Genomic DNA, 57671 nt, shown 5'->3' on the forward strand with positions numbered 1-57671 from the left:
GATGGCCGACCGCTTCGTCAAGCACCCGAGCGAGGTGGCGGCGGTGGGCGACACGGTCACGGTGTGGGTGACGGGCATCGACAAGGATCGCGGCAAGATCTCGCTGTCCATGGTGAAAGGCAAGGCGTAGGCGCGCGCCCTCACGCTTGCCGGTAGCGGCTCAAGAAGTCGCCCAGGTCGCGCATGGCGTCGCCCAGCACCTCGATGCGCGGCAGGTACACCACGCGGAAGTGGTCGGGCTTCTTCCAGTTGAAGCCGCCGCCGTGCACCACGAGCAGGCGCTTCTCGTGCAGCAGGTCGAGCGCGAACTTCTCGTCGTCCGTGATGTTGAACTTCTTCACGTCGAGCTTCGGGAAGATGTAGAAGCCCGCCTTGGGCTTCACCGCGGTCACGCCGGGGATGTCGTTGAGCGCGTTGTACACGTACTCGCGCTGCTCGTACACGCGTCCGCCCGGCACGATGTAGCTCTGCACGCTCTGGTGGCCGCCGAGAGCCGTCTGCACGATGGACTGCGCGGGAACGTTCGAGCACATGCGCATGTTGCACAGCATGTTGACGCCCAGGATGTAGTCGCGCGCCCGCGCCTTGTCTCCCGAAAGCACCATCCAGCCGATGCGGTACCCCGCCACCATGTGCGACTTCGACAGGCCGCTGAACGTGACGCAGAACACGTCGGGCGCCATCGAGGCGATGGAGATATGCTCCAAACCGTCCATGACGATGCGGTCGTAGATCTCGTCCGAGAAGATGATGAGGTCGTGCTCGCGCGCGATGTCGACGAGCTCCTGCAGCACCTCGCGCGGGTAGAGCGAGCCGGTGGGGTTGTTCGGGTTGATGATGACGAGGGCCTTCGTGCGGCTCGTGATCTTCTTGCGGATGTCGTCCATATCGGGATACCATTCCGCCTGCTCGTCGCACACGTAATGCACCGGCGTGCCGCCGGCAAGCGTGACGCACGCCGTCCACAGCGGGTAGTCGGGCGAAGGAACCAGCACCTCGTCGCCGTTGTCCAGCAGCGCCAGCATGCTGAGATTGATGAGCTCGCTCACGCCGTTGCCGGTGTACACGTCATCGATGTCCACGCCCTGGATGTGCTTGAGCTGCGCGTACTGCATGATGGCCTTGCGCGCCGAGAACAGGCCCTTCGCCGACGAGTAGCCCTCGCATTCGGCCAGCTGGCGGCTCATGTCGAACACCATCTCCTCAGGCGCGCGGAAGTCGAACGGCGCCGGATTGCCGATGTTGAGCTTCAGGATGCGCGCGCCGGCCTCCTCCATGCGCTCGGCTTCCTCCACCACCGGGCCGCGCACGTCGTACAGTACGTTGTCCAGCTTGGTCGACTTCTTGATCTCGCGCATGGTATCGCTCCTCGGTTCGGTACGGTCGATGATCGGCGTCGCGGAGGCGTCCGCGTGCGCCCCGGCTGCGGGGGCCGCTCCCCCTGCGCCCTGCGATGAGCTTGCCGGCCCGCTCGTGCCGTCCGCGGCGCTGCGGGACGCTGCTTCAGGTTCGATTTCCCCCGCGCCCTCCATCAGCCATGCGGCGGGCACGCCCAGCATGTCGGCCAGCACCTCCCCCACGGGCCTGCGGGGCACGGTCTTGCCGTTCGCATATTGGCTGACCTGGCTTTTTCCAAGCTTCATGCCGCGATCTCCCGCGATGCGGATGAGATCGGCCTGCTTGTAGCCCTTGGCGGCCATCGCGCGGGCCAGACGCTCGGCGAACGTTTCCTGCTTATCGGTCATCATCGCTCCGTAAGTTCAATTTCGCTCCGGATAAATTGAACTCATTAAAGCAGGTTCTTGAACTCTTTACCATACTTGAACCGAAAGTTCATTTTTCCGGCATGTTTCCGAGGGCCGATGGTCAACGGCGACGTAATGAACCGGCTGCGAACCGTCGCCAACCGAGGCGCTCCTCCGCATCCGCGGCACGCGAGCCGACCGCGCTCGTGCTACCATACGCTTCGACGAAACGCAGAGCCGAAAACGGCGACGACACCCGACGAACCCCAAGAGGCGCACCATGGATCAACAGAGCGCGACGGCGGCCGACGCAGGCCGCGACCTGCACGGCCCCGACCGCATCGAGGTGCGCGGAGCGCGCGTGCACAACCTGAAGGACATCGACGCCAGCATCCCGCTGAACCGGCTCGTCGGCATCGCGGGCGTGTCGGGGTCGGGCAAGTCGTCGCTCGCCCTGGGCGTGCTGTACGCCGAGGGGTCGCGGCGCTATCTGGAAGCGCTCTCCACCTACACGCGCCGCCGCCTGACGCAGGCGGGCCGCGCCTCCGTGGACGAGGTGCTGCACGTGCCCGCCGCGCTCGCCCTGCACCAGCGGCCCAGCGTGCCTGGCGTGCGCAGCACCTTCGGCACGTCCACCGAGCTGCTGAACAGCCTGCGCCTGCTGTTCTCGCGCGCCGGCAGCCACGTGTGCCCGAACGGCCACCGCGTGCCGCCCACGCTGAACGTCGCCGCCGAGCGCCCTATCGCGTGCCCCGTCTGCGGCGTGGAGTTCTTCGGCCCCGGTGCGGAGGACCTGGCATTCAACAGCGGCGGCGCCTGCCCCGAGTGCGACGGCACGGGCATCGTGCGCACCGTGGACCTGGACTCGCTCGTGCCCGACGAGGGGCTCACCATCGACGAAGGCGCCGTCGCGCCCTGGAGCACGCTCATGTGGGACCTCATGAAGCAGGTCGCGCGCGAGATGGGCGTGCGCACCGACGTGCCCTTCAACCAGCTGACGCCCGCCGAGCGCGACATCGTGTTTTCCGGCCCCGCCGAGAAGAAGCACATCCTGTACAAGGCGAAAAAGACCGACACCTTCGCCGAGCTGGACTTCACCTATTACAACGCCGTCTACACCGTGGAGAACGCACTGGCGAAGGTGAAAGACGAGAAGGGCCTGGGGCGCGTGGCCCGCTTCCTCAAGCAGGGCGTCTGCCCCGTCTGCCACGGCACGCGTCTCTCCGCAGAGGCGCGCCTCCCGCAGGTTGCGGGCATCGACCTGGCCGAGGCGTCAGCGAAGACCCTCGACGAGCTGGTCGCCTGGACGGACGCCGTGCCCGAAGGCCTCGCGCCCGAGATGCGCCCGATGGCGCACAACATCGTCGAGTCGTTCCAGCACACGGCGCGCCGCCTCGTCGATTTGGGGCTGGGTTATCTCGCGCTCGATCGCGCGGGCTCCACGCTGTCCACCGGAGAGCGCCAGCGCGTGCAGCTGGCCCGCGCCGTGCGCAACCGAACCACCGGCGTGCTGTACGTGCTGGACGAGCCGTCCATCGGCCTGCATCCCTCCAACATCGACGGGCTCGTGGAGGTGATGCGCGATCTGCTCGCCGACGGCAACTCGGTGGCCATGGTGGACCACGACACGCGCATCCTGGCCGCCGCCGACTGGCTCGTGGAGATGGGGCCGGGCGCGGGCGCTGACGGCGGGCGGATCGTCGCGCAGGGGACGCTTGCCGAGGTGGAGGCGAACCCCGCCTCGTTGATCGGCGGCTTCCTCTCCGGCGAGGAGATCGTGCGCGTGCGCGAGCGCGTCCCCGCCGCCGACGTGTTCGCGCACGGAAGCATCGAGCTGGCAACCGGGGCGCTGCACACCGTGAAGCCGCTCGAGGTGGCTATCCCGCGCGGTCGCCTGACCGCCGTCACCGGCGTGTCCGGCTCGGGCAAGACGACGCTCGTGCTGGAAAGCCTCATCCCCGCGCTCGTCGCGAACGCGAGCGGCGCGAAGCTTCCCGCCCACGTCAAGCGCATCGAAGCCGCGGGCATCGAGCGGGCGAACCTCATCGACGCCACGCCCATCGGCTCGAACGTGCGCTCCACCGTGGCCACCTACGCCGGGGTGCACGACGAGCTGCGCCGCGCCTTCGCGCGCACGCCCGACGCCAAGGCTGCCGGGCTGAAAGCGGGCGACTTCTCCTACAACACGGGGAAGCTGCGCTGCCCCGAATGCGACGGCACGGGCTCCATCAGCCTGGACGTGCAGTTCCTGCCCGACGTGGACATCACCTGCCCCGTGTGCGGAGGCTCGCGCTACGCTCCGGAGGCCTCGCGCATCCACCGCCCCGCCGAGGGCTGCGAGGATCCCGGCTGCACGCTGCCCCAGCTCATGGCCATGACCGTGGACGAGGCGCGCACGCCCGCGTCCGGCTTGAAGAAGGCGCGCGCCCGTCTGGACACGCTGCACGAGCTGGGGTTGGGCTACCTCACGCTGGGCGAGGCCACGCCGGCGCTGTCGGGCGGCGAGGCGCAGCGCCTGAAACTGGCCAGCGAGATGGGCCGGGCGCAGGACGACGCCGTGTTCGTGTTCGACGAGCCCACCATCGGCCTGCACCCGCTCGACGTGCGCACCCTGCTGGGCGTGTTCGAGCACTTGGTGGAGCAGGGCGCGACGGTCGTCGTGATCGAGCACGACTTGGACGTCATCGCCAACGCCGACTACGTGGTGGACCTCGGCCCCGGCGGCGGCGCCTCCGGCGGCCGCATCGTGGCCGTCGGCACCCCCGAGCAAGTGGCCGAAAACCCCGAGAGCATCACCGGAAGGTACCTTTGACGCCTCGTCGCACGTGCATCGTCGCCCGAAAAACACGCAAAACGGCCTTCGAGCGTGTTTTTCGGGCGACGATGCGTCACGCGTCCGTCCGGATGTCCGCGATGTCGTCGAAGGGGATGCGGGTGCGGACGACGGTGACGGTGCGGGCCGCGAGATCGATGTCGCTGACCAGGCCGCGCACGGTGACGTACGCCTCGCCGTCGTAGTGGACGATGCACGCCATCTCACGCCGTTTCAGCTGGGAGAGCTTCCGCGAGAGCTCGAGCGCCTGCTCGTCGGTCAGCTCGCGCTTCGGCTCGACCACGCGCTCGCGCTCGCGGATGAGGTCGTAGTAGCCTTTGAGCGCGGCGAAGGGCATGAACTGCTGCGCCCGATCGGCGCGGGGTCGGCGCTCAGGCATGGTGCCCTCCGATCTGCTCGTTGCGCTCGCGCGCCGTGGCCTTCTCCTTCAGGCTGGTGCCACGCAGAAGCGCGTTCTTCCCGAAGCGCCCCTTCACGGCCAGCACGGCCTGCTGCAGGCGATGCTCCTCAGCCTCCGCTTCCGCGTCCGAGAACAGGTCCATCGTGGCGAACTCCTCGGGGAGCACCCCGCCGACGCCCACGTTGATGCGGCGGATGGGCGCGTCTCTGCGCGTGGTCTCGTCGAACAGGTCGAGGAACCGCGGCATGAGCTTCGAGTAGAGGTTCGTGCGATCCGCCTGCCTGCGCGTGGAGCCGGTGTGGGAGAAACCGCGGCGGCCGCTTGCGGGGCGCCTGCCGTGGCCGCCGTCGAAGAACGCGCCGTCCGATTCGCCCGCACGCTCGCCCGGACCCTTCGCGTACCCCACGTACAGCGATATCGATCCGGCGACGAGGCGCTTCTCCACGAGGTCGAGCACCAGCTGGTCCACCATCTCCTTGAGCACGTCGCGCGCTTCCTCGAACGAGTAGTCGCACGGCAGCACCTGGCCGTTGCCCAGGGAATGGCCGCTCGGCTCGTAGGCGTGGATGTCGGCGATGGTGCACGGCTCGACGCCGTGGGCGTGGTCGATCAGGTACTCGGCGTTCACGCCGAACTCGCGGTACAGCGTGGCCTCGCTCATCTCGCATACGCCGCGCAGGTCGTACACCGCGTACTTCGCCAGGCGCCTCGCGACGCCCGGGCCGATGTTCCAGATATCGGTGATGGGCCGGTGGGTCTGGATAGTGCGCTCGAACTCGGCCTGGTCGAGAAAGCCGATGCAGTCCTCGGCGTGCTTCGCTGTGATATCGAGCGCCACCTTCGCCAAGAACAGGTTCGGCCCGACCCCTGCCGTAGCGCGCACGCCCGTCTCGGCCAGCACCGCCTCCATGAGCATGACGGCGAACTCCCGGGCGCTCGTCCGGTACAGCGACAGGTACGGCGTCGCATCGATGAAGCATTCGTCGATGGAATAGGGATGGACGTCCTCGGGCGACACGAAGCGCAGGTAGATGGAGTAGATGTCGGCCGACGCCTCCATGTAGCGCTGCATGCGCGGCTTCGCCATGACGTAGTCCACGCTCTCGGGGATCTCGAACACGCGGCAACGGCTGGACAGGCCGAGCGCCTTCATGGATGGCGTGATGGCCAGGCAGATGGTCTTCTCCGTGCGGTCGGGATCGGCCACGACGAGGTTCGCCGTCAACGGGTCCAGCCCGCGGTCGACGCATTCGACGCTGGCGTAGAAGCTCTTCAAATCTATGCACACGTACGTGCGCTCCATCGCGCCGACCCCTTCCTCACCTAACCAGCACACTTGTTCGTTTAGTATAGCACGTTCGTCGCGGGATCGGAGGAGCCGCTGCCGCTTTCACACCGAGATCGGCTTCGTTGCCGGCCCTTCCAGCACCGTGCCGTCGGCGGCGAAGCGCGAGCCGTGGCAGGGACAGTCCCATGAGTCCTCCACGTCGTTGTGCGCGAGGCAGCAGCCCAAGTGCGAGCATCGGCGGCCCGGCTTCACCAGGTTCGCCGTCGAGGTGCCCAGGTTCGAGAACAAGCTGGCATGCAGCATGGAGCGCTGCGGCGAGAAGAGGCCCTGCACCGAGCTCCTCCCTTTCACGATGAGGTCGGTTATGGTGCGCGCGGCGACGTACGAGCCGGTCATGCCCCATTTGCTGAACCCGGTCGCCACGTAGTGGTTCGGACGGCTGCGACGATGCACGCCGATGTAGGGCCGGTGGTCCAGGCTCATGCAATCCTGCGTGGCCCACGCGTAGCGCTCCTGCGCCTCAGGGTACGCCGCATCCGTGAACGAGCGGACCTCGGCGTAGCCCTCGCTCGGCTTCGGCCCCTCTCCGGTGCGGTGCCCGCCGCCTCCCACCAGCAGGAAGTCCCGGTACGTGCGGAAGGAGAAGCCGCCGCCGTCGCTGATGAGCATGCCGTCCGTCAACGGCGCCCCTTCCAGCGCGATCACGTACGAGCGCATCTGGTGCTCCTTCATGAAGTAGAGTCCCGGGACGTTGACCAGCGGATAATGCGTCGCGTAGACGATGTAGTCGGCGGTGATCGACCCGCGATCCGTGCGCGCCGTGTTGCCCTCGACGCCGGTCACGAAGGCGTGCTCGTACACGTCGATGGAGGGGAGCAGCCCGTAGAGCAGCTTGAGCGGGTTGAACTGCGCCTGCCGCTCCATGCCGAGAGCACCCTTGTTCGGCAGCGGCACGGGAGCGCTCGCCAGCTCGTGATGCGGGATGCCCAACCGCTCGTAGGCGTTCCGCTCGCGTTCGAGGGCGGCGGCGGACTGCTCGGCGTACACGTACGCCGTTCGCTCCTCGAAATCGCAGGGAACGGAGGCGGCGAGCTGCCGCAGCCCCTCGACCGCCGCCTGGTTCGCCTCGAAGTACTGGCGCGCCCGGTCGGGCCCTTCCTGCTTGACGAGCTTGTCGTACACAAGGCCGTGCTGCGCGGTCACCTTCGCCGTCGTGTTCGCCGTAACGCTCCCACCCGCCCGGTCTTTCTCGGCAAGCACGCATCGGCATCCTGCCTGCGTCAGCAGGTAGGCGCTCAAAACGCCCGCCATGCCGCCGCCTATGACCAGCACGTCGGCGCGCACGTCGCCTTCGAGCATCCGAGCGCCCTCGCGCGGACGCACGGCAGTCGCTTCCCATAAAGAGGTCATGGCCAGCCCTTTCGCTTCGGTTCCGTTTTCACGGTCGCACACGATAGCGCGTCGAAGCTGCCGGGAAGCCGCTGGTGCGCGAAGCGTAGGACGCTCATTGACGAAGGGTTGACCGCGCGAAGCGCACGGCGCGCGGCGGCCCGCGCAAGGACGCCCCCTTCGCGGAGCGTCACTCCTCTTCCAAATACGCCCCCGTCTGGCGGCTCCAGAGGTTCGCGTACTCCCCGCCCTGCTCGATGAGCTGGGCGTGCGGGCCGTCCTCAGCCACCTTGCCGCCGTCGAGCACCACAATGCGGTCGAGGCTGGCCACGGTGGACAAACGGTGCGCCACCACGATGGACGTGCGGCCGCGCATGAGCGTGGCCAGCGCGTCTTGCACCAGCTGCTCGCTTTCGGAGTCGAGCGCGCTCGTGGCCTCGTCCAGCACGAGCACCGGGCAGTCGGCCAGAAGCGCCCGCGCGATGGCGATGCGCTGGCGCTGCCCGCCCGACAGCTTCACGCCGCGCTCGCCCGTGACGGTATCGAAGCCCTGCGGCAGCCGCTCGATGAACTCCAGCGCGTTCGCCTGGCGCGCCGCTTCGCGGATCTGCTCCATCGTGGCGTCGGACCGCCCGTAGGCGATGTTCTCGGCGATGCTGCGATGGAACAGCAGCGCCTCCTGCGGCACGTAGGCGATCTGGCGGCGCAGCGACTGCTGCGTCGCCTCGGCGATGTTCTGGCCGTCGATGAGGATGCGCCCCTCCTGGATATCGGACAAGCGCAGCAGGAGCTTCGTGAGCGTGGTCTTCCCCGCTCCGCTCGTGCCCACGAGGCCCACGCGCTGGCCTGCGGGGATATGCAGCTCGAAGTCGTCGAACACGTGCGTGCACGCGTCGCCGTCGGTGTACCAGAAGTCAATGCCCTCGAAGTCGATGGCGCCCTCGCGCACCTCGAGCTCCGGCGCGCCGGGCTTGTCGTCCACGAGGCGCGGCTCGTCGAGGATGACGGTCATGCCGCTCGCATCGCCGAACGCGCGGTTGAAGCGCTGCAGCCCGTTGTTGATGAAGTTGAACTGGTTCGTCACCGTGTAGGTGTAGGTGAACATCACCACGAGCGTGCCGGGCGTGATGCCGTACCACGCGTTGCCGCCCGCGATGAACACGGCCACCACGCTCATGATGGCGATGGTGATGCACGCCGTCACGATGCCGCGCGTCAGCGAAGCCCACATGCGCTTCGAGTCGCGCGCCACCACCTCGCGGTTCGCCTGGTCGAACAGCCCCCGCTCGTAGTCCTCGCGCCCGTAGGTCTTCACCGCCAGGATGTTCGCCACCGAGTCGGACAGCTCGCCCGACAGCTGGTTCTGCGCGCTGGCCGCCTGCTCGTTGAGGTGCAGGATGCGCTTGTACATGTAGTACGACACGCCCGCGTACACCGCCAGCAGCACCATGAGGATGGCCACGTACACCGGCACCCGCGGCGCGAGGATGGCGCAGGTGAACACCACCGAGCAGATGACCGGCAGAAACGGGAACGTGATGGTTTCCAGCAGCAGCTGGTAGGCGCTCATGAACTTCGTCGTCTGGCTGACCAGCGTGCCGCCGAAGCGGTTTGAGTGGAACGACATCGACTGGTTCGACAGCGCGTCGAACGACATGGTGGCCAAGTCGTAGGACGCGGCGATCTCCAGCCGGTACATCGTGTAGTCCTGCACCTTGCTGGCCGCCTGGCCGGCCACGTTGATGAGGATGAGCGCGGCGATGTAAGGGCCGAACACCGCGAACACCTCGTCGGGCGCCACCGAGCCCGCGCTCACGCGGTCCACCACGAGGCTCATGACGTAGGGGTTGCCGTACGAAAGCAGCGCCACGAACAGAAACGTCGCGGTCATGAGCGCGGCGAACAGCCCGAGGTGCTTTCGGGTGACCAGCCAGAAGTAATGGAGCGTGCGACGCGTCGTCGACGGAGCACCGGTTCGTGCCATGCGGGATTCCCTTCTCTTTTCTCGGCATGATTATGCCACAAGAAGGCAAGCCCCGGGGGCGCACCGCCGGGGCTTGACAAGGAAGCCGCAGGCCCTATCCCACGAGCTTGGACGACTCCACCTGCTCGACGTACCACGTCATGAACTTCGAGAGCGGGCCCCGCAGAACGAGGCCGACGAGCGCTGCGGGGATCAGGAACAGCAGGAGCAGCCCGATCTCCGTCCAGAAGTCGGCGCCGTAGGTGCCGAACATGGCCGCCCGCATGGCGTTCACCACGTGCGTGGCGGGAAGCCAGGGGCTCAGGGCCTGCACGAACGGCGGCAGCAGCTGCAGCGGGAACGACCCGCCGCACCCCGTCACCTGGATGATCAGCAGCAGCACCGCAACGGCCTTGCCGAGGTTCGCGAACGCCGCCACCAGCGCGTATATCAGGAACGTGAACACGAGCCCAGCTATCCAGAAGCACAGCATGAACAGCGTCGGCTCGGCCACCTGCACCTGCAAGAACAGCAGGTTCCCCAGACCCATCACCGTGGTCTGCGCGAGCGACAAGAACGCCAGCACGCCGAAGCGCCCCATGAACAGCTGGCGGGGCTGCGGGTCGGACAGCTGCTCGCGGGTGCGGTCGGAAACCGTCGGTTTCACCACCACGAGGATCAGAAGCGACCCGATGAACAGGGCGAGCGTCGTGTACAGCGGAGCCATGGCCGAGCCGAAGTTCTCAGCCGGGAACACGGCTTCGCGCTCGATGCCCACCGGCGCCGCGAGCGCCTTCGACAAGAGCTGCGCGTCGGCTCCCAGCACCGCGCGCAGCGCGTCCGCGTCGCCTGCGACCAGCGCCTCGTCCACACCGTTGGCAAGCGTTTCCAGCTCGCGCGCCGTTCCGCGCAGCTTCTGCGCCGCCTCGTCCACCCGTGCGCGCGCGTCGCCCAGCACGTCGGCGGCCGAGCCCGCCGACGCGGACAGGTCGGCGCCCGACGAGCGCAGGCCGTCCAGGCCGTCGCCCATGTTGGCCGCGAGGACGCCCGCGCTGTCCGCGAGCTGCTGCAAGCCCGGCTTCAACCCGTCGTCGAAGGAGGCCGCGAGGTCGTCGGATGCCTGCCGCGCCTCGGCCGCCAGCCGCTCGACCTCCGCACGTTGCGATTGCACGTCGGCGTTCCCTGCCTCCAGCCTGTCTGCCGCAGCGTCCAGGTTGTCGCGCATGCCCTCCATGAGCGAGACGACCGCGCCCATGCGCGCGATGACGGCGTCAAGCGCCTGCTGGGCGTCGGAAGGCAGCGAGCCGCGCAGCCCCTCGAGCTGCTCGACGGCGCTGCGGTACCGCGCGATCTGCGCGTCCACGGCTTCGGCCTGGCCGCGCAGCGCGTCCGCGCCCTGCCCGGCGCCGGTCGAGGCGGCGTCGAACAGCGCTCCTGCGGAGACGGACACCTCGTCGAAGCGCGCGGCAGCGCCCCCGAGCGCGTCCGCGAGGTCGTCGACCGACCCCTTCACGGCCGCCGTCAGATCGGAGGCCGACGTCGAGCCCTGCTCCGCCGCTGCGCCGACGTCGTCGACCCCGCGTTGCGCCGCGGCCACCAGCTCGCCCGAATCGCTCGCGAGCGTCTGCGCCGCCCCGGCCAGCGACGAGTACAGCTCCAGCACCGACGCCATCCTATCGGCTTGCGCTCCCATGTCGCGCACTTTCCCCGACACGCCCGCAATGCGCCCGCCCACGTCCGCCTCGTCGGCGTAGGCGGACATCGACTCGGCGATGCCCAGCGCCACTTCTGACAACGTCTGGGCGAACACCTCGTTCACCTGGTACGATACCGAATCGGCACCTTGGTCGGTGATCTTCGGCGCGATAGCGCTCTTCTTCTCATTGGCGTAGTAGACGATACGGGCGTGCTGCACGTCCTCGGAGTAGAACGTCAGCATATCCTTGCTGAACCCCGCGGGGATGACCACGGCCGCGTAGTAGCGTCCCGACCGCGCGCCGTCCACCGCGTCCTCCTCGGTGGTGAACGTCCAGTCGATCTGGTCGTTTGCTCGCAGAGCCGACACCACCCGCTCGCCGATGTTCACGCGCAAAGGCACGAGGTCGCTCTCGTAGCCGTCGTCGACGTTCGCTACCGCCACCGTCAGGTTGCCCGTGTTGTCGAACACGTTCCAACACGCGATGACGTTGTACCACGCGAAGATCGACGGCATCACCACGAGCCCGATCACGATGATCACGCTCATCGCGTTCGCGAACAGCCGCTTGAAGTCGCTGCGCACGATGCGGATCACGTTACCCACGGACGACGCCCCCTTCCGCATCCTGCGCTTCATGCGCGTCGGAGGCGCAGGCCGCGGCGGGCGCCGGAACGCCGGACGCCTCGTCGTCGGACGAGCGCACCATGCGGTCGCGCGCGCCGCCCAGCTCCAACAGCCCCTCGTCGCTCATGCCTTCGAGCCTCATCTGGCGCTCGAGCCCCGCGCGCAGGCTCTCCACCACCACGAGGAACACGAACACCACGACGAGCCAAACCAGCCACGCCGTGAGCAGCTGCACCTTCTCGGCCGGCGTGAGCGCGAACACCACCGCAAGCACCACGGGCACCGAAAGCCCCAAGGCCAGCGCACCGCGGATGAGACGCGGGTACCATCGCTCGAAGCGCTCCATGCGCGCCCGCAGCTCCTCACGATACTCCTCTTTGTCAGACAACGCTCTGAACAGCTGCGACACGCGATAGGGGCGCGCGGGGATCTCCACGTCCTCCCCGTTGAAGATGCCGCTCTCGCGCACCTGGCAGGCCACCATGCGGTTGACGTTCGCCATGAGCGGCCGCACGAGGATGCCGAACGCCATGAACAGCGCGAAGAACAGCGCGAGCATGCCCAGGGCGTCGGCGTACTGCGATCCGTAGAAGCCGAAGATGGCCTCGCGCATGGCGGAGATGCCGTAAGTGAAGGGGAAGAACGGGTAGACGGCCTGGAAGAAGCTCGAGGTCATCTCGATGGGATACAGTCCCGTCGCGCCGGGGATCTGCGCGAACACCAGCACGATGCAGATGCCCTTGCCGATATGCTGCAGGGTAACCGACAGCGCGTAGATGATGCTGAGATAGGAAAGGGAGGCCACGATGGCGGCGAAGAAGAGCGCGGGAGCGTTCGCCGCCTGCACCCCGATGGCCAGCACGCCGGCGCAGCAGATCGCCGCCTGCAGCACCGCCATCGCGGCCAGCAGCAGGAAGCGCCCCAGGTAGCGCTGCGTGACGGTGAGCTTGCGCACGCCTTCGCCGTCCACTTCCTGCTTCATGATGACCAGCAGCATGAACGCGCCGATCCAGAACGTGAGGTTCATGAACAGCGGGGCCATGGCCGAACCGTACGCGTTCAGCTCGTACAGCTGCTCGGTGACCAGTTCGGTGGGCGAGCCCATGAAGTCGGCGATTTTGGCCGCGTCGAGGCCGTCCTTGCCGAACGCCTTCGCGAGCGCTCCCGATTCGCCGAGCGACAGCACGTCGGTCTGCACGGTGGACAGGCTTTCCTCCAAATCGGCAAGGATGCCGCCGGTCTGGCCGAGCGCCTCGCGCGCGGCGACGAGCGTGGAGGTCAACTGGCCGATCGCCAACTCGGTCTGGTCGATCAGCAGACGTTGGTTCGACACGGCGGCCGCGAGCGAAGACGAAACCGCGCTCATCTGCGCGAGGCTTCGGTTGACGGTGGGAACCGTATCGCCGAACAGGCCGTCCGCGTACGCCCCCGCGGCATCGGCCGCGCCCTGCACCGATCCGTCGAAGGACGTTCCCGCTTGGGACACCGCGCGCGCGAGATCGCCCGCTTGCGTGTTCGCCGCGTCGAGAGCGTCGAGCGTCGCCTGCGCGTCGGCCGCACGCTGGTCGAGCGCATCGGCGACCGCGACGAGCGGCTCTTTGGCCGCGTCGCCGTCGGGCAGCGCCTGAGCCGCCTGGCGCACCTGGGCGGCCAGCGCCTTGCTCTCCTCGGCGGCGGCGCGGCCCTGCGCGATGGTCGCGCCGATGCCCGCCTGCGCCTCGCCCGCCGCCGCGGTCATGCTGCCGACGGCGCCGTTCGCTTTCGAGGACGCTTCCGACACCGTGCGGATCGTCTTGTTCACGGCGGGCATCGCCGCCGAGGAAATCTCCGCGGCCTCGCCCTGCAGCTGGGAGGTCAGGTTCGCGATGGCCGCGAGGGCGTCGCCTGCCGCGGCGATGTCCTCGCGCGCTCGTCCGAGCGAATCTTTGGAGCCGGCTGCCTTGGCCTGAGCTTCGTCGGTGGCCGCGACGATCCCGTCAAGCGTGGCGCGCGCCTCGGATATCGCCTGCACCGCGCCCGCCACTTTGACCGCCGCCCTCGCCTTCGATGCGTCCAGCGCGTCGTTCGACTCCGCCAACGCTCGGTCGACCGCGCCCACGGCCACATCGCTCACCGTAGAGACGAAGGTGGAGTTGATCGTCTCGTCAAGGGTGCTCGCGCCCGTGTCGGTGATCTTCGGCGCCACGGGTCCCGTCTTCTCGTTCACGTAGTAGGCCAGCTCGGGCTGCACGAAGTCGCCGGTGGTCAGCGACAGCAGCCGCTCGGTGAAGTCTTCGGGTATGACGAACGCAGCGTAGCTCGCGCCCGCATCGAGCTCGTCCATGGCGGTGGCGCGGTCGACGAACGCCCAGTCGAGCTGCTCGTTTTCGCGCAGCTCCTCCACGATCATATCGCCCACGTGCAGCTCGCCGGTCAGCTCGCTGGAAGCGCCCGCGTCCTCGTTCACCACGCACACGCGCAAGTTGCCCGTGTTGTCGTAGGGGTTCCAGAAGCCGACCACGTTGTACCAGGTATACACTGAAGGCAGCACGAGCAGCGCGATTACCACCACCAGCGCGCAGGGCGCCTTGAGCAGGCGCAGCACATCGCGCTTGAATACGCGCAGAACGTTACCCATCGTCTGCCGAACCCCTCTCATCGCCCGTCCAAAACAACCCGGACAATAATACCTCCTCCGTTGACGCTCCGTCAGCCCCGATTGACGATCCAACCCCTTCCGTCAATCGCACGCCGCGCCACGTGCGGCCGAGGACGCGTTCGACAAAGAACGCCAAGGCGTGCGATGTCGAGCAGGCAACCGGCGAGCCTCCCGTCTGCGGCGCAACCGGCATGGCAACCCCACAGGTGCGTCTAGAGCCGCGATACGCTGGAATCATGGGGCTCGCAAGTGCGCGGTACGACCAACGACCCATGACCGAGCGGGCTCTGGCTCCATGACCCGCAGCCACAGGCATCACGCCCCATGGCCCGCAGGCTTGCGCGCTTCGATGACTTGGCTGCGCAAGCCCGACGTCCGATTCTGGCAGGAATCGACGTGATTCCGTCGCGTGGGGCCTCGGCCGTTTAATCTTGTTTGCTTGAAAACCGTTGACCTGGGAAAACATCGACACGCTCTCATCGCGTCATCTCCACATTGGGACAGGCGCTTCTCCAGCGACGGAATCCTGTCGATTCCTGCCAATTTCGACATGATCCATCGCGCGCCTGGCCGTCGGCTCCTCGGCACCCGCAAACGATACCAGTTTTTCATGCGAATCCAACGCCGTTTCCACGCGCGTCACCTCTCGACCCAATGCCGATTCCACGCGCGTCGCTCCTCGATCCAGCACGGATCGCATGCGGATCTTGTGCCGTTCCAACGCGGTTGCCACGCCCGAAAATAGTTGTATCATCTGGTATAACTCCGTGTTACACTCGCGCCATGCGCATCGTGCTCGCTTACATATCGGCTCTCGATTTCTGGCGCTCCGCCCTCAGCGACGAGGGCTCGGCGCGTATGGCATGCCGAGCCCGGATCCTTCCCGATCGCGCGCCGCACGCGTTGGCGGTACAATCCCATCCGCTTGCACAGAGCGGCGCTTCGTCTTTCCCCGTGCACCTGCTCGCGCACGGAAGCCAGAGGAAAGCGTCGGACATTCTCGTCGTCCACCAAGCAAAAGACCTGCCCGACGGATCGCTGCGTCAGATCGTGATTCCCGGCAGCGACGAACCGCTTCTTACGACAAGCCCCGAACTGACTTTCGTCCATATGGCGTCCTTGTTGAGCTTTCCCCGCACGGTTCACCTCGGATACGAGCTATGCGGAACCTTCGCCCCGGACGAGAGCAAGCCGTACGGGGTCAGAGACCGAAAGCCTCTCACTACGCCGGCTAAATTGGCCTCGTATCTGAACAAGGCCGAACGCATGAAAGGCGCGAAACGGGCGCGATCAGCGCTTCCCTACATCTTGGGCATGTCGGCCTCCCCGCGAGAATCGACGCTGGCCGAGCTGATCACGCTCCCCTGCCATCGTGGAGGAAGCGGCATCGAAAACCCCGAGATGAACGCCGTCATCCCTATCAGCTCAAGCAACCGCTGGGCCACCGATCGCTCCTCGTTCCGATGCGATCTCCTTTGGCGCGATCAGGGTGTGGCCGTCGAATATGACAGCACTCTGTGCCACACCGGCGCCGAACGCATCGCCAACGACGCCTCGCGGAGAAACGCGCTGGAATCCCTCGGCCTCACGGTGGTAACCGCAACCTGGCGGCATGTGACGAACTATAAAGAATACAATCGATTCGCACGCATTCTTGCGAAGCACCTAGGGACGAGAATACGCCCGAACTGCCCCGATTACCCGAACAGGCAGCTCGCCCTCCGCTCAGAGCTTCTTCGCTGAAGCGAGGCGAGCGGCAGGATCGCAACGTTTCGACAGGAATCGACGGGATTCCGTCGTTGAAGGAGCGCCTAACCCGGCACAGAGACCCAATGATGGGAGCGCGCTCGCGTTTTCCCAGGTCAACCGTTTCATGCTTGAACAGGACAGCCAGCCGGCACTCTCTCGCCACGGAATCCCGTCGATTCCTACCAGAATCGGGCATCGAGCTTGCGCTGTCGAGCCGTCGGGGGTATGCACCCTGCCCACATGCGCGCCGGCTGCGCCGTGCACGGCGAACCCCCTTGCACCGGCGTCGCGTCCGAAAACGGAAGCGGCCCCGACGTGTCGTCGGGGCCGCAGGAAGAGACCTTGTGCGATACGCAAGCGTCCTTTTCCGCCCTACGCCTCCAAGCGTTTCGCGATGGCCAGGATGAAGTCGCGGGTGCTCAGCTTCTTCGGGTTCGGCAGCGTGGTGATGAGCGCGAGGTCGCCCGTCATCTCGCCGGCCTCGATGGTGTCGAGCGTGGCGCGCTCCAGCTTGTCGGCGAACGCCACGAGGTCGTCCAAGCCGTCCAGCTCGCCGCGCTTGCGCAGCGCACCCGACCACGCGAAGATGGTGGCCACCGAGTTCGTGGAGGTCTCCTCGCCCTTGAGGTGCTTGTAGTAGTGGCGCTGCACGGTGCCGTGCGCGGCCTCGTACTCGTAGTAGCCCTGAGGGCTCACCAGCACCGACGTCATCATGGCAAGCGAGCCGAAGGCGCTCGACACCATGTCGCTCATCACGTCGCCGTCGTAGTTCTTGCAGGCCCAGATGAAGCCGCCGTCGGCCTTCATCACGCGCGCCACGGCATCGTCGATGAGCGTGTAGAAGTACTCGATCCCGGCTTCCTCGAAGCGCGCGGCGTACTCGGCGTCGTAGATATCCTGGAAGATGTCCTTGAAGCGGTGATCGTACTTTTTCGAGATGGTGTCCTTCGTGGCGAACCAGATGTCCTGCTTGATGTCGAGGGCGTACTCGAAGCAGCTGCGGGCGAAGCTCTCGATGGACGCGTCGAGGTTGTGCATGCCCTGGGCGATGCCGGGGCCGTCGAACTTCTGCACCAGCTCGCGCGTCTCGGAGCCGTCTGCGGCGGTGTACACGAGCTCCACCGTGCCGGGACCGGGAACGCGCAGCTCCGCGTTCTTGTACACGTCGCCGTAGGCGTGACGCGCGATGGTGATGGGCTTGACCCAGTTGCGCACGCACGGCTCGATGCCCGCGACGGTGATGGGCGTGCGGAACACGGTGCCGTCCAGCATGGCGCGGATGGTGCCGTTAGGGCTCTTCCACATGCTCTTGAGGTCGTACTCGTCCATGCGCGCGGCGTTCGGCGTGATGGTGGCGCACTTCACGGCCACGCCCAGGCGCTTGGTCGCCTCGGCGGAATCGACGGTCACCTGGTCGTCGGTGGCGTTGCGATGCTCCAGGCCCAGGTCGTAGTACTCGGTCTTCAGATCGATATGCGGAAGCAGCAGCTCGTCCTTGATCATCTGCCAGATGATGCGCGTCATCTCGTCGCCGTCCATCTCCACGAGCGGCGTGGTCATCGCTATTTTCGCCATAGTCAACCTTTCCGTGTCCAAAGGGCCGTCTCTCCCCCGTTTTCCCGTACCCGCACATGATACCCGTCGAAGCGGGCGCACGACGCGCGGGAAAGCGATTTCCAGCGCAACGCCAAAAAGGAGGCCTCTTCGCCGCAGCAGCACTACATCAGGCCCTCGCCCGATCGTCGGAGGCCAGCGCCATGTAGCCGTCTTCGAGGGTGGGCTCGACGGGCTGCGACCCCGCGGGCGGCGCGGCGCTCACGATGCGGTAGCGTGTGCCCTGCGCCGTGGTGGCTGCGTTCACCACGACCGCGCCCGTCGGCGGCGCCATGAGCGGCGGCGTGAGCCACGTGCGTCCGTGCGCGCCGTCGATGAGGCCCGCCGTTGCGCCGTCGTAGCGCAGTCGGCCCGATCGCAGAACGCACACGTAAGGGCAGGTCTGCGCCACGTCGTCGAGGATATGGGTGGACAGGATCACCGTGCGGTCGGCTCCCAGCGTGGCGATGAGCGTGCGGAATCGCATGCGCTCCTCGGGGTCGAGCCCGGCCGTGGGCTCGTCCACCACGAGCAGGCGCGGGTCGCCCATGAGCGCCTGCGCGATGCCCACGCGCCGCCGCATGCCGCCCGAGAAACCGCCGATGCGCCGGCGGCGAACATCTGCCAGCCCCACGCGCTCGATAAGCTCGTCGGCCTGGCGGCGGCGCTCGCGCTTGTCGTCCATACCCTTGAGGATGCCCACGTAGTCGAGGAACTCCGGCGGCGTGAGGTTCGGATAGGGCTCGATGTCCTGCGGCAGGTATCCGAGGGTCTTCTTGAGCGCGCGGCGGTTGCGCGGCTCGGCGATATCGCGGCCGTCAACCAGCACGTGCCCGCGGGTGGGGCTCACGATGCCACACAGGATGCGCATGAGCGTGGTCTTGCCGGCGCCGTTGGGGCCGATGAGCCCGATCATGCCCGAGGGCAGGTCGAGCGTGAGGTCGTCGAGGGCGCAGGGCCTCTTGTCGAAGTCCTTGCCCAGGCGGTCGAGGGAGATGAACATGGGAGTCCTTTCTATGCGGAGCGGAGGCTCGTCAGTGACGGCGGTACGAGCGCCTGCGGGCGACGGCCGCGGCCGCGGCCAGAAGCGCCGCCGCAACGGCGAACTTGAACACGAGCAGGGCCAGCGCTTCGAAAGGCGCAGCGGCGGGAGCCGGCCCCTGATAGTCGAGGAACGGCTGGGATCCGAAGAACGCCTGCGCGAGCGGGTCGCTCGCGATATGGAACTGCACGCCGCCGCCGGAAGCCGGAACGCCCTTGAACGAACATGCGAACAGCGTACCCAGCCATGCGGCGACGGAGACGATGCGCGCGACGATCCTCGGCAGTAACGAGCCCGCCAGCGCCGACAGCGCCGCAGCAACAAAGGCAGCGGGAAGCACCACCCCGGCGAACAGGACTATCGCCTGCAACGGAGCCCAAACGTTGCCGTGCAGCATCTGCCCGGCCGCACAGAACAGCAACAAGGCGGCCGAAGGCGATGTCATCACGGCCAGAGCGCCCGCAACGCGTGCGACCGTCAGCTCCATCGGCCTTACGGGGGCGGAGGCCTCGACTTCCGAGATGCCCAGCCGCTCGGGCTCGGCGGCAAGGTCGGTGAAAGCGGCAGCGTAGGCGACGGGCGGCAGCATGGCCAGCATCTGCGCCAAGAACACGAGGTCGGCGACGTCTCCCGTCTCGAAAGGAAGCCCGGTATTCACCGTGACCCCCATCGACAGCAGCGCCAGCAGCAGCGACGCAACCCATATCGCACGCTGCCGGGCAGCCATGCGCGCATGGATCACCGACAACGACAAGAACCTCATCGCGCACCTCCCAGCTTCCTCCACACGCGCTCGGGCGAGCCCAGGGCATGCCATGCGCACGCGCCGACGGCGAGCAGCACGAGCAACGGCAACCCGCGCTGCAGCGCCGGCATCGACGCCGTGTTCGGATCCCATATCAACGCGAAGAACAGCCAGACGAGCATCACGACGAGCGTCGTCGCACGCGTCGACCCGGAAAGCGCCGCCGCATACGCGACCAACACCATGAGAGCTGCCCCGCCCGCCGGCGAAAGCGCGCCGACCCAGCCGGCGTCGCCGTAGATCGCACCTGCGAGATGCAACGACGCGAACAGCGCGAAGCCTCCGACAGCCGCCGCGACCAGCAGCACGGCCGCGCGCATGGTCTGCACCGTGCGGAACTCCATCGGCGTCGACGCATGCAGCTCCACGAGCGTGTCGCCCGTGAACACGGCCGCGGCGCACATGCCCGCGGCGGCGGCGTAGAGCGGCATGATCCCCAGCATGGCGAGCGCGGCCGACGCCGGTCCCGCCGCCAGCGCCCAGCACGAACCCGCGATCGCGATCAGCACCGCCGTCGCGAGCGGCACCGCGATCCCCACGACCCTGACGCGCCGCGCCTGCGCGTCCAACAGCGCCCACCATGCGCCTGATGCCGAGCCGCCGCGAGCGGCCCTATCCGAAGCACCCATGCGAAACCTCCTAGAATACGTCTCTCGCCCACCGAGCATCATGCCGACTCCAAGCGGGCGATCGTCGCCCGTCGCGCCGTGGCCACCGCCGCCGCCAGCAAGGCGCAGCCCGCGGCCAACACGACCTCGGGCCCGATCGCGCTCTGCAACCCGGCCAGCGCCGCCGCCATCCCTCCGTCGGCCGCAGCGCGCCCGACCGGCGCCGCCAAGGCCGCTGCCGCAGCGCCCGCGACGCCCGCAGCCCATGGAGAGCCGGTCCACACGGAGACGAAAGCCGAGACGCCCGCGACGACGGCCAGCGGCGCCAGCCACGACAGCACCACGGCGCCGAAGCCGAGCGGCGCGCCCCACCAGGCGAACGCCGCCGAAGCCGCAAGGCCCGCGAGCGCATCGACGCCCAGCACCGTCGTCAAGCGAGCGAGCAGCACCGTTTGCGGCCCCAGGGGCATGGCCAGCGCCAACGCGTCGGCCGCGTCGGTCGAGAGCGCTGCCGTCACGGTGATCGCCACGCCCAGCAGCAGAAGCGTCGAGAACCACCAGGGAGCCGCGCCCGCCGCGCCGGCAGACACCGCGAAGCACGCCGCGCCCGCAGCCGCCGCGGCTATGATCAGAGCCGCAGGCAACACCGCGCGCGGCACCACGCGCGCCTGCGCAACCGCCAGATCGGCCGCGAGGCGCGCGCTCTTGCGCACCGACCAGGCGGGAGCCTCGAAAGCCGACGGTTCGGCCGCGATGCGCGCCGCGATACGCGCGAACGAAGGCGCGCCAGCGGCGCATTCCCGCTCCTGTCGGCTCAGCGCCTGTTTCATAGTGGCGCTCGCCACGTCCGGCCGTTCTTCCCTCAAGCTCATAGCCGACCTCCCAACGTCTCCTGCATCAGCGCACGCGCACGGGACACGCGCGACTTCACCGTGCCCACCGGCACGTCGGTCACCTGCGCGATCTCCGCGTACGGAAGCTCGTGCAGCCAGGCAAGCCGCACCGTCTCGGCCAACGCGGCCGGAAGCGCGTCCAAGGCGGCCATGATCTCGCCGACTCCCGCCTGCGCCATGAGCGCGTCCGACGGGTCGCCAGCTTCGTCGGCCAGCTGCGTCAAGTCCTCGTCGAGCGGAAGCTCCTCCGGCCGGATCCGCCGCATGCGCATGCACGCCTGGCGCTTTGCGATGCCCAGCAGCCACGTGAGCACCCGGCTGTCGCCCCGGAACGCCGCGGCCGAGCGCCAGCATCCCAGCCATACGTCCACCGCCGCCTCTTCGGCCGCCCCGCGGTCGCCCAGGCGCGCCGAGACGAATGCGAACACGGCGGACGCGTACAGGCTATGCAATTCCTCCAACGCGCCTTCGTCCCCGCGCGCGATCCGCACGAGCGCCGAGCGCGCCAGCGCATCGTCCGCATCCTGCTCGCCCATGCCACCGCCTTTCCGTCTTGTCGCTGCCGATCGCCTTCAACCCCTTAGTAGCGCCGAGAAGCCTCGAGGTTCACCAGTATGGAATGTTTTTCGAAAAAAGGATCCGTCCTGCGGAAACCGATCGCTCTAAGACGCGGAACGGGCCCGGAACAACCGTTCCGGGCCCGTTCCGGAGCCCTGCAGGGAAATCGCGCTCATCCAGAGGCATCTATCGACGCGCCTTCATTCGCCCAGCTCCTCGAAGAAGCCCACGCGGAAGTTTTTGAACACGGCCTCGCCCTCTTCCTGGGTAGCGTCGAGGTCGACGTCGGCCTGGATGGCGAAATCGTGGTCGCCCTCGGGGTCGCTGAATATCTGGCGCACATGCCACACGTGCTCGGCCTGCTCGTCGGCTTCGTCGATGGAAAGGAAGGCTGCGGAGCGCGCGTCGGCGTCGATGGCGATCTGCCCGTGCGCCTCGAAGTACGCGTCGAGGGCGCGCTGCCAGCGCGGCTCGCCGCAGCCCCATTCCGCATCGAGCCTGCCCAGCTCGGCCACACGTCCCTGCGAGGCCAGCCGCACGCGCTGGAACAGCGCGTTGCGCACGAGCACGGTCAGGCCGCGACGGTCGTGCACCACGACGTCGCCCGCCGTCGGCGGCGCGACGTCCACGGCCGCGCCCGCGCTCTCCCACTCGTCCACGAGGCTCGAGTCCACCGAGCGCACCACGAAGCCGAGCCACGCGATGACGTCCGCCAACCGCTCGTCGCGCTTGTCCGCCGGCACCGTGCGATCGAGCACGCGGTAGGCGTCGGACAGGTAGCGCAGAAGCGTCCCCTCCGAGCGCGCGATGCCGTAGCGCTGCACGTAGCCCTTGAAGTCCGACGCGCTCTCCAGCATGTCGCGCAGAACCGACTTCGGCTCCAGCTGGAAGTCGCGCGCCCACGGCACCTCCCGGCAGTAGCGCTCGAACGCCGCGTCCAACAGCTCCTCGAGCGGGCGCGGGTACGTGATCTCGGCGAGGCGCTCCAGGCGCTCCTCGTACTCGATGCCGTCGGCCTTCATGTCCTGCATGGCCTTGTCGCGCGCGGCGCGCTCCTGCGCACGCAGCACCTGGCGCGGGTTCTCCAGCGTTGCCTCGGCCATGGAGATGACGTCGAGGGCGAACGAGTCGCTCTCCGGGTCCAAAAGCTCCAGCGCCGCCAGCAGAAACGGCGACAGCGGCTGGTCGAGCGCGAAGTCCTCCGGCAGGTCCACCGTGCACGCGTACTCGACGACGCCCCCTTCGCCCTCCACCTGCTCGATGACGTCGGCGCTGGTCAGCGTGTCGAATATCTCGTCGGCGCGCACGACGAGCGCCCGCTTCTCCTCGTCGGTCTGAGCCGAGTCGTCGATGAGCTTGCGCACGCGGCCGTACGCGTCGCCGCCCTGCACGACCTCGGACAGCACCATGGAATGGGTGATCTTCATGCGCGGCTTCAGCGTCTCGGGCACCGCTTCTATCAGGCGTTCGAAGGTCTGCTTGTTCCACGTGACGAAGCCCTCGGGCGGCTGCTTCTTCTTGATCTTGCGGATCTTCTTCGGGTCGTCGCCCGCCTTCGCCAGAAGCTTCGCGTTCTCGATGTCGTGCTCGGGCGCCAGCGCCACCACCATGCCCTCGGTGTCGAAGCCGGACCTTCCCGCCCGCCCGACGATCTGATGGAACTCGCGGGCGCGCAGGCGGCGCATCTTGTAGCCGTCGAACTTCGTGAGCTGCGTGAGCACCACGGTATGGATGGGCACGTTGATGCCCACGCCCAGCGTGTCGGTGCCGCAGATGACGGGCAGAAGGCCTTGCTGGGCCAGCTTCTCCACCAGCAGCCGGTAGCGCGGCAGCATGCCCGCGTGGTGCACGCCCACGCCGCTGGCCAGCAGACGCTTGAGCGTCTTGCCGAACGCCGTGGTGAACCGGGTTCCCTTGACGGCCTCCTTGATGAGCTCGCGCTGCTCCTTGGATGCCACGCCGAAGCTCGACAGAGCCTGCGCGGTGGACAGCGCCGCGTCCTGCGCGAAATGCACGAGGTACAGCGGCGCCTCGCCTTTGCGCAGGGCCAGCTCCACCGTGCCCTCCAGCGGCATCTCCACGTACTCGTAGGACAGCGGCACGGGACGCGGGGCGTCGGCTACCACGTCCACGTCGGTCCCGGTTTGGCTCTTGAGGCGAGCCGCGATGGCGCCCACGTCGCCCAACGTGGCGCTCATCAGCAGGAACTGCGTTTTCGGAAGCGTCAGCAGCGGTACCTGCCACGCCCAGCCGCGGTCGGCGTCGCCGTAGAAGTGGAACTCGTCCATGGCCACGCAGCCCACGTCGGCGTCCTCGCCCTCGCGCAGCGCCTGGTTCGCCAGGATCTCGGCCGTGCAGCAGATGACGGGCGCCTCGGCGTTGATGTGCGCGTCGCCCGTGATCATACCCACGTTCTCGCGTCCCAGCACCTCCACGAGATCGAAGAACTTCTCGCTGACCAGCGCCTTGATGGGCGCCGTGTAGTACGAGCGCCTCCCCGTTGCCAGCGCCATGAACTGCATCCCCAGCGCCACCAGCGACTTTCCCGACCCCGTGGGCGTTCCTAGGATCACATGGTCGCCCACCATGAGGTCCATGAGCGCCTCCTCCTGATGGGGCCAGAGCTCTATGCCGCGCGCCGCCGTCCAGTCGAGGAAGCGGTCGAGCGCCGCATCGGGCGTCAACCACGGCTCGGGCTCCGGCTCACCCTCGGCAGGCTCCCACCACGCGGGCGCGAGCCGCCCCAGCGACCCGTGCGCGAAAGCCGCGTCCTCGGGTTCCGACGTTTCTTCTGCTGCGCGCTCGACCATGCGGGAACGACCTCCGGAAATCAGGGATGACGATAAGGTTCCATTCTACCCGCAACCGCCGCCTTCGGACGGCCGCGAACGGGAAAAGAACACGCCGCGCTGCAGGACGCTTCGCTCGCTCGGGATGGCAGATCGCGGCTGCGTCTTTGGTGTCCTTTCGGTGTGGATCCTCCAGCTATGATGGGCGCATTCGGAACGCGAGGAGAGGAGCCGCCCATGCAAGCGACGAACGAGATCAGGAACATCCTGGCGAAAGGCCAGGCGAAAGCCGGAGCGAACCCGTTGGCCGTGCTCGACGGCATCATGAGCGGAGATGCGCTGGAAGCCGTCGTGGGCGGAATCGGCATGGGCGACTCCTCGGCAGCGTACGCCAAGATGGCCAAGCTGCGCACCGAGACGCGCGTCGTGGAGCTGGGCCGCTCCGGCAACGAAGCCTACGACAGGCTGCGCAACGCGGCGGCGCAGATCCGCAAAAGCCTGATCACGCTGCACGAGGCTCCGACGGGCAACCCCTACGTCGCCTACTTCAACAAGGGCATCGTCGCGAACCCCGCCGTCGTCGTCGCCGAACTCGTGTCCACGGGCGGCGGCGCGCGCATCGAGCTCACAGCCTTCACCGCGAAGGTCGGCTTGGTGCAGGGGCACTCGTGCAACGCGGCCATCGACAAGCTGGCCAAGCTGCTGTAGACTCGCCGGCGCGCGAAGCCCGCGATGCGGGCGAGTCCTCCGAAGCCTTCGCCTCGTCGCCGTGTATAATCGCATGCGAACGAAAGCAGCCGGACGTCCTCAGCCGGCCTTGGAGAGAAGGCAGCCCATGAGCTTCGCATTGAACCCCTACACCGCTCCCGACTTCCACCGCGAGCCGCTGGCCGGCGCGCCCGACGCCGTGCTGCTGCCGGCGCCGAAAGACGGCGTGGCGCCAGAAGGCTACCACGCGATGAGCATCTACCCCGAGTACTTCAAGATCGACGGCGCATGGCTGCTCGCGGAAGACAGCCGCATGGACTGCGTTCCCGTCTGCGAGGACGGACGCATCTTCGTGCGCGAGTTCCGCCACATCCGCGCGGGAGATGCCATCGTGTGCGGGCGCACCGAGTCGGGAGAGCAGGGCATCTACGTCCACACGACCGGGTTCGACCCCGCGCCGGACGGCGAAGGCGAGCTGGCCGACGCAGGGCGCCACGCCGACAACTTCGCCTTCCGCTTGGGGCGCTCGCGCGAGACGGCGTTCTCCCGCGAGTACGACGAGCTCTACGAGCTGCTGAAGCACGAGCGCGAACACGGCTACGTCGTGTGGGTGATGGGGCCGGCGTTCTCGTTCAACGGCTTCTCGCGCACGGCGTTCTCCAAGATCATCGAGGCGGGCTACGTCGACGCGGTGTTCGCCGGAAACGCGCTGGCCACGCACGATCTGGAGGGCTCTTACTTCCACACGGCGCTCGGCCAGGACATCGAGACGCAGGAGAACCGCCCGCTCGGCCACTACAACCACCTGGACACCATCAACCGCGTGCGGCTGTACGGCTCCATCGGCCGGTTCATCGAGGAGGAGCAGGTGTCGGGCGGCATCATGCACGCGCTGGAGAAGAAGGGCGTGCCCTACGTGCTGGCCGGCTCCATCCGCGACGACGGCCCGCTTCCGTGCGTGCTGGGCAACGCCTACGATGCGCAGGACGCCATGCGCTCCCACCTGCGCAAAGCCACCACGGTCGTGTGCATGGCCACCATGCTGCACACCATCGCCACGGGCAACATGACGCCATCGTACCGCGTGCTCGCGGACGGCACCGTGCGCCAGGTGTACTTCTACTGCGTGGACATCGCCGAGTTCGCGGTGAACAAGCTCATCGACCGCGGCTCTCTGGCCTCGCGCGGCATCGTGACGAACGTCCAGGACTTCATCGCCAACGTGGCGAAGGGCCTGGGGCTGTAGGGAAAACCGCCACGAATCCGGAGTCGGGCGCTCACGCCCGTCGCGTGCGCCGCCTGCGCTCAGCGAGCGACCACATTGCGCCCGCCGCCGCGCCCGCAATGGCGACCGCAATCCATCCGAGGCCCGCGTCGGCAAGCGGAAGCGCATCGAGGGGCAGCCACGCGCCCGGCGCGAACGCGTCGCGCAGGCCCACGGCCACGCTGAACGCCGCCGTCGCCAGCACGGCGCAGGGCCACATGCGCGGCAGCCGGTCGCAGCGCCCGTGCGCGAGGCCCATGACCACCAGCACGATGGCCGGCGGATAGAGCGCGCCCAGAAGCGGTGCGGAAAACGCGAGGATGGCATCGAGCCCCACGAGCGACACCGCGCAGCTGAACGCGGCGAACGCCGCCGCCCACGCCGGAAGCGGGATACGCGGAAAAGCCTCGGAGAAGTACTCCGAGCAGCACGAGATGAGCCCCGTGCATACGTTGAGGCAGGCCAGCAGGAAGATGGCCGCCACGATGACCGTACCCGCCGGGCCGAAATGCGCGCTGGCCGACGCCGCGAGGATGGAAGCGCCGTTGGCCGCGTCGGGCATCGTCGAGCCCATCGCCGAGCCCACGAACGCCAGCCCGCAGTAGATGGCCATCATGAGCGCTCCGGCGATGAGGCCCGCGCCCGAAATGGAGCCCGCCACGCGCTTCGGGTCGCTCACGCCCAGCTCGCGAACGTTCGCAGCCACCACGATGCCGAAGCACAGCGCCGCCAGCAAGTCCATGGTCTGGTACCCCGTGAGAAAACCGTTCGACAGCGGGCTCGCGTCATAGGGCGGCTGCGGAGCCGTCGGCGCGGGCGCGCCGCCCAGCACGGAGGCGCCGACCACCAGCACGATGAGCAAGATGAGGGCGGGCGCAGAGAAACGCCCCAGCACGCGCGACAACAGCCCGGGTCGCAGCGCCAGCGCGAACGCCACGCCGAAGAACGCGACGGAGAACGCCGCCGTTGCGACGCCCAGGCCGGCCGCATCGGTTACGGGCAGCAGGGGCCTTAGCATCTCGAAGGCGGTCGAAGACGTGCGCGGAATGGCGAGAAACGGCCCGATGGTCAGGTACATGAGCGCGATGAACACCGAGGCGAACAGCGGGCTCACGCGCCCGGCCAGCTCGCGTACGCCGCCGCACACGGCCACCGCCACGATGCCGAGCACCGGCAAGCCGATACCCGCGATCAAGAAACCCGTCATGGCGGGGATCGCCTGATCACCCGCCTGCAATCCCAGAAGCGGGGGCAGGATGAGGTTGCCCGCACCGAAGAACATCGAGAACAGCATGCCGCCCACGGCCAGCAGCTGACCCGGCCGCAGCGCGACTGCGCGCCGCCCGCTAGACACCGAGCACCCCTTGCGAAACGAGCAGCCACACGAGCGCCGCCACCCACAGCACGGCCACGACGACGCGCACGGGATTCGGCACGCGCAGGCTGGCTGCCGGGATCATGAACATGGCGACGAGCCCGCCAAGCGCCCCTCCCAGATGCCCGCTCACGGAGATGTTCGGCACGAGCAGCGTGTACGCCACGTTCACGGCGATGACCCCCAACATGCCCTTGCTGTACTGCGTGAAGAGCGAACGGTTCCCCTTATGCAGCACGGCTAACAGCGCCACGGCCACGAACAGGCCGAACACGCTGGTCGAAGCTCCGGCGCTCACCGCGGAGCCGCCGCCGAGCAGCACATCGGCCGCATAGGACACCGCATTGCCCGTTATTCCCGCGATGAAGTACAGCGCAAGGTAGTTGCCCCGACCCAGCGTGCGCTCCAACACCTCGCCCACGCTGTACAGCGCCACCATGTTGAAACCGAGGTGCATGAGGTCCATATGAAGGAACATCGGCGTGACGAAACGGTACAGGTCGGCCGGCGACTGGACAAGCGGCGCGTACATCGCGCCCATGTCCACGAGGGTGCGCGTGGAAATGTCGATGCGCATGCCGGACAGCACCGCCTCGAGCGCGAACACGGCGACGTTGATCGCGATGAGCGCGAGCGTGACCAGCCGATAACGGTTGCGCTCGAAGAAGCTCGGCTGGCTGTCCGCCATCATCCGTTTCAGCTGGTCATCATCGATGACCGCCCTTTGTTGCGGTTCCACCGGCTCGTTCACCTTGTATGGCACGTCTTTCTCCTCGAACGTCGTATATCGAAAGTCGGAACATACTACCACGAGGATAGAGCCGGTCGATGATTCTGCACTTCACGTCCATTCCTTACGAAAGCGGAAAGGCTGCGCTGCGAGCCGAGTATGCGCCTGAAAGGATCGCTTCGACATGGCGGAGGCGCGCGCAAAGGAGGGATGACACGCACCGACGTGCGCCGCCTTCTGGTTCCCAACGCGCCAGAACCGTCACCTGAAGCCGTCGCCCAGCCTTCTTCGCCGCGAACGCACGGTTTCGACGCCTTGCGTGCAGCGAAAGGGCGAGGTTGGGCGCGAATCGCGCGACAAAAGGAAAGGGGCGAGCCGAAGCCCGCCCCCCACGTGCAACGCCAAGCGGTTTCTCCGCCTAGGCGGCGACCGTCTCGCTCTTGTCCTTCTTGCCCGGCACGAGAGCGGCGATGCAGGTCAGCACCGCGCCGACCGCGCCCACGATCAGGAGCGGCAGGCTCCCTGCGTTCCAGGCGCCCGCGTCCAGATACAGGATGGCGCGGATGCCCTCGCTCATGAAGCGCTGCGGGGCCCACGGGTACACCCAATCCTGCCAGAACGCCGGCAGAGCCTCGAAGGGGAACGTGCCCGTCATCATGCCCAACGCGAACCCGACGAGCGCAAGCAGGCCGCCAAGCGCCGTGGAGATGTTGAACGCGCCGATGAACACGAGCATCACGCAGAAGCTGGCAAGCCACATGAACGGCACGATGGCGTCCATGGGAGCCTCGATACCGGCGATCCACAGCAGCATGCAGAACGCGCACAGGCTGACGATCAGCGAGGCCACGACGGCGTAAGCCGCCTGGATCCCGATGGACTTCCAGCGCTCCGCGCTCGTCGCATCCGTCTTCTTTCCTAAGATGCGGCTGAGGAACAGACCCGTCATCATCGACACCATGAACAGCGGCATGATGGCAAGCTGCAGCGACACCATGCCGGACATGGGATTGGCCGCCGCTCCGTCGCCATCGGAAGCCGACCCTTCGTGAATGGTCTCCACGTCCACGTCGACGCCCATCTGCTGGAACATCGAGGGGATGCTCGCGCCCATCTGGCTGGCCACGAGCGGGCTCTTCGCCTTGTCGATGAGCACCTTGAGAGCCGGAGCCTCCACTTCCTCAGCCTCGGAAGCCCCGTCGTCTTGCGCGGCGGCGGCCAAAGCAGCGGCCTGAGCCGCATCGCCCTGCGCGGCCGCCGCCGCATCCCCTCCCTGCGCCGCAGCGGCGGCAGCCATCGCGGCAGCCTGGTCGCCACCCGCAGCCTCCCCGCCTGCGGCGGCAGCAGCCATGGCCGCAGCCTGGTCGCCACCTCCGGCAGCTTCGCCGCCGGCTGCGGCTGCTTGGGCCGCCGCAGCGGCCTGGGCCTGCGCCTGCGCGGCCATCAAAGCCTGGGCTTGCGCGAGCGAGGCCTTCGTCTCAGCCTGCTTGACCGCCATCTGCTGGGCGCTGAAATCAGCGGGAACGATGATCGCGCCGTAGTATTCGCCGTTCTCGAGAGCTTCGTCCAGCTCTTTCTGGCTGCCCACCTTCGTCCAGGCGATGGGCGACTCCTCGCCGCCCTCCGCAGCCGTCGCGGACGTGATGTTCTCGACCAGGGTGTCGCCCACGTTCATATCGCCCTGCGGCGTCTCCACGCCCTCGTCGAGCGACAGAACCGCGAACGGCAGCCCCTTCATCTCCATGTTCGCCATCGGGTAGAACATGACGGACATGACGCATGCCGCCACGATGCCGATGAGCAGCGGCACTACGTACTTCGCTTTCCCGAGTTTCTCGAACACCGGGAGCCTCCTTCCGAATGCGTCGCCGGCGCTTGACCGCGCCCGCGGCTTGATTTATTCTCAAGAGGCAATTTTATTGGTCGCAACGTCTAATAAAAATGGTGAATATTGTTCCTGCTGACTAGTTTCGAGGAGAAGCCATGGCGCGCCCGCGTAAAGACCAGGAAGGCCCCACCGCCGTCGAGCGCATGGAGGAGGCGTTCTGGGAGATCCTCGCCGAGAAACCGTACGCCCAGATCACCGTCGGCGAGATCGCCAAGCGGGCGCAGGTCAACAAGAACGCGTTCTACTACCATTTCGACGGCTTGGGCGCGCTCGCCGCGCAGGCGCTGGACAGCATGCTCCCGCGCGAGATGGCGCGCATGTTGCTGATGAACGGAGGGCCTTCGAAAGGCATCGACGAGATCGAGGCGAACGCCTTGCTGCGCAACCCCGACCTGAAAAAGCGGATCGACCGTGCCCTTCTGGTCGTCGGCAAGAACGGATCGAGCGAGCTTGTGGCCACGCTGAAGAACCTGGTCATGCATACCTGGTTCGACCTGTTCCATGTCGATGAAACGCGTTTGAGCAGCGAAGCCATGGTGGTAGTGAGGTTCACCTTGGGCGGCCTCGTCGAGATCATGAGCGACGAAGCCTGCCGCGGCGACCACGCGAACCCGCTCCAGGCCATACTGAGCTCGGGCGTCGCCACGAGCGCTTCGTCGAACGTCGTGGCGACGCTGCGCGCCGCCGCCGACGAGCACCGCGCGAAAACGCCGATGCCGCAGGCGACAGCGAACGCAGTTAAGCCATAGCCTGCTTGACGGCGGCGAGCAGATCGCCGTATTCCTCGAACGCGGGCAGGTCGGGGTTCTCTGCCTTGATGGAATCGGGGCTGCGGAACAGGAAGCCCGCCTTGCTGGCCCTGATCATCCCCAGGTCGTTATGGCTGTCGCCCGCCGCGATGGTGTCGAAGCCGCAGGACTGCAGCGCGCGCACGGTGGTCAGCTTCGATTCGGGGCAGCGCATGCGAAAGCCCGCGATGGTGCCGTCGTCAGCCACCTCCAGCTCGTTGCAGAACAGCGCCGGCCAGCCCAGCTTCGCCATGAGGGGCTGGGCGAACTGGGTGAACGTGTCGCTGATGATGACGGCCTGGGTCGTGGCGCGCAGCTCGTCGAGGAAGTCCTTCGCCCCCGGCAAGGGGTCGATGCGCGCGATGGTCTCCTGGATCTCCTTGAGGCCCAGGCCATGCTGGCGCAGGATGTCCAGACGGAAGTCCATGAGCTTGCCGTAGTCGGGCTCGTCGCGAGTCGTGCGCGTCAGCTCCGGAATGCCGCTCTCCTCGGCGAACGCGATCCAGATCTCGGGCACCAGCACGCCTTCCAGGTCCAGGCAGGTAATGTACATCGTGTCGTCTCCCTTCGGCCGCGCACGCGGCATCTCGCAACAGGCTTGCAGCAACGCCATGCCATCATACCCGCAACCGCCGCGCAGCGCATCCCGCAACGCTTTGTTTCTTTACGGCGGGGCCGACGCCGTGGTTCAATGGTTGCGCAAGCCAACGACGAAAGGACCCCCATGGCCATCGGAGACGTGCTCGTCCGCATCCGCAAGGAGCGCAACCTCACTCAGGAAGACCTAGCGCGCAAGCTTTACGTCACCCGCCAGGCCGTATCGCGCTGGGAGAACGGGGAGACCACGCCTGGCATCGACATGTGCAAGCTCATCGCAGCCACCTGCGATGTGCCCGTCGCCCTGCTTTTGGAGATGCCCGACGGCGCCTACTGCCAAAGCTGCGGCATGCCGTTCTACCAGGAGAAGGATCATGGCACCGAGGCGGACGGCTCTCTGTCGGCCGACTACTGCTCGTGGTGCTATGCGAACGGCGCGTTTCTGGAAGACGAGACGCTCGAGGAGCTGATCGAGCGCTGCGCCCCATTCATGGCCGAGTCGTGCCACATCACGCGCGACGAAGCCGTTTCGTTCATGGGCGCCCTGCTCCCCACGCTCAAACGCTGGTAGCGGCACGAACGCCGCGTTCTGCGAAGCGAACGCGGCATCTGCCTTTCCGAACGCGCCTTCCGCCGGTCTGCCGAGATATACTGGACGAACTGTGCGCGCAACGCCATCGGGGACGCGCGCCACCAGGATAGATCTGTCGCGCGTGATTGGAGCCGCAGCCCATGGCGAAAGACTTCAGCAACCCGAAGAAGCTCGGCTTCATGCGGGTCCTCCAGTTCTTCTTTGCATTCAACGTCATCGTCACCATCTCGCTGTTGGCGTTCCTGATCAAAGGCAGCTACGAGCTGGAATTCTCGAACATCCTCGATTTCGTCAACCTGATATTCGACAGCATCAGCTTCTGGCTCATCTGGCAGCGCAAACGCCTGGCGCGCCATTTCATCATCGGGTTCAGCCTGTTCAACATCTTCATCGGAACCGCCTTCAACATCGCGACCGGTCACTTCAGCCTTGTCGGCCAGCTGTTCTCGTGCACGCCCGACCTCATCCTGCTCGCGTATTTCCTCACGTCGAGACGCGCGAAAGCCGTGCTGACGCAGCCCTTCGACGCCGAGGTCAAACAACGCGAGCTCGCGAAGGACCTGGACTGCTACCAGCCTCGGACCTGGGCGTTCTGGCGCAACATCATCATTTACTTCTGCGTGTTCAGCGTGGTGGGACACTGGATGGAGGCGGCCTATTGCACGCTCATCCGCTTCGGAATGATACCCGGCACCTACGACCCGAATTCCCAGATCTGGTCGGATTGGCTCTACCCCTTCATCGTGTACGGGTTCGGAGCCGTGGCGTGCGTGCTTCTGCTGTACCCCGTCAAGAACTTCCTCGAAAAGCGCATCCGCAGCCGCGTGGTGCCCTTGCTCATCAGCTTCGTCGTCAACGCGCTCGTCTGCACGGCCATCGAGCTGGTCATGGGCCTCATGGTCAACCAGCCCGGCCCTGACGGCAAGCTGCCCTTATGGGACTACTCCGATATGTTCTGCAACTTCATGGGCCAGGTGTGCCTGCAGAACGCCATCGCCTTCGGCGTGGTGGCCACGCTCATGACCTGGGTGATCTACCCGGCGCTCGAGCAGCTGCTGAGCAAGGTCCCCCGGGACGGCATGAACATCGCCTTCATAGCCGTGACCGTCGGCTTCTGCATCCTGATCTTCCTGTACTACGTGAACGTGGCGCTTCCCGACCTCGACGACGCCGACGATGCCGGCTCCTCGGACGCAACCTCGATCGAGCTCTCGTACAGCTACGATTCTGAAGCGGCCGGCTAGGACGACCCAGCGTCCATGCCCATTCTCTCCAAAGAAGACGAGCGGTACGGCTACGAGCCCGGCTCCTTCGCGTTCTGGCGGAACCTGGCCGTGTACTTCTGCGTGTTCAGCGTGCTGGGACATTGGATGGAGATCGTCTACTGCTCGTTCATGAACGTATTCGGCATCGTCGATGCCGATTCGCTTGTGTGGGACGACCCGATGTACCCGTTTCTCGTGTACGGCGTGGGCGTCGTCGTCTGCGCGCTCGTGCTGATGCCGCTCAAGACGGCGCTGGTCGCCCGGCGCGCCACCCTCGTCAGCGCCGGGATCCAGTTCTTCGCCGCCACCGTGGTCGTGTGCATGCTCATGGAACTGGCCATGGGGTTCATGCTGAACCAGCCGAACGCCGCCGGCGAATACCCGTTGTGGGACAACTCGCAGCTGCCGTTCAACATCCTCGGCCAGGCATGGCTCGTAAATGACCTCGCACTGGCGGCCGTGGCCATGCTGTACACATGGATCGTCTACCCGCTGTGCCAGAAAGCCCTCGGGAAGCTCCCGCTGCGCGCGATGAACCTTTTGGCAGCTGTCGTCGTCATCGGGTTCGTCGTCCTTTGCGCCGTCAAGTTCGCCTGAACGCGGCGAGGCCCCGATGCCGTTCAGCTCCGGGGCCTCGAATGCATGTCGCGTATCTGCTAGTCGCGGGTGAGCTTGCGGTGGATGCGGTGCGGACGCGCGGCCTCCTCGCCCAGGCGCTCGACGCGGTTCTTCTGGTAGTCGTCGAAGTTGCCCTCGAACCAGTGCCAGTTGCCCGGGTTCTCGTCGGTGCCCTCCCACGCCAGGATGTGCGTGGCGATGCGGTCGAGGAACCAGCGGTCATGGCTGGTCACCACGACGCAGCCGGGAAATGCCAGCAGCGCCTCCTCCAGGCTTTCCAGCGTCTCGACGTCGAGGTCGTTCGTAGGCTCGTCGAGAAGCAGCAGGTTGCCGCCCTGCTTGAGCGTCAGCGCCAGGTTCAGGCGGTTGCGCTCGCCGCCCGACAGCACGCCGGCCGGCTTCTGCTGGTCGGGCCCCTTGAAGCCGAAGCTGGCCACGTAGGCGCGACTGGGAATCTCGGTGTCGCCCACCTTCATGTAGTCCAGGCCGTCGGAGACGACCTCCCACAGCTTCTTGTTCGGGTCGATGCCCTCGCGGTTCTGGTCGACGTAGGAGATGCTCACCGACTCGCCGATCTCAAGCTCGCCGCCCGACAGGGGCTCCAAGCCCACGATGGCCTTGAACAGCGTGGACTTGCCCACGCCGTTCGGGCCGATCACGCCCACGATGCCGCCCTGGGGCAGCGTGAACGACAAGTCGTCGATGAGCACGCGGTCGCCGAACGCCTTCTTGATGTGCTTGGCCTCGATGACCTTCGCGCCCAGGCGCGGCGGCACGGGGATGGTGATGTCCGACACGCTGGTCTTCTCGAACGAGCGCGCCTCGGCCGCCATCTGCTCGTAGCGCTCGATGCGGGCCTTGCTCTTGGCCTGGCGCGCTTTGGGGCTGGATCGCACCCACTCCAGTTCCGAGCGCAGGCGCTTCGCCAGCTTCTCCTCGCGCTGGCCCTGGCCCTCCAGGCGCGCGGCCTTCGTCTCGAGGTAGGTGGAGTAGTTGCCTTTGTACGGGAAGAGGCTGCCGCGGTCCACCTCGCAGATCCACTCGGCCACGTTGTCCAGGAAGTAGCGGTCGTGCGTGACGGCCAGCACCGCGCCGGGGTAGGTGCGCAGGAACTGCTCCAGCCACAGCACCGACTCGGCGTCCAGGTGGTTGGTGGGCTCGTCGAGCAGCAGCAGGTCGGGCGCCTCCAGCAGCAGCTTGCACAGCGCCACGCGACGGCGCTCGCCGCCGGATAGCACGTTCACCGGCATGTCGGGATCGGGGCACTGCAGCGCGTCCATGGCCTGCGACAGCTGGCTGTCGAGGTCCCACCCGTTCGCCGCGTCGATGGCGTCTTGCAGCTCGCCCATCTCAGCCATGAGCGCATCAAAGTCGGCGTCGGGCTCGGCCATCTCCTCGCCGATCTTGTTGAAGCGGTCGATCTTGGCCTTCACCTCGCCGAACGCCATCTCGATGTTCTCGATGACGGTCTTGTCGTCGTCCAGAGGCGGCTCCTGCTGCAGGATGCCCACCGTGTAGCCGGGCGTGAGGCGCGCGTCGCCGTTGGACACCTCTTCGAGGCCCGCCATGATCTTGAGCAGCGTCGACTTGCCCATGCCGTTGGGCCCCACGACGCCGATCTTCGCGCCGGGGTAGAACGACAGGGTCACGTCGTCGAGGATGACCTTGTCGCCGTGCGCCTTGCGCGCCTGATACATTTGGTAGATGAATTCCGCCACGTTGTGCTCCTCTGTTTTTCGGGAAGTTCGCTCTATTGTCTCATACGCCGCGCCCACGGGGAAGCGGGTGCGGCGGCAGGTTGCAGGATGGGACCGCGGGGCCTCTAGCGGTTCTCTATGTGGCCGATGTTCTTGAGCTCGATGTTGATGAGGCCGTTCGGGCCGCTGACGAACTCGATGAAGTCGGGGTTCTCGCCGTACTCGGCCGGGAACGTGATGTCGATGCCCGTGTCAGTGCGGATCTTATGGCTCTTCGCCACGCGCTTGGCCACGTTCTTCTCCACGACCACGCGCTCGGGCAGCGCCTCGTCGGCCAGCGCCTGCTCGAAGCGCTTCTGCAACGGCTCGTCCTCGAACACCTCCTCGCCCATGTCCCACGGGGCAAGCTCGTCGGACTCGTCGGCGTTCTCGGCCACGTAGGCCTTCGCCTTCGACACCGCCACGGCAGCGTTGGCGCCGTACTCCTCGGCAACCTCCTCGACGATGCGCGTCACCGTGTCGAACACCTCTTTGCTGGACGCCTCCATCGAACATTGCAGCAGGCCGTCGGGGATGAGCCAGCGGTTCTCGCCCGCGATGGCGCGCTCCTTGTCGCAAAACGACACCGACAGCGTCTTCGACTCGATCACCGCGAACGACGCCACCTTCTGCGACGGGTTCGGCAGGATGGCGTGATGGCGCGCGATGTCCACGCGCTGCGCGCCGCTCTCGCCGTAGCCCACCTCGTGCATGTAGGCCTGCTTGGCCTCCAGCAGCATGAACGCGAAGTAGCGCTTGCCCTCGCCGCGGTACGCCGCCTCGGCCTCGTCGTCGGTCATCTCCCGCACCGTGTTGTCGGGATCGTCCTCGAAGTCCACCACCAGCAGGTCGGCCGATTCGGTCTTCTCCATGCGCCCCAGCTCGCCCGCGATGAACTCGGCCACCTGGACGGACAGGTCGACGAACTCGCGCTGGCCGCGGAAGTAGCAGCGCAGCTCCTCGGCGAACATGCTGTTCTCGGCGAACTCGCCGCGCTTGCTGTCGATGTTGCCGAGCGCCTTCTTCGCGTGGCTCGTCACGTAGCGTTTGGCGTTCTTGCTCGAAAGGTCGAGCTCCTCCTGGGCGTACACGTTGACGCACGAGACGAAGTCGAAAACGTGCAGGATCGCGTGGTTGATCTTCATGAAGCCTCTCCGCTGCTCTCGTAATCCGGAATTGTCGCGAACGTTCAGGATACCGGAAGCCGGAGCCCGGCGGCGCGAAGAACGGAGAATCCCCAGACGCCATCCCTTCCCGCCCCGCAAACGGGCGCTCGATAGCCCGAGAATGCGAGCGCCCTGCCAAGCGCCGTCGAAGAACCGCCCGCATCTCTGCTCATCCATTTTGCTAGCGATTATGCTATACTTACGTATAGCTCATAGGCTGCTTGAAAGGAGGAACGATGGGTGCCGCTGCCGAGACGATCCAGTTCAACACCCGTATCGAGCGTTCGCTCAAACTTGCCGGAGACGACGTTTTGAAACGCGCCGGATACTCTCCGTCGCAGGCGGTTCGCGCGCTGTGGCGCAAAGCAGCAGGGTGCGGCGAAAACCCCTCGGCCATCGTGAACCTGCTGGAGGACCGTCCCTTGCCAGCGCGCGCGAACGCGAGGATAGAGAGCCCGTCGCAACTCGAAGCGCTTCGCCGCGGACGCGAGGAAGCGGCGCGAGCGTTCGCGGATATGGGCTTCGGAAGCGAAATGCCCTCTTCCGTCGCCTTCGATCCCTACGACCAGCTCATGGAAGAGTTCATACTCGAGCGCCACGGCGAGGAAGGAGTGCGGCCATGAACGGAGCCGCCCCGGTCTTCCTCGTCGATACGAACGTCTGGCTCGACAACTACCTGGGATTTCGCCCAAACCATCGCGCATCGTGCGAATTCCTCGACGAAGCCGTGGAGCGAGGCGCAACGCTCTGCCATGCGGCGACCACGGCGAAGGACGTCCATTTCTTCACCTGCAGCACCCTCAAGAAAGCGGCGCGCGAGAAGGGCGAAGCGGTCGACGAAGCCTTCGCGCTGGCCGCGAACCGCCTAGCCTGGGCGAACCTCGCTAACATGAACGAGGTTTCGACGCTCGTCGGGCTCGACCTATCCGACTTCTGGGTCGCCAGCAAGCTGAGCGCGTTCAACGGGGACATAGAGGACAACCTGATCATGGCATGCGCCGAACGCGCGAAGGCCGACTACATCGTAACGCGCGACAAAGGCCTGCTCAGGAGATCCACCGTGTGCGCGCTCGCGCCCGAGGACGCAACCGCCCTTCTGCGCGCCCGCGGCTAGCGGCCCGCCGCCTGCCCGCGGTCGAAGGCCAGCAGACGTCGGTAGCGCTCGCTCGTGCGCGCGAGCTCGTCCGGCGCGCCGTCGAGCGCGATGCGGCCGTCCTCCACGAACACGACGCGGTCCATGGCGTCCACGCCGGCCAGATGGTGGGTGATCATGATCACCGTCTTGCCCGCCAGCGCCTCGAACAGGTCGTCCAGCAGCGCGCGCTCGGTGATAGGATCGAGGCCTACCGTGGGCTCGTCCAGGATGACCACGGGCACGTCCTGCAGCAGCACGCGCGCGAGCGCGACGCGGTGGCGCTCGCCGCCCGAGAAGCGCAGGCCGGCCTCGTCCACCAGCGTGTCCAGGCCGTTCGGCAGCCGCTCGGCCATCGACCGCAGCCCCACCCTGCCCAGCGCGTCCCATACCTCGTCGTCGGTCGCGTCCTCGCGCCCGATGCGCAGGTTGTCGCGCAGCGTCATGTTGAACAGGTAGGTGCGCTGCTGGATGACCCCGATCCACTTCGCCGCCTCGTCGCCGAGGTCGGCCGTGGGCGAGCCGCCCAGCGTCACGCCGCCCGCATCGGGTCGTATGTCGCCGCGCACGAGGGACGCCAGCGTGCTCTTGCCCGCGCCGCTGCGGCCCAGCACGGCCACGCGCTGGCCCTGCGGCACCGTCAGGCTCAGGCCGCGCAGCACGTCACGCGACGTGCCGGGATAGCGGTACTCCGCCCGGTCAACCCGCACGTCGAACGGCGCCTCGGGCACGCGCGCGGACGGCTTCTCCTCGCCGGGGGTCGGCAGGTCGTTCAAACGCGCGATGGAATCGCGGTAGGCGCCGGCCTCCACCGCCGCCGACGACAAGGGCGCGAACGCGTCGATGAGCGGGAAGAAGCCCAGCACGAACGCGGCGATCCAGTTGGCCGCGTCGCCCCCTTCCCCGCCGAAGCGCCCGCCCGCCCACACCAGCAGCAGCACGGCGCAGATGCCGAACAGCGCCTGCAGCACCACGTCGCGGCGCCGACCGAAGCGCTCCATGCGCTCCTGCACGTCGCGCATCCGCAGCTCGCGCTCCTTATGGCGCGTGAGGTACTCCTCGCCGCGCCCGGCGAACACCCAGTCGGACACACCCAGCACGTTGTCGGCCAGCTCGGCGTACAGCTCGTTCTTCATCTGCTTGTGGCGCGCCTGGCGCGCGGCGTTCGCCAGCACCGACACCAGCGGCACGAGGAACACCGCCGTGCCCAGCACCAGCAGCATCGCCAGCGCGAGCCAGAGCGAGAACCAGCCCAGGCATGCCACCAGCACGACGAACAGCAGCCATGCCGTCACCGTGGGGAACACGGTGCGCAGGTACAGGTTCTGAATGTGCCCGATATCCTCGGCCAGAAGACCCAGCACGTCGCCCGTGCGGTGCGTGGCGCGGAAGAACACGGCGTCGCGCTCCAGCGCGCGGTACAGCTTCAACCGCAATCCGCTGGTCATGCGCAGCACCCAGTCGTGGCTGGTCAAGCGCTCGAGGTACTGCAGGATGGGCTTGCCCACGCCGAAGATGCGCACGAAGATGAGCGGCAGGTGCAGAAAGAGGATGGTCTCAACCACCGCCGAAGCGCTGACCAGGTAGCCTGAGGTAAACATCAGCGCCGAGGCGAACCCGAACGTCAGCAGCCCCAGGAAAAGCGCCAACGCCAACGCCTTGCGGTAACGGAAGAAGAACGGCTTCACCCAGGCGTCGCGGCGCAGCACGCTCGCGAACCCCTCCTCGCGCGGCACGGCGCCCTGCACGGCTTCGCCTTCCCTGCTCATAGCGCGCCTCCTTCCAACCGCGACGCCAAGCGCGCGTACGCGCCGTCGCGCGCGGCAAGCTCCTTCGGCGCGCCGAACTCGGCCACGCGCCCGTCCTCCATCACCAGCACGGCGTCCATGTCGTGCACCCAATGCAGCCGGTGCGTGGCGAACACCACGAGACGGCCTTCCATGAGCGGCAGCATGCGCTCCTTCAGCTCCAACTCGGTCTCGATGTCGAGGTGCGCCGTGGGTTCGTCGAACAGCAGGATGCGCCGCGAGTCGTCCAGAAGCGCGCGGGCCAGCGCGATGCGCTGCGCCTGGCCGCCCGACAGCGCGCGGGCGCCCTCGCCCACCAGCGTGTCCAGCCCGTCCGGCAGCTCGGCCACGAGATCGCCCAGCCCCACGACCTCCACCGCGCGCGCAACCTCATCGTCGTCGGCATCGGGGCGGTAGAACATGATGTTGTCGCGCAGCGTGGCGTGGAACAGGTACGGGTCCTGCGGGATGTAGAGCACCTGGCGCTGCCACGAAGGCTCGCGCAGGTCTGCCAGCTGCCGCCCTGCGGCGCGCACCGTGCCCGCGCTGGGAGCCGCGAAGCCGCCCAACAGGTTCACGAGCGTGCTCTTGCCCGAGCCGCTGGCCCCGATGACGCCGACGCGCGCGAAACCGCGCACGGCGAAGGACACGTCCGAAAGCGCCTCGTGCTCGGGATACGAGAAGCGCACGCCGTCCAGCTCGAGCGTCGAATCTTCGCTCCAGACGGGAACGTCGTGCAGCGCGGCGGCCTCGTCGCCTGCAACGTCCGACGCGCCCTCCTCCGCCGACGCGATGATGCCCTGAATGGAGGCCAGCGCGTTCTTGCCGTCGAGCGAGGCGTGGTAGTCGCTGGCGAACTCGCGGATGGGCTTGAAGTACTCCGGCACCAGCACCAGCACGAACAGCGCAGGGAAGAAGGCGATCGAACCGTCCACGAGGCGGAATCCCAACATGATGGCCACGGCCGCCAGCGACAGCGTGGAGATGAGGTCGAGCACGGAGCCCGACAACGTGGCGATGCGCAGCGTCTTAACCGTTGCCTCGCGGAAGCGCTCGCTCACCTCGAAGATGCGCTCGCCGTGGCGCTTGCCGCGGCCGAACAGCTTGAGCGTATCGATGCCGCGCATCGAGTCGATGAAGTGATTCGACAGCCGCTGGTACTCCTCGTGCTGCAGCGACGCGGCCGCCTTCGCTGTCGCGCCGATCAGCCCCATGTAGAACACGATGACCGGGTACATGACCAGCATGATGGAACCCGACACCCAATCCACCGGGAACACGCACAAAAGCACGATGAGCGGCACCACGACCACGCACACGATCTTCGGCAGGATGAGGCGCAGGTACGTCTCCACCTGGTCGATGCCCTCCAACACCATCGCAGTGACGCTGCCGGTGCCCTGAGCTTGCACGATGCGCGCACCCTGGCCGAACACCGCCTGCAGAAGCTCGCGGCGCAGTGCGTCGATGCGTGCGTAGGCGTAGCGGTCGAGATAGGAGTCCTGCGCGTAGCGCACCAGCTGGCCGCCTACGAAGCAGAGGAAGAACAGGACGATGAGCGGAGCCTGGTCGGGCAGCGGCGCGCCTTCCCATAGATGCACGATGGCGCTTGCCAACGACCATGCCTGCCCCACCACGAGCAGCGCCCGGGCCACGGCAAGGGCCACCAGCGCCGCCAGCGCGCCGCGGATGCCCTCCAGCGCGAACAAAGCCCGATCGATCATACGCACGCCCCCTTGCGTCCACTTATGCTATAGCAATAGTAACATTTCCGTGATTCATAGGAAAGGGCAGTTCACCTAAAGGAGCGCTCGCCCTCTATATCGACCAAGCAAGCGCACGCCCGCCCGTTACCTAAGCGAGCGGTTGCCGCCTCCCGTCATCTTCGTGCGCGAACAAATGTTTCACGTGAAACATTTGTTCCTTTGTCGCAAGATATTGGGGACGAGCTTATTCCTCGAAACCCCACATGCGCACCTCGGGCTCGAGATCCACGCCGGCGCTCGCCCGCACGCGCTCCTGCACATCGGCGATGAGGCGGCGCACGTCGGCCGCCGTGGCGTCGCCCGCGTTCACCACGAAACCGGTGTGCTTCTCGGACACTTGGGCACCGCCCACGCGGTACCCTCGCAACCCCGCCTCCTGCACCAGCTGCCCGACGAAGAACCCGGCAGGGCGCTTGAAGGTGCTTCCGGCGCTGGGCAGCTCGAGCGGCTGCTTCTCGGCGCGCCGGCGCGCGAGGTCGTCCATGCGCTCCCGGATGGCGCGCGGGTCGTCGGGAGCCAGGCGCAGCGTCGCTCCCAGCACCACGAAACCGGCCTCGCCCATCATCGAATGCCGATACGACCACTGCGCCCGCTCGGCGTCCACGTCCACCAGCTCGCCCTCCGGCGTGAGGCAGCGCACCGATTCGGCCACGTCCTTGAACTCGCCTCCGTAGGCGCCCGCGTTCATGATGGCCGCGCCGCCCACGGTACCCGGGATGCCGCAGGCGAACTCGTATCCCGCAAGCCCCTCCTCGCATGCGCGCCGCGCCACGTCGGCGTTCGACGCGCCCGCCTCCACATGCATCCGCTCGCCGTCAACCTCCACCTGCGACAAGCTCTCGGCGATGCGCACGACGACGCAACGAAGCCCTTCGTCCGCCACCAGCACGTCGCTGCCAAGCCCCATCACACGCACCGCAACGCCCAGGCGGCGACATGCCTCCAATACGACACGCGCCTCGCCCGCCGTGCGAGGCTCCACGAGAACGTCGGCCGGACCTCCGATACGAAACGTCGTGAGCTCCGCCATCGAAGCGTCGAAGCGAGCCGCCCCTTCGTCGAACAGCTCGGCCAGCGCGCCTTTCAGCAACACGCGATCCACTGTCTACATCCTTTCCTCGGCGCGGCTCCAAGCCGCGCTATGCGCCTCGCACCATGGTAACGCATAACGGCGCATGCAGCCCTGTCGCGCGCGCCTCATCCCGACGGTTTCCCGGCGCGACGGCATGCCGAGCGCCATCGCCGAAGGAAAGAAGCGAGGCGTCAGGAAGCCAGCGACCACCCCGAAGCTTCGGTCTGCAGCTCCACCATGCGCCGGTACAGCCCTCCCTCGCGCGCCATGAGCTCGGCGGGCGCGCCCTGCTCGGCGACGCGGCCCTCTTTGAGTACCACGATCTTGTCGGCGTTGGCCACGGTACGCATGCGGTGCGCGATGACCAGCACGGTCTTGCCGGCCAGCAGCCTGGACAGCGCCTGCTGCACCTGCGTCTCGTTCTCCACGTCGAGCGAGGCCGTGGCCTCGTCGAGCAGCACCACCGGCGCGTCCTTCAGGATGGCGCGCGCGATGGAGATGCGCTGCCGCTCCCCTCCCGACAGCCGCCCGCCGTTCTCGCCGATCATCATGTCGTAGCCCTGCGGCATGCGGCTCACGAACTCGTCGCACATCGCCGCCCGCGCCGCCGCCAGCACCTCCTCGTCGGTTGCGCCGACCCGCCCCAGGCGGATGTTGCCCATCACCGTGTCGTCGAACAGCACCACGTCCTGGAACACCTCGGCGTAGTCGGCCAGCAGCGTCTCGGGGTCCACGTCGGCCACGTTCACGCCGCCCACGCGCACCGACCCCGCGTCGGCGTCCCAGAAGCGCGCCGCCAGCTTCGCCACCGTGGACTTGCCCGACCCGGACGGGCCCACGAGCGCCGTCACCTCGCCCTCGCGGGCGGTGAACGACACGTCCCTCAGCACCTGCTCGCCGTCGCCGTACGAGAACGACACGTCCTCGAACACCACGTCGTGGCCTCGCGGCGCGAAGTCGGTGGAGCCCTCCATGGGCTTCTCGGCGGCCAGCTCCTGCGTGCGCCTGATGGACAGCCGCATGCTCAGCAGCTCGCCGATGGACTGCAGGATGAGGTTCACCGGATCGTACACGCGCGTGACCACGAGCAGGAAGGCGAAGTAGGTCATGAAGTCCGTCTGCCCGGACACGAGCAGCGTCGCGCCCACGAAGACGGTGGTGCCGATGCCCAGCTTGAGGAACGCCTGCGCCGAGGTGACGAACACGCCGGTGGTCAGCTCGGACGCCACCTGCCTGCGCTCGAACGCGTCGAGCTTGGCCGCGAGCGCGTCCAGATGCGCCGCCGAGCGGTTCGTGGCGCGGATCTCCTGCGCGCACTCCAGGAACTCCTGCACGCCGTCGGCCACCTCGAGGCGCGCGTCCTCCATCGCCTGCGCCTTGCGCTGCTGGTGCTTCCCGGTGAGCGCCATCACGAGCAGCGCCGCGGGCACCACCCAGAACGCCGCGAGCGCCAGACGCCAGTCGTAGAAGAAGATGCCGACGATGACGATGGCCGTGGACAGGCCCGTGCCGAACAGCTGCGGCATGACGTGCATGAACATGCGCTCCTGGTCGGAGCAGTCCTTCATGATGGCGTTCGTGAGGTCGGACAGGTCGCGCCGCCCGAAGAACGACAGCGGCAGCCGGCGCAGGTGCTCGGCCAGGTCGGTGCGCTTGCGGGCGCTCTCCTCGTACACCTTGTGGTACGTGTTCGCGTACTCGGCCCACTGGGTGAGGACCATGAGCGCGAGGATGCCGACGCACCCCGCGAGGTACGGCGCCAGCGCGGGCAGCGGGGCCCCCGCCACGAGGTGGTCCATGAAGTCGCTCACCAGCAGGAACAGGATGCCGATCGGGGCCATGAGCACGAGGTTCGCCAGCGTGCAGAAGAACACGCCGCGCCTGAAGTTCTTCGCGCCCACGTCGGTGAGGCCCAGGGAATCACGCAGCATAGCCGCCCTCCTTTCCGATGCGCCATTGCGCCGAGGTTCGATAGTCGGCCCACATGCGCGCGTACAAGCCGCCCGCCTCCACCAGCTCGGCGTGGGTCCCCTGCTCCGCGAGGCGGCCGCCGTCCAGCACGTAGATGGCGTCGGCGCCGGCCACGGTGGACAGCCGGTGCGCGATCATGAGCACGGTCTTGCCCGCGCACAGCACCCCCAGCGCGCGCTGGATGAGCGCCTCGTTCTCGGGGTCGGCGAAGGCCGTGGCCTCGTCGAGCACCACGATGGGCGCGTCCTTCAGGATGGCGCGCGCGAGCGCGATGCGCTGGCACTCGCCGCCCGAGAGGTACACGCCGCGGGCGCCCACCACGGTGTCGAGCCCCTGCGGCAGCTTCGCCACGATGTCGTCGCACTGCGCCGCGTGCGCGGCCGCCTCCACCTCCTCGCGCGTCGCCTCCGGCCGCGCGGCGCGGATGTTGTCCAGCAGGCTCTGCTTGAACAGCTTGTCGTTCTGGAACACGAAGGCCACGCGCTCCATGAGCTCGGCCTGCGGGATGGACCGCACGTCGACGCCGCCCACGAGCACCCGCCCCGCGCTCGCGTCCCAGAAGCGCGGCACGAGCGAGGCCGCGGTGGTCTTGCCGCCGCCCGAGGGCCCCACGAGCGCCACCGTGGCGCCCGAGGGCACGTGCAGCACGACGTCCTCGAGCGCGGGCGCGTCGGCGCCCGGATAGGAGAACGTGACGTGGTCGAAGTCGATGGCGTCGTCGGCGGGCGCCTCGGCCCGGGCCGGGTCCACCTCGGCCATGAGCGGCGCCGACAGGATGCCGTCGATGCGGCTCACCGCGTCCTGCGCCTCGGTCACCGCCTGCGACGAGTACATGATCTTGCTCATCATCATGGTGGTGAGCGCCGAGAAGATGACGTAGAACAGGAAGTTCGTGAGGAACGCGCCGAAGTCGCCCGCCGCGCCCGCCAGCAGGATGCCCGCCGGCACGAGCACGAAGAACGTCGCGTTGATGGCCACGAGCTGCGCCACCTGCGGGCCCTCGCACAGCTTCACGTAGGCGGTGGCGAAGTCGCAGTAGGCCACGATGGACTCCCGGAACGCCCTGAACGAGTGGACGGTCTGCTGGAACACCTTCACCACGGGGATGCCGCGCACGTACTCCACGGCGGCCTTGTTCATCTTGTCGAGCGCGTTCTGGTAGTTCACCATGAACTGCATGGCGTTGGAGTTGCCCTCGCCGTCCTTGCCGCCCAGGCCGCCGCCCATCATGAGGAACATGCAGAAGGCGGAGGCGAGCACGGGGATGAGGCACACGAGGCCCATGACCCAGTCGAACACGAACATGACGACGAGGTAGGCCACGGGCGTGACCAGCGCGCCCACGAAATCGGGGATGCGGTGCGCCAGCACGCCCTCGGTGAGCCCCGTGGACCCTTCGATGACGCGGCGCAGCTCGCCGGTGGAGCGGACGGAGAAGTAGCCGAGCGGCACCTTCGCGAGGTGCTCGAGCGCCGCCTTGCGCATGTTCGTCGCCGTGCGGAACGCGGCGAGGTGCGTGCACATGAGCGCGGCGAAGTACACGACGAGGCCCGCGAGCGCGAAGGCCAGCGCCCAGGCGCCGTACACCGGGGCCTGCCGCGCCTCGCCCCACGCCGGGGCGACGGCCACGAGGTCGCGCACGACGAACCACACGCACACGAGCATCGCGATGGCCAGCACGGCGTTGAGCGCCGAGAGCGCGCAGCCCGCGATGGTCAAGCGCTTGTGGGGCCCGGCGAACTCCAGCAGCCGCACGATGGGATTCTGCGGTCTTGACACGATTCGTTCCTTTCCTTGCCGTAACGTGCTTATTGTTAGCCTAAGAGAACATAATAGCGATCCCGCCGAAATCCGCTGCACGTCGATGCCGATTGGACGATGCCGCCGAAAAAGAGAACGGCTCCCCCGAAAGGGAGCCGTTCGTTCGGCGCCTCGTCGGCCGAAGGGCGCGGCGCTCAGGCCGAGATCTTGGCGAAGTGCTTCTTGAACAGCTTCGAGCCGATCCAGCCGCCCACGAAGGGGCACACCGCGGTCGCGGCCAGCGCCACCAGCGCGAGCGGGCCGTGGATGAAGTCGACGAGCCCCTGGCCGTACTCGGCGCTCATGCCGGAATCGACCACGATCTGCACGTAGGCGTCGCCCGCTAGGAAGATCATCGACTCCTGGCCCACCCAGAAGCACAGCGTCCACACCGCGAACGCCGCCAGGCAGCGCAGCGTGGTGCGCTTGCTGCCGGCCCCCGCCACGAGCTCGGCCAGCAGGCCGCCCGCCACGATGCCCACCGGGCCGGTCCACAGCATGCCCAGCAGCAGCGCCACCACCGCGACGATCGCGGACATGATGGCGAACGCGCCGCGCTTGGGCACCTTCGCGGCCACGTACATCCACACGATGCCGCCGATGAGCGAGCCGCACGCGTGCGTGAACCAGAACAGGTTCGCGTTCATGCCCAGCACCATCGCGAACACCATGAACACGAGGAACAGGAGCACCCCGAAGATGGCCAGCGTGATGTAGTCCTTCCCCACCAGCTTGCCCTTCGCGTTCGCGCCGCCCGAAGAGGCGGCAACCGTCGTCGTTGCCATAAGCGTATCTCCTTCTCTTGAAATGGTCGATGCCTTCGGTCAGATTCGGTCAGAGCGGGCGCGCCCGCCCGTCGATGCCGATCGCGCGCCGGATGCGCCCGAGGGCCTCGCCGCGCACGGGCAGCACGTCGGACACGACGCCGTCCTCGAGCACGGCCACCTGGTCGCAGGCGGCGCAGACGAACTCGTAGTCGTGGGTGACCACGACGATGCACGCTCCCGCGTCGCGCGCCCGGCGCACCTCGTCGGCCACGCGCCCCATGGTGCCGAAGTCGAGCCCGCTCGTGGGCTCGTCGAGCACGAGCACGCGGGCGCCCTGCAGGATGCCGACGGCGATGGCCAGCCGCTGGCGCTGCCCTCCCGAGAGCGAGAGCGGGTGGCGCTCGGCGATGTCCTCGAGGCCGAAGCGCGCGAGCGCGCGGTCCGCCTGCCCGTCCGCCCCGTCGGGCGCGGGCCGCAGCCCGCCGTGCGTGAGCGCGCCCAGCAGCTCGCCGCGCACGGTGTCGCTGAACAGCTGGTAGCCGGTCTCCTGCATCACGAGGTAGGCGTGCTCGGGCCGGTCGCGGCGGCGCGGCTCCTCGCCGCGGAAGCGGACGCTGCCCGCGCGCTCCCGGTGCAGCCCCACCAGGCAGCGCGACAGCGTGGTCTTGCCCGCGCCGTTCCTGCCCACGAGCGCCGTCACCGTCCCGGCGTCCAGCCGCAGGCCCGCCCCGCGCAGCACGGGCGCGTCGCGGCCGTAGCCCGCCTCGAGGCCGGCCGCGTCGAGCGCGGGGGCCTCGTCGGCGGCGCGCGCGCCCGACGCGGCGGAGCCGTCGCCGCGGCGCGCCGGCGACACGCGCGCCAGGTCCCAGGCGCGCAGGCCCAGCCGCGCGCGCTCGTCCTCGCCGATCCGCGCGAAGGCGGCGGCGTCCGCGTCGCGCACGACGCGCCCGCCCCGCATCACCACCACCCGGTCGGCGATGCCCGCGAGCCACCACAGCCGGTGCTCGGCCACGAGCACGGTCTTGCCCGCGGCCTTGAGCCGCGCGACCGCCTCGGCCAGCTGGAGCATGGCGCCCACGTCGAGCGACGCCGTGGGCTCGTCCAGCACGAAGACGTCGGGGCCCATCGCGCACACCGAGGCGATGGCCACCATCTGGCGCTGGCCGCCCGAGAGCGCGCGGATGTCGCGGTCGCGCAGGTGCTCGATGCCCAGCAGGGCGAAGGCGCCGTCCACGCGCCGGTGCATCTCGGCGCGCGAGAGCCCGAGGTTCTCGCAGCCGAACGCCACCTCCGAGGTGGTGTCCAGGTTGAAGAACTGGCTGCGGGGGTTCTGGAACACCGAGCCCACGCGCCGGCACAGCGCGTCCATCTCCCACGACCCCGCGTCCTTGCCGGCGATGCGCACCGACCCCGCGAGCTCCCCGTCGTAGGAGACGGGGATCAGCCCGTTCGCCAGGCGCGTGAGCGTGGTCTTGCCGCAGCCGGAGCCGCCGGTGAGCACCACGCACTGCCCTGCGGGCACGCTCAGGGACACGTCGGCGAGGGCGGGCTCGCGGGCGCCGGCGTAGGTGAAGCCCGCCCGGTCGAACGAAAGCGCCGCGTCGGCCTGCGCGCTCACGCGATCACCCCCAGCTTGATGAGCGCCACGCACGCGACCACGGCGCCGAACAGGGCGGCGAACAGGGCGTCCGCCGGCCCGAAGCGCAGCTCGTAGTAGGACGTGCGCGCCGCCGCGGAGTCGATGCCGCGCACGATGGCCGCGTTCGACAGCTCGTCGGCCACGATGGCCAGCCGGCTCATCACGGGCACCATGAGGTTCTCCGCCGTCAGCGCCGGATGCCGCAGCACCGTCGCGGGCGACAGCGCCATGCCGCGCACCTTCATGGCCTCGGCCACCGACGAGAACTCCTTGCCCATCGTGGGGAAGAACCTGAGCGCCACGCACAGCGCCACCACGCCGCCGCGCGGCACGTGCGCGCGCTGCAGCGCCGAGGCCATCTCGCCCACGCGCGTGGTGGCGATCATGTTCGACGCGAACATCCCCACGCAGAACACGCGGCGGAACACGACGATCATCGCGGCGAACGACGCGGTCACCTCGTTCGGAAAGGCGGCGACGGCCATGCTGGCCCCGAAGACGGCCGCGTAGGCCGCCAGCCAGCGCAGCGCCGCCGACGCGCGGCCGCACCAGATCATCGTCGCGGCGCACAGCGCCACGGCCGCCACCTCGGTCCACGGCTTCGTCGGCGCGAACGCGATGAGGTTCAGCATGAGCAGGACGGCGAGCGACGTGCGCGGGTCGAGCCGGCGGCGCGCGCCCGCCCGCCGCGCGCTCGCCGCCGCGCAGGCCGGGGCTGCCGAGGCTGCCGGGGCGCCCGCAGCGGCGCCCTCGGCGGACCAAAGGGTTGCGGAGGGCGCGAAGTCTGGTATATCCTTGAAGTTAGCCATGACTAATAATCTAGCGATGCAACGAAAAGGAGCGGCGTGCAATGAGCGATCGCGATGATTCAGCCGAAATTCTAGACGATGACGCCGAAATGAGGTGCGCGGCGGCGGGATCGGGCTCGCGCGCCCTCGTCGAGTCGAACCTGATCGGCGTCGGGGGCGACCCCGCGGCGCGCTCGCGGGCGGCCTACCTGGCGCAACGCACCTCGCTGGCGGACGGCTTGGGGTCGAACGGCCCGTTCACCGTCCACGACATCTACGAGACGCAGATCGCCTCCATGCACGGCGTGCGCGTGGAGGCCGCCGAGCGCGGGCGCGTGGGCATGCTCTGGGAGATCGACGAGCGCTACGGCCAGGGAACCTACTGGTACTACCCGCTGGGCGACGACCTGTCCGTGGCGATCTTCGACCTGCAGTTCAACCGGGAGGTAGGCTTCACCTGCCAGACGCCCGACCTGTTCTGCTTCGGGTCGTACGGCCGCAACATGGTGCCCTACTTCGGCATCACCGACGACCCCGCCGACCGGACGCTGCTGGGCTACGCGTGGAAGTCGCAGCCCTACGGGCAGGTGACGAAGGCCGACGAGCGCCTCGACGTGACGAGCATCTGCATGCTGCCGAAGGGCCTGCAGCGCCTGAGCCTGGCGTGCCACTGCGACCCGCTCGTGCTCTCCCGCGCCATCGCCTCGCTCGACGGCATGCAGGATGTGCCCGGCCTCAACATGGTGTTCGACGAGATGAAGCGGGCGCGGCCCTCGTCCATCACCGCGCCGGCCTACTACGAGGCGAAGGTCACCGAGGCCGCGGCGATGCTGCTGGACTGGTCGCTGGCCAACGCGCGCGGGGCGGCGAGCGCCATCCGCGCGGCCGACCGCAGCGCGCTCAACCTGACGCGGGCCCACATCCGCGAGCACCTGGACCGCGCCGTGCCCTCAAGCGAGCTGTGCCGCATCGCCTGCATGAGCGCGAGCAAGCTGACGAGGCTGTTCAAGCAGGCCGAGGGCATGACGCCGCAGGAGTACGCGCGCACCCTGCGCATGGAGCGCGCCTGCGAGCTCCTGGGCGACACCGACCTCAGCATGGCCGAGATCGCCGCCCGGCTGGGCTTCGCGCGCCAGGGCAGCTTCTCGGAGGCCTTCAAGGAGCGCTTCGGCGCCACCCCGCAGGAGTTCCGCGCGCTGCGGGCCGCCCGCAGGAGCGCCCGCTAGCGCCCGGCCCTCGCACGCTGTCTCTCTTCGCACATGTGCCGATCAGCGCGCGGCATCGGGTACCCTGCACGTTTCACGCGCTTTCCCATCACGCCGGCGCCCTCCTCAGCCGCGTCGTGCCAGATCCTGCGACGTCCGCTCGCCCAAATCGATGAGCTCCTGGCGGCCGTGCGTTCCCGTCTTGACGTAGATGCGCCGCAGGTGCGTGTCCACCGTGCTCTTCGAGATGAAGAACTCCGCGGCGATGCGCTCCCCCGTGCGCCCCTTGAGCGCCAACGGAAGGATCTCGGCTTCGCGCTTCGACAACCCGTGCTCCGAGGCGATGAGACGGCATGCGTCGTCGAAGCGGTCGGCATCGCGCACGATGACCGACAGGGCGCGGAAATCCCGCTCGGTGAACAGGAAGAGGTACGCGTACAACGCGGCCAGGCCCGCGAACGCGGCGACGGCGTAGGGCACCTGCCCGGCCGGCTCCAAAAGCTCGATGCCGTTGCCGCAGGCGATGCCCGCCAGCTCGCCCGCGTACAGCGCGGCGAACCCGCGCGCGAACGAAACGGCGGCATCCTGCCCCGTGATCTTCGCCATGACGAGGAACAGCGACACCAGCACGAAGGTGAGCCCCAGATAGCCCGCCAGCACGATGGCCTCGCCCGGAACGCCGAACGAGCCCAACACGGGCACGAACAGAAAACCCGCCATCATCACCAGAACGGCCAACCGGTACACCCCGTCGAGCGGCCCGTCCACGGCGCCGCCCGTCTTGCCCGCCGGATCCCCTGCCTTGCCGAGGCTCACGCCCAGAAGCTGCAGCGATGCGATGCAGAACAGCACGAGCAGCAGCAAGCTGGCCAGCACCGTGGGCGTGGAAGCCATGCCGGGATCGGAGCCGAACGTCTCCATGAAGCCTGCGGCCAGGCCGAACAACACGGTACCGGCGATGATCTTCTTCGAAAGCCGCGCCGTCTCGTCACGCTGCTCCTTCGTCGCCAAGAGGTCGCCGAAGGACAAGGAGCCTCCCTGGGACGTCCCCTCGCTTGCGGCGGCGCGCGTCGGCAGCAGCCCGCGCAGCGCGAAAGCGCTTCCCAGCGGAAGCAGCTTGAGGGCGAACGCCGCCTGGGGCGCGGCGATCGCGACCGCGAGCAGGCAGACGCCTGCCGCGACGGCCGCGGACAAGAACACCTGCGGCACCGAATCGCCCACCGGCCGGCGCCCGAGCGCCCGGCCCCATGCGGCCAACATGAAACCCGCCGGCAGGCCGACGAGCAAGCTCTCCAGCACGATGCCGTGGTCGCCCCCTCCGGCGATGGCGGGCATGAGCGAGCCCAGCACCAGCAGCCCGGCGTAGCACCACACGAGCGGCCGAGACAGCAGCGCATCGCGCGCACGCGGCGAAGCCATCCGCAGCAGCGCGAACGCGATCAGCATGCACGCGAGCGTGCCCCATAGGTCGGCGCGCTCGAAGGCGAACGGGCCGTCCCCGAACGCGCGGTTCTCTCCAAGGTAGAACAACGAGAACACGAACCCCTCGTTGCAGGCGAAACCGCCGATCACCCGCAAGGCCGCCGTTCTGCCTTCCTTATCGGCGCGCAAGCCGAGATGCACGTGCTCCCCTTTCTCCGTCAGGCCTTACAGCTCCATCATAACGGAGATGCCGTGTCGCTTCGCGCCTGCCGCCCGCCCTCCTCAAAATGCGCAACCGCCCGCGGCACGGATGCCGCGGGCGGTTGCTGGGCGCGAGGGAGGGAGGGTTCGCGCCTCGGTAAGGGAAGGATAGGTTGGTTTATGCGACCTTGTCGACCTTGTCGGCCTTCTTGGCCACCTTGACGGTCTTCTTGGGGGCGGCAGCGGGAGCAGCTTCCTCCACGATTTCCTCAACCGCCTCTTCCTCGTCGTCGGCTTCCACCAGCTTCTCACCGCCGCCGAGGCCTTCGCGCAGGCTCTTCACGGTCTTGCCCACCGACGCGCCGAGCTTCGGGAGGTTCTTGGGGCCGAAGATGAGCAGTATGACGGCGAGGATGATAAGGAGCTCGGGTACCCCCATGCCTAAGATTTTCATGTGCGCCTCCTACAGCGTATCGGTGGCACGCGTCTCGCCTGTGAGCCGCCGCCGGTTTCAACGAGGCACATCATGCCCCAGAACCGGCGGCGCGCCTATCGTGCAGACGCATGATTTTATGCGCATAGAAGCACGAATCCGTGTCATGCAAACGGCGTACGGGATGCGTCCTGCCTGCTCACAGCTCCTCTGCCACGACACGCCCTGCTAGCCAGCCCATGACGCTGGCCATCATGAGCCCGCGCGTCCATCCGCTGGAATCGCCGAGGCACATAAGGTCGCATACGCTCGTCAGGAAGCGTTCGTCCATCTTGACGCGGTTGCTGTAGAACTTGAGCTCGGGAGAGTACAGAAGCGTCTCCTGCGCTGCGAACCCCGGCACCACCTCGTCGACGGCCAGCATGAAATTGAGGATGTTGGTCATGGCGCGGTACGGCATGGCCGCCGTGATGTCGCCCGTCACCGCATCGTCCAGCGTGGGTGCCACGTTCGAGCGCACGAGCTCCTTCTCCCACGTGCGCTTGCCGTCGAAGATATCGCCCAAGCGCTGCACGAGGATGCGTCCGTCGCCCAACATGTTCGTGAGCTCGCCCACCTTCTGGGCATAGGCGATGGGCTGGTCGAAGGGGTGCGAGAAATTCTGCGAGCACAGTATGGCGAGGTTCGTGTTCGGCGACTTGCGCTCCTTGTAGGAATGGCCGTTCACCACGGCGAGACCGCCGTCGTAGTTCTCCTGGCTGACGAAGCCGCCGGGGTTCTGGCAGAACGTCCGCACCTTGTTCTTGAACGGGCGCGGATAACCGATGAGCTTGCTCTCGTACAGCACGTCGTTCACCGTCTCCATAACCTCGTTTCGCACTTCCACGCGCACGCCGATGTCCACAGGACCGGGTGCGTGCGCTATCGCATGCTCGCGGCACATGCGCTCGAGCCAGTCGGCGCCGCGCCGGCCCGTGGCCACCACGGTACGCCGAGCGCGGATCTCGCACGCGCCGTCCGGGCCGGCGACGGCCACGCCTCGGCACCGCTCTCCCTCGATGAGCACCTGGGTGCATTCCGTGCGGAAGAGCAGGTCCACGCCCGCCTCGCGCAGGTGGCGCTCGATACGCGCGTACAGATCGCGGGCGCGCTCGGTGCCGAGATGGCGCAGCGGGCAATCTACCAGCTTGAGACCCGCTTTGATAGCGCGGCGGCGGATCTCGTCCACCTCCGGTTTGCGTTCTGCGCCCTCCACGCGCACGTCGGCGCCGAAGCCCAGGTACACGCCGTCCACTTCCCCGATGGCGTCCTGCGCCTCATCACGCCCGATGAGGTCGGGCAGGTCGCCGCCTACGTCGGCCGACAGCGACAGCTTTCCGTCCGAGAACGCTCCCGCGCCCGAGAACCCCGTCGTGATACGGCAGGGTTCGCAGTTCGCGCATGGCGCGCCCGCCTGCTTCGGGCATACGCGATCCTCCACCGCCAAGCCTTTGTCCACCATGACGATGCGCCCCGTGAAGCCCCGCTCCAAAAGGGAGAGCGCGCAGAAAATACCGGCGGGGCCCGCCCCCACGATGACCACGTCGGTGTCGATGGTTCGCATAAGCACGCTCCTGTTCCCGCGCCGTTCCGACGGCGCGATTCGTGTTCTGCATCATTGTACCCCTCCTGCCGTAGGCTCGTCCGGGATCCGGCGACGGGAGAGGAACAGCCGATCGGAGCGGATGCTTCGCATGAGGAGCTCCGACGCGGAACGCGGCCTGCCCGCCAAGTTCCTGTGAAGGATTCTTGAACCTCGTGTGACGGTTCGCCGGACATTCATAAGGTCGCGAACTGCGACGTTGCCGTTTTGTTACCCTTCCTCTTCGCGCCCGCAACCATACCACGCCAACGAACCCGACGCGGACGCAGGAAGGATGCCTCAATGGTATCGCACCCCTCCCGTCGCGCGCTCGCGTTCGGCGCGGCGGTCTCCCTCGGCATCGCGTGCATCGCACCCTCGCAAGCTGCGTTCGCCGTCGAAAAAGCTCCCGCGATCCCCCTCGTCCGGCCCGCCGTCCTCTCCGCAGCCGTCACGCTGCCGGGCGCTGCCGCCGAAGAAGCCGTCGCCGACCTCGAGCAGGTGCGCGCTCTCGCGGCGCAGCGAGCAGCCGAGCAGGCCGCCGAGCAGTGCGACAAGCGCCTCGACTACGACCCCGCCCTCATCGCCGCCATCGGCAACCAGTCGACGGGCGGCCACACCATCTGCTGCCCCGCCTATGCGTGCGCCTACGGCGACGCGATCCTCACCGGCCAGGCCAACGACCACGGCGCGTACGGCTGCGGCTGCTGCACGTGGCCCGGCTGGGGCGGCGGCAATTCGTCGTTCCGCTCGCTCGGCTCCGACGAGGCTTTGCTGCGCGAGGCCTACGACGAGATCGCGGCCGGACGGCCCACGGTCGTCCACGTGGCGGGCCCTTACGGCGAGCACTGGATCTGCCTCATGGGCTACCAGGGCGTGGAGGATCCCGATGCGCTCTCGCTCGACAACTTCATCGCACTCGATCCGGCGAACGGCCTGGAGGTCACGGCATCCTATCGGTACGCGCCCTACGGCGACGCCTGCGAGCACGTGAGCGACCTCCGCTAACGCCGCACCTATCCTCAGAACAGGCGAGGCGGCGCTTCGGGCAGCTTGGCCGAGGCGCATTCCTCCACTGTATCGTCGGGAGCCAGCTCGTCGCAGAGCATCGGCGAAGCCGGATCGTAGCGCCGCAAGCGCCAGGGATCGGCCGCCCCGCACGGCGCGGCCGACGTCCCCGGATTGGCGTAGCAGTACACGCAGCCGTTCGCGCACGTGTCGTACGTGCCGATGTCCACACTCGGCGAGCAACGGCAGGCTCCCCTCCGAGCGCCGCCCGGAGCGCGTTTTGCCCGTACGCCTGCAACGCGCTCCACGACAGCGGCATCGATGCACCCTGCTCGAGCCAGCCCCGCATCGTCGAGCGCCCCGTCACCGCAACCGCCCACCTCGATGCCGTGCGCGGCGCCCAGTTCGGCCAGCCGCAGCGCAAGCGCGGCCTTCGCCTCTTCCGGCACTCCGACGAACCCGAGCGCCGCCATGCGACCGGCGATCTTCGGATACATGTCGAGGAAGCTGATGCGGCAGGTGCGCGTGCTGCCTTCCAACCGCGCCGCGAACGCCTCGAACCACTGCATATGGTGCGCGATGTCGTAGGCGCCCCCCAACAGGATAGGGCTGTAGCGCCACACCACGCGATCGGGCCCCAGAGCGTCCGCAAGCGAGCGGAACGTTTCCAGCAGCCGCGCCTTGCGGGGCAGGCCCGCCTCCACGTCGGCACCGTAGGCGTTGAGCGTGAACTGCACGAAATAGGGCGATGGGCAGACGCGATCCAGCTCGGTTTTGCGCGCGAGCAGCACGGAAGGATCCTTCGTCCAGAACGCGACGCAATCCACCGTGTCCGGAGACAGGATCACACGGCTCACCCGAGTGCGCACCGCCGGGTTGCGCACGAGCGCGAAGCCCTCTTCGAACCGTCCGAGCAGCCAGTCGAAATGAAACCGCGGGATGTCGGTTCGTCTCGATGCGCTGACGATCACAGCTCTTCGATGACCTTCGCCGACACAACGTTGCTGGGGGATATGAGGATGGTGCCGACCTTGCCCGCCTCGGGAGCGTCCACGTAGAAGGTGCCGTCGATGGTTTCGCCCATCACGAACAGGTCCTCGTCTTGAGTCGAGATCACGATGTCGATGCCGGAGGCGTCGTCGACGTAGGCTTTGTCGGGCGTTATGGCCACGATGAAGTCCACCTTGTACTTGACGAAGTACGCCACCTGCTTCTCGATGGCGCGCACCGTGGTGGGGGCGGTCACGCTGAACACGCCGAAGCGATGACCGCCCTTCTTGAGGATGATGCCTTCGCCGTACTGCCCGAGATCGGTCGTGTCCAAGGAGAACACGGTGGCCTTCTTGTCCTCGTAGCTTTTCTGAGCCTCCGCCACCGTCACGGTCGGCTTGGACTTCGCGCTCGTCCCGTTCGAGCGCGCTCCCGCCGCCGCGCTCGCATCCGGTTCCGCTTCGACCGCCGACGAAGCAGCATCCTTTTCGGGAAGCTCCCGCTCGTCCGCTTCCCGTCCGGATTCCTCGCGCTCGGATGGCTTCCCTTCGTCGTCATCGGCGGCAGGATCGAGCTCGTGCGACTCCTTCTCGTCCGAAGAAGCCGAGCCAGCAGCCCCCTTCGCGGCTTTTTCCTCCTTCGCCGCTTCCGCCGCCTTCTCGGCTGCCGTCTGCGGCACGGCGGTACCCTCGTACACGATGGCGGTATAGCCGTCCATACTGCCGA

Annotated in this window: 46 protein-coding genes (2 of these 46 only partly in view); 13 read left to right on the forward strand and 33 right to left on the reverse strand. The window is 67.6% G+C overall.

Annotated features, from left to right (window positions below; all coding sequences use genetic code 11):
• On the forward strand, nt 1–130 hold the final stretch of the coding sequence (locus GT590_RS05520; RefSeq protein WP_114519753.1) for a Tex family protein. The gene continues 2024 nt to the left of window position 1, outside the view; the window shows 130 of its 2154 coding nt (coding positions 2025–2154); its start codon lies off the left edge, out of view; the stop codon is at nt 128–130.
• A 10-nt stretch (nt 131–140) separates the two neighbouring features.
• On the opposite strand, the gene GT590_RS05525 is transcribed toward GT590_RS05520, so the two are convergent.
• Nucleotides 141–1745: an aminotransferase class I/II-fold pyridoxal phosphate-dependent enzyme gene (locus GT590_RS05525; RefSeq protein ID WP_271802317.1), complete on the reverse strand. Its 1605-nt coding sequence runs from the start codon at nt 1743–1745 to the stop codon at nt 141–143.
• Between the two features lie 280 nt (nt 1746–2025).
• On the opposite strand from GT590_RS05525, the gene GT590_RS05530 reads away from it, so the two are divergent.
• Nucleotides 2026–4557: an excinuclease ABC subunit UvrA gene (locus GT590_RS05530; protein WP_114519755.1), complete on the forward strand. Its 2532-nt coding sequence runs from the start codon at nt 2026–2028 to the stop codon at nt 4555–4557.
• A 76-nt stretch (nt 4558–4633) separates the two neighbouring features.
• Here GT590_RS05530 and GT590_RS05535 read toward each other — a convergent pair whose 3' ends face one another.
• The 6 genes from GT590_RS05535 to GT590_RS05560 all read right to left on the reverse strand — a co-directional run bounded on the left by GT590_RS05535 (nt 4634) and on the right by GT590_RS05560 (nt 14558).
• Entirely contained in the window at nt 4634–4957 is a 324-nt protein-coding gene (locus GT590_RS05535; protein ID WP_114519756.1) for a YolD-like family protein, read from the reverse strand.
• Complete coding sequence (locus GT590_RS05540; protein ID WP_114519757.1) at nt 4950–6281, reverse strand: DNA repair protein; 1332 nt, start codon at nt 6279–6281, stop codon at nt 4950–4952. The genes GT590_RS05535 and GT590_RS05540 overlap by 8 nt, the downstream gene beginning before the upstream one ends.
• Before the next feature lie 87 nt (nt 6282–6368).
• Complete coding sequence (locus GT590_RS05545) at nt 6369–7676, reverse strand: FAD-dependent oxidoreductase (RefSeq protein WP_035578263.1); 1308 nt, start codon at nt 7674–7676, stop codon at nt 6369–6371.
• Nucleotides 7677–7845: 169 nt separating this feature from the next.
• Complete coding sequence (locus tag GT590_RS05550) at nt 7846–9639, reverse strand: ABC transporter ATP-binding protein (RefSeq protein ID WP_161170949.1); 1794 nt, start codon at nt 9637–9639, stop codon at nt 7846–7848.
• A gap of 94 nt (nt 9640–9733) precedes the next feature.
• Nucleotides 9734–11920 (reverse strand): YhgE/Pip domain-containing protein, encoded by a 2187-nt coding sequence (locus GT590_RS05555; protein WP_114551457.1) that lies wholly within the window; start codon nt 11918–11920, stop codon nt 9734–9736.
• The gene (locus GT590_RS05560) at nt 11913–14558 is read right to left on the reverse strand and encodes a YhgE/Pip domain-containing protein (protein ID WP_009608559.1); all 2646 of its coding nucleotides are present in this window, start codon (nt 14556–14558) and stop codon (nt 11913–11915) included. Before GT590_RS05560 ends, GT590_RS05555 begins: the two co-directional genes overlap by 8 nt.
• A gap of 804 nt (nt 14559–15362) precedes the next feature.
• Here GT590_RS05560 and GT590_RS05565 point away from each other — a divergent pair.
• Nucleotides 15363–16322, forward strand: coding sequence for a hypothetical protein (locus tag GT590_RS05565; RefSeq protein WP_009304394.1), 960 nt, complete (start codon nt 15363–15365; stop codon nt 16320–16322).
• Nucleotides 16323–16700: 378 nt separating this feature from the next.
• Here GT590_RS05565 and GT590_RS05570 read toward each other — a convergent pair whose 3' ends face one another.
• From GT590_RS05570 to GT590_RS05600, 7 genes are all read right to left on the reverse strand, one after another.
• Entirely contained in the window at nt 16701–17903 is a 1203-nt protein-coding gene (locus GT590_RS05570; RefSeq protein ID WP_009304395.1) for an NADP-dependent isocitrate dehydrogenase, read from the reverse strand.
• A gap of 148 nt (nt 17904–18051) precedes the next feature.
• A complete protein-coding gene (locus tag GT590_RS05575; protein WP_009304396.1) occupies nt 18052–18924 on the reverse strand; it encodes an ABC transporter ATP-binding protein in 873 nt (290 codons plus the stop codon).
• A gap of 31 nt (nt 18925–18955) precedes the next feature.
• Nucleotides 18956–19726, reverse strand: coding sequence for a hypothetical protein (locus GT590_RS05580; protein WP_009304397.1), 771 nt, complete (start codon nt 19724–19726; stop codon nt 18956–18958).
• Complete coding sequence (locus GT590_RS05585; RefSeq protein ID WP_009608556.1) at nt 19723–20397, reverse strand: hypothetical protein; 675 nt, start codon at nt 20395–20397, stop codon at nt 19723–19725. Before GT590_RS05585 ends, GT590_RS05580 begins: the two co-directional genes overlap by 4 nt.
• Nucleotides 20398–20435: 38 nt before the next feature.
• Complete coding sequence (locus tag GT590_RS05590) at nt 20436–21248, reverse strand: hypothetical protein (protein WP_035577049.1); 813 nt, start codon at nt 21246–21248, stop codon at nt 20436–20438.
• A complete protein-coding gene (locus GT590_RS05595) occupies nt 21245–21805 on the reverse strand; it encodes an RNA polymerase sigma factor (RefSeq protein ID WP_009304399.1) in 561 nt (186 codons plus the stop codon). The genes GT590_RS05590 and GT590_RS05595 overlap by 4 nt, the downstream gene beginning before the upstream one ends.
• Before the next feature lie 222 nt (nt 21806–22027).
• The gene (locus tag GT590_RS05600) at nt 22028–24637 is read right to left on the reverse strand and encodes an RNA helicase (RefSeq protein ID WP_009304400.1); all 2610 of its coding nucleotides are present in this window, start codon (nt 24635–24637) and stop codon (nt 22028–22030) included.
• A 216-nt stretch (nt 24638–24853) separates the two neighbouring features.
• Here GT590_RS05600 and GT590_RS05605 point away from each other — a divergent pair, with 216 nt between their 5' ends.
• Nucleotides 24854–25324, forward strand: coding sequence for a hypothetical protein (locus GT590_RS05605; protein WP_009304401.1), 471 nt, complete (start codon nt 24854–24856; stop codon nt 25322–25324).
• A 127-nt stretch (nt 25325–25451) separates the two neighbouring features.
• Nucleotides 25452–26570, forward strand: a complete 1119-nt coding sequence (locus tag GT590_RS05610) for a hypothetical protein (protein ID WP_009304402.1) — start codon at nt 25452–25454, stop codon at nt 26568–26570.
• Nucleotides 26571–26601: 31 nt separating this feature from the next.
• On the opposite strand, the gene brnQ is transcribed toward GT590_RS05610, so the two are convergent.
• The 3 genes from brnQ to GT590_RS05625 all read right to left on the reverse strand — a co-directional run bounded on the left by brnQ (nt 26602) and on the right by GT590_RS05625 (nt 30536).
• Nucleotides 26602–27942: a branched-chain amino acid transport system II carrier protein gene (gene brnQ, locus GT590_RS05615; protein ID WP_009608575.1), complete on the reverse strand. Its 1341-nt coding sequence runs from the start codon at nt 27940–27942 to the stop codon at nt 26602–26604.
• Nucleotides 27935–28726: a rhomboid family intramembrane serine protease gene (locus GT590_RS14490; RefSeq protein ID WP_009608532.1), complete on the reverse strand. Its 792-nt coding sequence runs from the start codon at nt 28724–28726 to the stop codon at nt 27935–27937. The genes brnQ and GT590_RS14490 overlap by 8 nt, the downstream gene beginning before the upstream one ends.
• A gap of 385 nt (nt 28727–29111) precedes the next feature.
• Nucleotides 29112–30536, reverse strand: coding sequence for an ABC transporter permease (locus tag GT590_RS05625; RefSeq protein WP_009608565.1), 1425 nt, complete (start codon nt 30534–30536; stop codon nt 29112–29114).
• Nucleotides 30537–30676: 140 nt separating this feature from the next.
• Between GT590_RS05625 and GT590_RS05630 the strand changes: the two genes are divergently transcribed.
• Entirely contained in the window at nt 30677–31330 is a 654-nt protein-coding gene (locus GT590_RS05630) for a TetR/AcrR family transcriptional regulator (RefSeq protein WP_009304407.1), read from the forward strand.
• Here GT590_RS05630 and thrH read toward each other — a convergent pair.
• Nucleotides 31320–31922, reverse strand: coding sequence for a bifunctional phosphoserine phosphatase/homoserine phosphotransferase ThrH (gene thrH, locus GT590_RS05635; protein WP_035577066.1), 603 nt, complete (start codon nt 31920–31922; stop codon nt 31320–31322). The two genes, GT590_RS05630 and thrH, sit on opposite strands and share 11 nt — an antisense overlap.
• A gap of 171 nt (nt 31923–32093) precedes the next feature.
• Between thrH and GT590_RS05640 the strand changes: the two genes are divergently transcribed.
• The 3 genes from GT590_RS05640 to GT590_RS05650 all read left to right on the forward strand — a co-directional run bounded on the left by GT590_RS05640 (nt 32094) and on the right by GT590_RS05650 (nt 34420).
• Complete coding sequence (locus tag GT590_RS05640) at nt 32094–32537, forward strand: zinc ribbon domain-containing protein (protein WP_009304409.1); 444 nt, start codon at nt 32094–32096, stop codon at nt 32535–32537.
• Between the two features lie 161 nt (nt 32538–32698).
• Nucleotides 32699–33802 (forward strand): putative ABC transporter permease, encoded by a 1104-nt coding sequence (locus GT590_RS05645; protein ID WP_009608531.1) that lies wholly within the window; start codon nt 32699–32701, stop codon nt 33800–33802.
• Between the two features lie 15 nt (nt 33803–33817).
• Nucleotides 33818–34420 (forward strand): putative ABC transporter permease, encoded by a 603-nt coding sequence (locus GT590_RS05650; RefSeq protein WP_009608519.1) that lies wholly within the window; start codon nt 33818–33820, stop codon nt 34418–34420.
• A gap of 59 nt (nt 34421–34479) precedes the next feature.
• Here the strand turns inward: GT590_RS05650 and ettA are convergent, their stop codons facing one another.
• Nucleotides 34480–36159, reverse strand: a complete 1680-nt coding sequence (ettA, locus tag GT590_RS05655; protein WP_021409152.1) for an energy-dependent translational throttle protein EttA — start codon at nt 36157–36159, stop codon at nt 34480–34482.
• 104 nt (nt 36160–36263) lie between these two features.
• Nucleotides 36264–37322, reverse strand: coding sequence for a nucleoid-associated protein (locus tag GT590_RS05660; protein ID WP_009608528.1), 1059 nt, complete (start codon nt 37320–37322; stop codon nt 36264–36266).
• A 257-nt stretch (nt 37323–37579) separates the two neighbouring features.
• Here GT590_RS05660 and GT590_RS05665 point away from each other — a divergent pair, with 257 nt between their 5' ends.
• Nucleotides 37580–37966, forward strand: a complete 387-nt coding sequence (locus tag GT590_RS05665) for a hypothetical protein (protein ID WP_009304414.1) — start codon at nt 37580–37582, stop codon at nt 37964–37966.
• Nucleotides 37963–38457 carry a PIN domain-containing protein gene (locus GT590_RS05670; RefSeq protein ID WP_009304415.1) on the forward strand — a complete coding sequence of 165 codons (495 nt, stop codon included), beginning with the start codon at nt 37963–37965 and terminating at the stop codon, nt 38455–38457. Before GT590_RS05665 ends, GT590_RS05670 begins: the two co-directional genes overlap by 4 nt.
• Here GT590_RS05670 and cydC read toward each other — a convergent pair.
• From cydC to GT590_RS05710, 8 genes are all read right to left on the reverse strand, one after another.
• Complete coding sequence (gene cydC / locus GT590_RS05675) at nt 38454–40244, reverse strand: thiol reductant ABC exporter subunit CydC (protein ID WP_009304416.1); 1791 nt, start codon at nt 40242–40244, stop codon at nt 38454–38456. The two genes, GT590_RS05670 and cydC, sit on opposite strands and share 4 nt — an antisense overlap.
• Entirely contained in the window at nt 40241–41986 is a 1746-nt protein-coding gene (gene cydD, locus GT590_RS05680; RefSeq protein ID WP_009304417.1) for a thiol reductant ABC exporter subunit CydD, read from the reverse strand. Before cydD ends, cydC begins: the two co-directional genes overlap by 4 nt.
• Nucleotides 41987–42212: 226 nt before the next feature.
• Entirely contained in the window at nt 42213–43130 is a 918-nt protein-coding gene (gene murB, locus GT590_RS05685; protein WP_009304418.1) for a UDP-N-acetylmuramate dehydrogenase, read from the reverse strand.
• 161 nt (nt 43131–43291) lie between these two features.
• On the reverse strand, nt 43292–45031 hold the full coding sequence (locus GT590_RS05690) for an ABC transporter ATP-binding protein (RefSeq protein ID WP_009304419.1): 1740 nt from the start codon (nt 45029–45031) through the stop codon (nt 43292–43294).
• Complete coding sequence (locus tag GT590_RS05695; protein WP_009608548.1) at nt 45021–46850, reverse strand: ABC transporter ATP-binding protein; 1830 nt, start codon at nt 46848–46850, stop codon at nt 45021–45023. The genes GT590_RS05690 and GT590_RS05695 overlap by 11 nt, the downstream gene beginning before the upstream one ends.
• A 176-nt stretch (nt 46851–47026) precedes the next feature.
• Nucleotides 47027–47656, reverse strand: a complete 630-nt coding sequence (locus tag GT590_RS05700) for an MptD family putative ECF transporter S component (RefSeq protein ID WP_009304421.1) — start codon at nt 47654–47656, stop codon at nt 47027–47029.
• 49 nt (nt 47657–47705) lie between these two features.
• Complete coding sequence (locus GT590_RS14670) at nt 47706–49256, reverse strand: ABC transporter ATP-binding protein (RefSeq protein WP_015760554.1); 1551 nt, start codon at nt 49254–49256, stop codon at nt 47706–47708.
• Nucleotides 49253–50086 carry an energy-coupling factor transporter transmembrane protein EcfT gene (locus tag GT590_RS05710; RefSeq protein ID WP_015760553.1) on the reverse strand — a complete coding sequence of 278 codons (834 nt, stop codon included), beginning with the start codon at nt 50084–50086 and terminating at the stop codon, nt 49253–49255. The genes GT590_RS14670 and GT590_RS05710 overlap by 4 nt, the downstream gene beginning before the upstream one ends.
• A gap of 41 nt (nt 50087–50127) precedes the next feature.
• On the opposite strand from GT590_RS05710, the gene GT590_RS05715 reads away from it, so the two are divergent.
• Nucleotides 50128–51291, forward strand: a complete 1164-nt coding sequence (locus tag GT590_RS05715; protein ID WP_009304423.1) for an AraC family transcriptional regulator — start codon at nt 50128–50130, stop codon at nt 51289–51291.
• 105 nt (nt 51292–51396) lie between these two features.
• On the opposite strand, the gene GT590_RS05720 is transcribed toward GT590_RS05715, so the two are convergent.
• The 3 genes from GT590_RS05720 to GT590_RS05730 all read right to left on the reverse strand — a co-directional run bounded on the left by GT590_RS05720 (nt 51397) and on the right by GT590_RS05730 (nt 54929).
• Nucleotides 51397–52893, reverse strand: a complete 1497-nt coding sequence (locus GT590_RS05720) for a helix-turn-helix transcriptional regulator (protein ID WP_009304424.1) — start codon at nt 52891–52893, stop codon at nt 51397–51399.
• Between the two features lie 178 nt (nt 52894–53071).
• Complete coding sequence (locus tag GT590_RS05725; protein ID WP_009304425.1) at nt 53072–53347, reverse strand: twin-arginine translocase TatA/TatE family subunit; 276 nt, start codon at nt 53345–53347, stop codon at nt 53072–53074.
• 178 nt (nt 53348–53525) lie between these two features.
• Entirely contained in the window at nt 53526–54929 is a 1404-nt protein-coding gene (locus tag GT590_RS05730; protein ID WP_161170950.1) for an NAD(P)/FAD-dependent oxidoreductase, read from the reverse strand.
• Nucleotides 54930–55250: 321 nt separating this feature from the next.
• On the opposite strand from GT590_RS05730, the gene GT590_RS05735 reads away from it, so the two are divergent.
• Entirely contained in the window at nt 55251–55955 is a 705-nt protein-coding gene (locus tag GT590_RS05735; RefSeq protein WP_009304427.1) for a hypothetical protein, read from the forward strand.
• A gap of 14 nt (nt 55956–55969) precedes the next feature.
• On the opposite strand, the gene GT590_RS05740 is transcribed toward GT590_RS05735, so the two are convergent.
• Nucleotides 55970–56926 (reverse strand): DUF1848 domain-containing protein, encoded by a 957-nt coding sequence (locus GT590_RS05740; RefSeq protein WP_114526154.1) that lies wholly within the window; start codon nt 56924–56926, stop codon nt 55970–55972.
• On the reverse strand, nt 56923–57671 hold the 3' portion of the coding sequence (locus GT590_RS05745; protein WP_114538117.1) for an alcohol dehydrogenase. The gene runs 136 nt beyond the window's last position; only the last 749 of its 885 coding nucleotides appear in the window; its start codon lies off the right edge, out of view — the gene reads right to left on this strand; the stop codon is at nt 56923–56925. The genes GT590_RS05740 and GT590_RS05745 overlap by 4 nt, the downstream gene beginning before the upstream one ends.

The organism is Eggerthella sp. BIOML-A1 (assembly GCF_009875595.1).
Lineage (GTDB): Bacteria > Actinomycetota > Coriobacteriia > Coriobacteriales > Eggerthellaceae > Eggerthella > Eggerthella lenta.

Excerpts from the sequence above, each read along its gene's own strand:
- GT590_RS05650 (WP_009608519.1), top strand. The coding sequence starts at position 33,818 with ATGCCCATTCTCTCCAAAGAAGACGAGCGGTACGGCTACGAGCCCGGC.
- GT590_RS05715 (WP_009304423.1), top strand. The coding sequence starts at position 50,128 with ATGAGCGATCGCGATGATTCAGCCGAAATTCTAGACGATGACGCCGAA.
- GT590_RS05540 (WP_114519757.1), bottom strand. The coding sequence starts at position 6,281 with ATGGAGCGCACGTACGTGTGCATAGATTTGAAGAGCTTCTACGCCAGC.
- GT590_RS05560 (WP_009608559.1), bottom strand. The coding sequence starts at position 14,558 with ATGGGTAACGTTCTGCGCGTATTCAAGCGCGATGTGCTGCGCCTGCTC.
- GT590_RS05640 (WP_009304409.1), top strand. The coding sequence starts at position 32,094 with ATGGCCATCGGAGACGTGCTCGTCCGCATCCGCAAGGAGCGCAACCTC.
- GT590_RS05570 (WP_009304395.1), bottom strand. The coding sequence starts at position 17,903 with ATGGCGAAAATAGCGATGACCACGCCGCTCGTGGAGATGGACGGCGAC.
- GT590_RS05660 (WP_009608528.1), bottom strand. The coding sequence starts at position 37,322 with ATGAAGATCAACCACGCGATCCTGCACGTTTTCGACTTCGTCTCGTGC.
- GT590_RS05585 (WP_009608556.1), bottom strand. The coding sequence starts at position 20,397 with ATGGGTGCTTCGGATAGGGCCGCTCGCGGCGGCTCGGCATCAGGCGCA.
- GT590_RS05525 (WP_271802317.1), bottom strand. The coding sequence starts at position 1,745 with ATGACCGATAAGCAGGAAACGTTCGCCGAGCGTCTGGCCCGCGCGATG.
- GT590_RS05535 (WP_114519756.1), bottom strand. The coding sequence starts at position 4,957 with ATGCCTGAGCGCCGACCCCGCGCCGATCGGGCGCAGCAGTTCATGCCC.
- thrH (WP_035577066.1), bottom strand. The coding sequence starts at position 31,922 with ATGTACATTACCTGCCTGGACCTGGAAGGCGTGCTGGTGCCCGAGATC.
- GT590_RS05565 (WP_009304394.1), top strand. The coding sequence starts at position 15,363 with ATGCGCATCGTGCTCGCTTACATATCGGCTCTCGATTTCTGGCGCTCC.
- GT590_RS05545 (WP_035578263.1), bottom strand. The coding sequence starts at position 7,676 with ATGACCTCTTTATGGGAAGCGACTGCCGTGCGTCCGCGCGAGGGCGCT.
- GT590_RS05690 (WP_009304419.1), bottom strand. The coding sequence starts at position 45,031 with ATGCTGCGTGATTCCCTGGGCCTCACCGACGTGGGCGCGAAGAACTTC.
- GT590_RS05730 (WP_161170950.1), bottom strand. The coding sequence starts at position 54,929 with ATGCGAACCATCGACACCGACGTGGTCATCGTGGGGGCGGGCCCCGCC.
- GT590_RS05550 (WP_161170949.1), bottom strand. The coding sequence starts at position 9,639 with ATGGCACGAACCGGTGCTCCGTCGACGACGCGTCGCACGCTCCATTAC.
- GT590_RS05670 (WP_009304415.1), top strand. The coding sequence starts at position 37,963 with ATGAACGGAGCCGCCCCGGTCTTCCTCGTCGATACGAACGTCTGGCTC.
- GT590_RS05610 (WP_009304402.1), top strand. The coding sequence starts at position 25,452 with ATGAGCTTCGCATTGAACCCCTACACCGCTCCCGACTTCCACCGCGAG.
- GT590_RS05665 (WP_009304414.1), top strand. The coding sequence starts at position 37,580 with ATGGGTGCCGCTGCCGAGACGATCCAGTTCAACACCCGTATCGAGCGT.
- GT590_RS05595 (WP_009304399.1), bottom strand. The coding sequence starts at position 21,805 with ATGGGCGAGCAGGATGCGGACGATGCGCTGGCGCGCTCGGCGCTCGTG.
- GT590_RS05530 (WP_114519755.1), top strand. The coding sequence starts at position 2,026 with ATGGATCAACAGAGCGCGACGGCGGCCGACGCAGGCCGCGACCTGCAC.
- GT590_RS05710 (WP_015760553.1), bottom strand. The coding sequence starts at position 50,086 with ATGGCTAACTTCAAGGATATACCAGACTTCGCGCCCTCCGCAACCCTT.
- GT590_RS05590 (WP_035577049.1), bottom strand. The coding sequence starts at position 21,248 with ATGAGCTTGAGGGAAGAACGGCCGGACGTGGCGAGCGCCACTATGAAA.
- GT590_RS05735 (WP_009304427.1), top strand. The coding sequence starts at position 55,251 with ATGGTATCGCACCCCTCCCGTCGCGCGCTCGCGTTCGGCGCGGCGGTC.
- cydC (WP_009304416.1), bottom strand. The coding sequence starts at position 40,244 with ATGAGCAGGGAAGGCGAAGCCGTGCAGGGCGCCGTGCCGCGCGAGGAG.
- GT590_RS05630 (WP_009304407.1), top strand. The coding sequence starts at position 30,677 with ATGGCGCGCCCGCGTAAAGACCAGGAAGGCCCCACCGCCGTCGAGCGC.
- cydD (WP_009304417.1), bottom strand. The coding sequence starts at position 41,986 with ATGATCGATCGGGCTTTGTTCGCGCTGGAGGGCATCCGCGGCGCGCTG.
- GT590_RS05600 (WP_009304400.1), bottom strand. The coding sequence starts at position 24,637 with ATGGTCGAGCGCGCAGCAGAAGAAACGTCGGAACCCGAGGACGCGGCT.
- GT590_RS05580 (WP_009304397.1), bottom strand. The coding sequence starts at position 19,726 with ATGAGGTTCTTGTCGTTGTCGGTGATCCATGCGCGCATGGCTGCCCGG.
- GT590_RS05575 (WP_009304396.1), bottom strand. The coding sequence starts at position 18,924 with ATGTTCATCTCCCTCGACCGCCTGGGCAAGGACTTCGACAAGAGGCCC.
- GT590_RS05605 (WP_009304401.1), top strand. The coding sequence starts at position 24,854 with ATGCAAGCGACGAACGAGATCAGGAACATCCTGGCGAAAGGCCAGGCG.
- GT590_RS05645 (WP_009608531.1), top strand. The coding sequence starts at position 32,699 with ATGGCGAAAGACTTCAGCAACCCGAAGAAGCTCGGCTTCATGCGGGTC.
- GT590_RS05725 (WP_009304425.1), bottom strand. The coding sequence starts at position 53,347 with ATGAAAATCTTAGGCATGGGGGTACCCGAGCTCCTTATCATCCTCGCC.
- GT590_RS05700 (WP_009304421.1), bottom strand. The coding sequence starts at position 47,656 with ATGGCAACGACGACGGTTGCCGCCTCTTCGGGCGGCGCGAACGCGAAG.